This window comes from Nonomuraea sp. NPDC005730 (assembly GCF_040630865.1).
GTDB lineage: Bacteria > Actinomycetota > Actinomycetes > Streptosporangiales > Streptosporangiaceae > Nonomuraea.
The window spans coordinates 1-56,621 of the sequence record NZ_JBEXYK010000003.1; the positions used below are offsets into that span (position 1 = coordinate 1).

Consider the following 56,621-nt stretch of genomic DNA (forward strand, 5'->3'; position numbering starts at 1 on the left):
GCCGCTGGTGGCGGCGCTGTCGGACGGCAACCTCGACGTGCGCAAGGCCGCCGTGGGGGGGCGGGGGCCCGGGGCGGGGGGGCCGGCCCGGGGCGCCCCCCACCACGTCTGTTCAGTGGGTCTGTCAGAGGTCACCGACGAGCAGGCCGCGGCGCAGGTGCGCGTACTCCTCGAAGGAGATGCGGCCGTCGCCGTCGGCGTCGGCCCGCTGGAAGGCGGCCGAGAGCCCGTCGTCGCGGTTCCACAAGGTACGGAACTCCGCGGCGGTGAGCTCCCCGTCGCCGTCGTGGTCGGCCAGGTCGAAGGTGGCGCGGAACATGGGGTTCAGCACGCCGTCGAGCGCGCCCGTGCGCACCAGTGCCTGGAAGGACTCGACGTACTCCTCCCTGCTGATCCGGCCGTCGTGGTCGGCGTCGAGGGCGTGGACGTGGACGTCCCAGGTCTCGAGGAACGCCTCAACGACCTTCTTCCCCTCCGGGGTGTCCGGCCGCCCGCCGGCCCGCCGGACGCGGTGGTGGGCCAGCGCGATGTAGTCGTCCTTGGTCAGGAAGCCGTCGCCGTCGGCGTCGAGGTCGTCGAAGTTGCGTTCCGCGCTGCCGCGCAGGAGCACCGGATCCATCCAAGCCTCCGTTGTCACGGATCGTCATGGTCTCGCGACTCACGGTAACGCGCGGATCGGTGCCGGCCAAGGCCCGGTCCCGCTTCGCGCGACCGGGCCCCGGTTCGGGTCCGCTCAGGCCAGCGCCTCCTCCAGCGGCGACCACTCCAGGCCGTGCGCCTCGGCCACCGGCCGGCTGGTCAGGCGTCCCTCGTGGGTGCTCACGCCCGCGGCCAGGGCGGCGTCCGTGCGGACCGCCTCGCGCCACCCCTTGCCCGCGACGGCCAGCGCGTACGGCAGCGTCACGTTGGTCAGCGCGAACGTCGAGGTGTGCGGCACCGCCCCCGGCATGTTGGCCACGCAGTAGAAGACCGACTCGTGCACCCGGTACGTCGGCTCGGCGTGCGTGGTCGGCCGTGAGCCCTCGAAGCAGCCGCCCTGGTCGATCGAGATGTCCACCAGCACCGAGCCCGGCTTCATCCGGCTCACCAGGTCGTCGGTGACCAGCGTGGGCGCCTTGGCCCCCGGCACCAGCACCGCGCCGATGACCAGATCGGCCTCCAGCACGGCCTTCTCGACCTCCAGGGTGTTCGACGCGACCGTCTGGCAGTGGCCCTGGTAGATCATGTCCGCCTGGCGGAGCTTGTCGATGTTGCGGTCGAGGAGCAGCACCTCGGCCTGCATGCCGAGCGCGATGGCGGCGGCGTTCATGCCGGACACCCCGGCGCCGATCACCACGACGTTCGCCGCCCGCACGCCGGACACGCCGCCCATGAGCACGCCCCTGCCGCCCTGCGAGCGCATCAGGTGGTACGCGCCGACCTGCGGCGCCAGCCGTCCGGCCACCTCCGACATCGGGGCGAGCAGGGGCAGCGAGCCGTCCCTGTTCTGCACGGTCTCGTAGGCGATGGACGTGACGCCCGAGTCGAGCAGGGCCCTGGTCAGGGGGCCCGAGGCGGCCAGGTGGAGATAGGTGAACAGGATCTGGCCCTTGCGCATCCGGTGGTACTCCTCGGCCACCGGTTCCTTGACCTTCATGATCAGGTCGCACGTGGCCCACACCTCGTCGGCGTGCGGCGCGATGACGGCGCCCGCCGCGGCGTAGTCCTCGTCCGGGATGGCCGAGCCGAGGCCCGCCTGCCGCTCGACGTGGACCTGGTGCCCGTGGCGTACCAGTTCGTGGACGCCCGCCGGGGTGAGTGCGACGCGGTACTCGCTGTTCTTGACCTCGCGGGGAACTCCGACCTTCATGGGGTCATCCCTCGTTCGCGTGGAAAGTTGCCGACAACCTGCGTTCTCATTTCCATTTTTCCTCCGATCTCACGGATAGGTGAGGATTTTTCGGCTGATTACCCCGCTGCTGCCCGTCCTCGATAAGCTCACCGAGCCCGAACGTCAGGATGGGGTCGTCAACGATGGACAGACCGGTAGAGGCGCCTCCCGCGGAGCCGGAGGAGCCGGAGGAGCCGAAGGCCAGCCGCCTCACCACCATCGTGCTGACCGTCTCGCTGGTGCTCGTCGTCGTCGTGGCGGGCGTGCTCGGCACGGTCGCCGTCCTGATGACCAGGAGCCCCGACAGCCCGCTGCTCGGCGGCGCGCCGCCGCAGCGCCTGGCCACGCCCATCCACTTCGCGCCGGTCAAGGAGACCAAGACCGCGCCCTGTCCGGGCGACCCGGCCGTGCTCGACGAGCAGCAGACCACCTGTTACCTCCTGGAGGACGGCGTCACGGTCGGCGCCGTGCAGCGGATCGAGGCCGTTCGGGGGACCGACAACTCCTACTCGGTGCGCGTCGCGGTCGCGCCCGTCTTCAAGGACCGGCTGGTGCGGCTCATCGACGAGCTCCAGTCCACGCAGCGGCAGGTCGCGATCGTGCTGGCGCCCGAGGGCGAGCAGACGCCGAAGACGGTCCTGGCCGCGCCGGTCGTCACGCAGAGCATGGACGGCGACAGCCTGAGCATCGCGGGCTTCACCAAGGAGGAGGCCGACGCGCTGGTGGTCCGGATGCTCGGCACGCCGCCGTCCCAGCCGTCCCAGCCGGATCCGTCGCAGCCCGCGCAGCCGCAGTCGTCCCAGCCGGGCACCGACCAGCAGCCGACGAACCAGCAGCCGACGAACCAGCAGCCCACCGACCAGCAGCCCGCGGACACCGGCCAGGGCACCGCGACCACCGGCACGACCGCCCCCGCGGGCGTCGCCCGCGTCCCCGACAAGCGGTACGCGAGCTGCAAGGAGGCCCAGGCCGCCGGCGACGGCCCCTACACGCGCGGACGGCATGAGGAGTACTCCTGGTATCCCGACCTCGACCAGAACGGCGTGGCCTGCAACAGCGCTGACATCCGCTAACCGAACAGGGCCCGGAGGGCGTCGATGCCGAAGTAGGCCAGGAAGACCAGCGAGACGGCCCACAACAACCACGGGATCTCCGCGAACCGGCCCCGGGCCGCCTTGATCAGCGTGTAGGAGATCACCCCGGCCCCCACCCCGTTCGTGATCGAGTACGTGAACGGCATCAGCGCGATCGTCAGGAACGCCGGCACGGCCAGCTCGATGTCGGTCCAGGGCACGTTCTTGGACTGCGTCATCATCAGCGCCCCGACCAGCACCAGCGCGGGCGCCGCCGCGGCCGCCGGCACCACCGCGGCGATCGGCGTGAACAGCAGCGTCAGCCCGAGCAGCGCCCCGGTCACGACGCTGGCCAGACCGGTGCGCGCGCCCTCGCCCACACCGGCGGCCGACTCGACGAAGACGGTGTTGGCCGAGGCGCTGACCGAACCGCCGATCATGCCCGCGACGCCGTCGACGGTCAGGATGCGGCCCAGCCGCGGCACCCGTCCCAGCTGGTCCACGAGCCCGGCCTCGTCGCTGACGCCGATGATCGTGCCCATCGCGTCGAAGAAGCCCGACAGCACCAGCGTGAACAGCACCACGGTCGCGGTCAGCGCGCCCGCCCTGGCGAACCCGCCGAACAGGTCGAACTGCCACACCAGCCCGAAACTCGGCGCCGCGACCAGGGACTCGGGCATGTGCGGCACGACCACCCCCCACTCCTTGGGCGGGACCGGCACCAGCGAGTTGACCAGGACGGCCAGGACCGCGGTGACCGCGATGCTGATGAGGATGGCGGCCGGGGTCCTGCGCACGTACAGGACGATCATCAGCAGCAGGCCGAAGCAGAAGAGCGTGACCGGCCAGCCCGTGAGGTGGCCGGTCGCGCCGAGCTGCACGGGGGTGCCGGTGCCCCGGGCGACGAAACCCGCGTCCACCAGGCCGATCAGGGCGATGAACAGGCCGATCCCGACGCTGATCGCGTGCTTGAGCGCCAGCGGGATCGCGTTCATGATCAGGGTGCGCAGGCCGGTGACGGCCAGGACGATGATGACCGCGCCCTCCAGCACGACCAGGCCCATCGCCTGCGGCCAGGTCATGTGCGGCGCGGCCTGGTAGGCGACCACCGCGTTCAGCCCGAGCCCGGCGGCCAGCGCGAACGGCGCGTTGCCGACGAACGCCATGAGCAGGGTCGAGAGCGCGGCCGCCAGCGCGGTCGAGGTGGTCAGCTCGGCGATGGACAGCCTGGCCCCGGTGACGTCCTGCGCGCCGGCCAGGATGATCGGGTTGAGCAGGATGATGTAGGCCATCGCCATGAACGTGGTCAGGCCGCCGCGGACCTCGCGTCCGACGGTCGTCCCCCGCCCGGTCAGCTCGAAGAGTCTGTCGAGCACCACACGTCCCCCTCGTCATGACCGAGGGGAGTGCGGGTCACCTACCCGGCGGGGGACATGATCACGCCTTCTCGTGCCGCCCGTGGCCGACCAGGCCGACGAACTCCTCCAGGCCGATCCGGCCGTCGCCGTCGGTGTCGGCGGCCTTGATGAACGCCTCGATCTCCTCCTCGGAGGCGCCGTGCACCCCCAGCGCCTCGTTGGCCTGCCTGATCTCGGCCGCGGTCAGCAGACCGTCGCCGTCGGTGTCGAAGCGACTGAACTCCGCCTCGGCGGCTTCACGACCGCTCGCCATCGGATACCTCCCCGTGATTGGACAAGGCGATATCTTCCGGCCTGATCGGAACGCGAGTCAACCGGAGCCCGGTCGCGGCGCGTACGGCGGCGGCGACGGCCGGGGTGGCGGAGAGCGTGGGCGGCTCGCCCGCGCCGCGGAGGCCGTACGGCGCGGACGGGTCCGGATTTTCCAGGATCTTCAGCTGCATGGGCGGCATGTCGAGCATGGTGGGGATCAGGTAGTCGGTGAACGACGGGTTCAGCACGCGGCCGTCGCGTACCTGGATCTCCTCCATGAGCGCCAGCCCGAGGCCCTGGGCCGTGCCGCCGTGGATCTGGCCCTCCAGCGCCTGCGGGTTCATGATCTTGCCCACGTCCTGCACCGCGGCCAGCTCCACCACCTTGACCAGCCCCAGCTCGACGTCCACGTCCACCACCGCGCGGTGCACGCACAGCGCGAGCTGCGTGTGCGAGTCGCCCTGGCCGGTCACCGGGTCCATCGGCTTCGTGGGCCGGTGCCGGTATTCGCGGGTCTCCTCGATCGGCCCGAACCTGGCCAGCGCCTCCCGCGGCGGCAGCCCCTCGAACCGCTCGCGCACCGCCTCGCAGGCCGCCTTGACCGCGCCGCCCGTCACGTAGGACTGCCGCGAGGCCGACGACGAGCCCGCCGAGCCCACGGCGGTGTCGGCGGTCGCCACGGTCACCTCCTCGATGCCCAGCTCGGTGCGCGCGATCTGGGCCTGGACCGTGACCAGGCCCTGGCCCACCTCGGCGGCGGCGGTGTGCACGGTGACCCGCGGCTCGCCGCCGACCAGCTCGGCCCGCACCCGGGCGGTGGAGTAGTCGTCGTAGCCCTCGGAGAAACAGATGTTCTTGATGCCGACGCCGTAGCCGATCCCGCGCCGCACCGACTCGCCGTGCGTGGTCTGGGAGACGCCGCCCGGCAGCACGCGCAGGTCCGCCCCCGTACGCGGGGCGGGCAGCGGCATGGCCTCCAGCTCGCGCAACATGCCGGCCAGCGGCGCGGGGGAGTCGATCACCTGGCCGGTCGCCAGCGCCGAGCCCTGGGAGACGGCGTTGCGCGCCCTGATCTCGACCGGCGACAGGCCGCACGCCTCGGCCAGCCGGTCCATCTGCGACTCGTAGGCGTAACACGCCTGCACCGCGCCGAACCCGCGCATCGCCCCGCACGGCGGGTTGTTGGTGTAGACGCCCGCGGCGTCGATCCACACGTTCGGCACCTCGTACGGCCCGGCCCCCAGCGAGGCGGCGTTGCCGACCACGGCGGGGGAGGAGGAGCAGTACGCGCCGCCGTCCAGCAGGATGTCGGCCTTGACGTAGACGAGCCTGCCGTCGCGCGTCGCGCCGTGCTCGTAGCGCATCCGGGCCGGATGGCGGTGCACGTGGCCGAAGAACGACTCCTCACGGCCGTAGACGATCTTGACGGGGCGGTTCAGGCGCAGGGCCAGCATGCACGCGTGCACCTGCATCGACAGGTCCTCGCGGGCGCCGAACGCGCCGCCGACGCCCGACAGCGTCAGCCGTACCTTCTCCGGCGGCAGGCCCAGGCAGGGGGCGAGCTGGTCGCGGTCCACGTGCAGCCATTGGGTGGCGATGTACAGGTCCACGCCGCCGTCCTCGGCCGGGACCGCGAGGCCCGACTCCGGTCCGAGGAACGCCTGGTCCTGCATGCCGACCTCGTACTCGCCGGTGACGACGACCTCCGCCTCGAACGTGTCGCCCTTGCGCACCGGCTGGCGCCTGACGTACTCGCGCGACTCGCGCGGATCGGTCACCGCCGGGCGCGGCTCGTAGCCCACCACAATGGCCCGCGCGGCCCTGCGCGCGGTCTCCGGATGGTCGGCGGCCACCAGCGCCACCGGCTCGCCCTGGTGGCGGACCTGGTCGATGGCCAGCACGGGCTGGTCCTTGTGGTCGAGGCCGTAGAACTTCTCGCCGGGCACGTCCTCGTGCGTCAGGACGGCCAGCACGCCCGGCATCTGCAGCGCCGGGCCCACGTCGATCGACCGGATCCAGGCCGACGGGTGCGGGCTGCGCAGCGTCACGCCCCACACCATGCCGTCCAGCCACAGGTCGGAGGCGTAGGCGAACTCGCCGGTCACCTTCAGCGTCGCGTCCGGCCGCCGCGCGCTCGTGCCGACCCCCTCGGACCCGCCGACGCCTTCGGACCTGGTGGAGTGGACCGTCTCCGTCATCCTCCGAGTAGAGCACCGGCCCGGCCCGGCCTCCTATGCCCGTGACGTGAAATCCCGGTCATCGCTTGACAGAGCGGGCTTGTATATTCCTCCAAGTGCGCATCAGTGACCTGCTGGCGATCGACGAGCTGGGTCTCAGGCTGCTGGCCGGCGACCCGGAGCGCGAGTTCGGCACGGTCCACATCACCGACCTGCCCGAGCCGGGGCGCTACCTGTCCGGCGGCGAGCTGGTGCTGACCGGGCTGATGTGGCGCCACACCGCCGCCGACTCCGCCCGTTTCGTCACCGCCCTGGTCGAGGGCGGGGTGTCCGCCCTCGGCGCGGGCGCGGCCCGCCTCGGGCACGTGCCCGCCGACCTGGTCTCGGCCTGCGAGCAGGCCGGGCTGCCGCTGGTCGAGGTGCCGGTCGAGGTCTCCTTCCGCACGCTGGCCGAGCTGGTCGCGCCCCGGCTGTCCGGCGACGTGCGCGACGCGCTCGGGCGTCACCGCAGGCTCGTGGCGGCCCTGGCCGAGGGCGCCGACCTGCGCGGGCTGTTCGAGCTGACCGCCGCCGAGCTGGGCGTCACGGGCGCCGTCCTGTCCGCGTCCGGTGAGGTGATCGTCGGTACCGCCGCCGATCCGGCGGAGCTGGCCAGGGCGTACCTGACCGCGCCCCGGCTGCCCGCCCTGGCCGGTGGCGTGACGCTCTTCGCCGTCGGACGCGGCCACCGGGCGGCCGGCTGGGTCCTGGCCTGCGACGGCGACCTGCTGGGCCGCGCCGACCTCGGCTACGAGCTGGCCGCCTGCGTGGCACTCGAACGCGGCCGCCTGGAGGAGGGCCGCCGGGTCGAGCGCCGCCTGGCCGGGCAGCTCGTGGCGGCCGCCCTGGCCGAGTCCGACGTGGCCGAGCTCAACGCCCGGCTGCGCACGTGCGGCATCGGCGCGGACGAGCCGTACGCGGTGGTCAGCGCCACCGCCCCGCGCCCCGGTGCCGCCGGCGGACCCGATCCGGGCTCGACGACCCTTCCCGGCCCGGCCCCCGCCGCCCCCGCCGTCCTCGGCGGCCGGATCCTGGAGGAACTGCTCGCCCGCGAGGTCGTCGCCGCCCCCGTCCCCGCCGAACCACCTCAGGGAAGCGGTGGCGGTGGGGCGGTGGCGGTGGTCGCGTTGCGGGGGAGGAGCGCCGGGGAGCTGGCCGCCCGGTTGCGGGCCGGGGCCGCCGTGCTGGCCGCGCTGCCCGGGGTCCGCCTGAGCGTCGGCCTGAGCGGCGCGCTGACCGGCGCCGCCGCGCTCAAGGGCGGCGTGGAGGAGGCCGGGCACGCCAGGCGGCTGGCCGAGGCGCGCGACGGCGGCGTGGTCACCAGCGACGAGATCTACACCCACGCGCTGCTCCTGGCCACCGTGCCGGGCGACGTGCGCCGCTCCTTCGCCGACCGGCTGCTGTCCCCGCTGCTCGCCTACGACCGCCGCCACCAGTCGGGCCTCGTGCGCACGCTCGACGTCTTCCTCGACTGCTCGGGCTCGTGGAACGCCTGCGCCGAACGGCTCCACGTGCACGTCAACACGGTCCGCTACCGCGTCCGCAGGATCGAGGAGCTGACCGGCAGAGACCTGTCGGCGATGTCCGACCGCGTCGACTTCTTCCTCGCCCTCCGCGACACCGACCCACCCGGCTGACGTCACCTCTCCTGGTCCGCCGCGCCGGCCGCCCGCTCCTCGGCGACGCGCTCCAGCCAGGACGCGCTGTCCAGGGCCAGCGCCAGGGACTCCGCCTCGGCCAGGCGTTCCGCCGCCACCGTCCGCCGCCCCAGCAGCCGGCTGGCCCGGGCGAGCTGGATCAGGCACTGCACCTGCAGAAGCTTCGTGCCGCCCGCCACAGCGAGGTCGAGCGCCCGTCCGAGCTGGGCGAGCCCGGCCTCCAGGTCACCGCGGTCGAGCTGGAGGCCGCCGAGTGCGTGACGCATGTGCCCCTCCAGTGAGGCGTCGCCGGCCCGCCCGGCCATCGCGGCCGCCTCCTCCAGCGCGAGCACCGCCTCCTCCGGACGGCCCATGTGCCGGTAGGCGTTGCCGATCTGCAGGAGGGCGTACCGCTCGCCGACCTCCGAGGCGATCTCCCGGGCGATCTCGCGCTGGGCCAGCCCGTGTTCGAGGGCCCGGTCGTACCTCTGGGCCTTCGCGTACGTGGCGGCCAGGCTGCCGTGGGCCCGCTGCTCGTTGAAGCGGTCCCGCAAGCGTCTGGCCAGGGTCAGGTGCCGGTCGAGGTGCTCCAGCGCGGCGGTGAGGTCGCCCTTGAAGTACTCGCCGGCTCCGGCCTGGCTGTGGGCGTGCATGGCGGTCTCGTCGTCGGCGAGGCGTGCGGCCACCGACAGCGCCTGGTTGCCGACGGAGATCAGATCGGCCACGCGGTAGGCCTTCTGCTGGGGCCACAACATGGCCAGGCCGATGGCGGCACCCGTACGGGCGATGTCGTCGTCCGGATCTGCCATGGCCTGGGCCGCGGCGGCCAGCAAGGTGGACTCCTCCTGCTCGATCCAGGCGTTCGCCTCACCGGCGTCCTGGAAGGTGCGGCCGGGACCGGCCACCGGCAGGTGCACCGAGTGGACCCGTCTGGGGTCCCCGATACGGCAGGCCGACCGCAGGCCGGCGGCGTAATAGTGGAAGATCCGCAGCAGCGGCGCCTTGCGTCCCTCAGCGGGAGCCAGCTCGCCGGCGAAGACCCGTACGAGGTCGTGCAGTTGGTAGCGGCCGCGCGCGTCCCGTTCGAGCAGGTTCGCGTCGCCGAGGCGGTCCAGCGCCTGCCCGGCCTCGCGCTCTGTGACGCCGGCCAGCCTCGCGGCCGCGTCCGCCGGGAGGTCGGGCAGGTGCACGAGCCCGAGCACGGCCAGCATGCGCGCGGCCGCCCGGTCGAGGGCGCGGTCGCTGCGCGTGAGATGGTTCCAGCTCGTCACCAGCCCGGACCGGACCGCGAGATCGCCCGCCTCCAGCTCCTGCAGCCTGGTCCGGGCGTCGGCGAGCCTGCCGGCCAGCTCGCCGACGCTCCAGTCCGGGCTGTCGGAAAGGCGCGCTCCGGCGATGCGCAGCGCCAGCGGCAGCCCGTCGCACAGGCGGATCAGCAGCGCAGTACCGGTGGGGTCGGCGCCGACCCGGCCCTCCCCGGCCAGCCCGGCCAGCATCGTTCTCGCCTCGGCGGACGAGAGCCGGCCCAGACGGAGCCGGGCGAGATCGTCCCCCGCCTGCAACGAGTCCCTGCTGGTCACGAGGACGGAGACGCCGGCCGGCGCCGGCAGCAGCCAGCGGACCTGCTCCAGGTCGGCGGCGTCGTCCAGGAGCACGAGGAGCCTCTTGGACGCGGCCCTGGCCTGCCACAGGGCCACCGCCTCCGCCAGGCCGGGCGGTACTTCCTCGTTGCGTGTGCCGATCGCGCGCAGTAGCCGGGCGACGATCTCCTGCGGGGTCAGCCGTGGCACGTTCGGAGTCCCGCCGCGGAGGTTGACGAACACCTGCCCGTCCGGGAAGCGGTGCCGTACGCCGTGCGCGACGTGCACGGCCAGCGCGGACTTGCCGGAGCCGGGCGCTCCCGAGATCACGGCCGGCGGCTGCGGCGGATCGACGTCACCGGGCGCGAGCAGGGCCCGCAGCCGGGCGATCTCGTGGGGCCTGCCGACGAAGCCGCTGAGGTCGCGCGGCAACTGCCTGGGGACCGGCCCCTCTGCCCACGCGCGTTCGGCTCCTGCGCTCACCAGCGCGTACGCCTTCCGCAGCTCCTCGCCGGGCCCGACACCGAGCTCGTCGGCCAGGATCCGCTGCGCCTCCTCATAGGCGCGCCGCGCCTCTTGCCGCCGCCCGCACGCGTCGAGCGCCAGCACGAGCAGCTCGTACGGATGCTCGCGCAGCGGATGCCGGCCGACCAGGGCCCTCAGCTCGGGGATGGCCTCGTCCGCGGCGCCGAGCCGGATCCGGGCCGCGGCCCGCCCTTCGACGGCGGTCACGTACAGCTCCTCCAGCCGGGCCCGCTCGGTCTCGGCGAACGGCCCCGGCACGTCGCCGAGCGCCGCCCCCCGCCACAGCCCCAGCGCCCGGTCGTAGGCGCGCAACGCCTCGGCCTGGGCGCCGGCCCCGGCCGATCTGCGGGCCGCCTCCGCCAGCCGGGCGAAGGCGATCGCGTCCACCCGGTCCGGCTCGATGAGTAACCGGTAGCCGCCCGCGGCACCCACGAGCAGGGCCGGCCGCGCGCCGGGGCCCCGGGCCGGTTCGATCGCGCGCCTGAGCCCCGCGATGTAGGTGTAGACGCTCTGCCGGGCGCTCTTCGGCGGCCGCTCGCCCCACAGCCCCTCGATGAGCTGGTCCTTGGTGACCACCCGGCCGGGGGAGGCCGCGAGCATCACCAGCACGGCCCGCTGCCGAGGCGGTCCCGGATCGACCTGCTCGCCGTCGAGCACGCACGAGACGGGCCCGAGCAGACGCAGACCGAGCTCCGGCGCGCTCACGAGCCGCCCGCCGCGATCCTCATCGCCGCCCGCACGGCGGCCTGCTCCTTCTCGGCCCGCTTCTCCCACAGGACGTAACCGAACTCCTTCGTCAGCCGCAGGGCCTGGTCGGCGTAGGACCCGGCGTCGTCGAGCCGGCCGAGGTGGCGGGAGGCCCGTGACATCGAGATGAAGGTGTCCACCTTGAACCGGTGGCCCATCGAGACGAGCACCGACAACGTGGCCCGTAGGTGCTCCAGGGCGAGTTCGGGTTCACCCAGCTCGATCAGGACCTCGCCGAGCACGAGGCGGGCCAGCGCCTGCTGGGTCTCGTCGCCCGCCTCGACGGCCAGCTCAAGGGCCTCGCGCAGCGGCTCGTACGCCTCCCGGGGCCGTCCCAGGCCGAGCCGGCCCCTGCCCGTCATGAGGAGGGCGAACCGGATCCCGACCTGGACCCCGGCCTTCCGCGCCACGGCGAGCTGGCGCTCGGCGTAGGCCAGCGCCGGCTCGAACCGCTGTCGGGAGATGTAGAGGTTCGCGAGATTGCCGAGCGCGCGCAGCTCGCCGAAGGAGTCGCCGATCCGCACCGCGATCTCCAGCGCCGCCTCCAGGTGAGGCCCCGCCTGTTCCAGCCGGCCCGTCAGACGCAGACCGTTGGCGATCTGGTCGTGCGCGGCGAGCGCCCCCCTCCCATCGCCGAGCCGCTCGCACACTCCGAGGGCCAGGGTGTTGAGGTCGACCATCTCCTGGCCGGCATGCTCCCGCTGCTGCTGCCAGATGAGCGCGAAGGCCAGCGTCACGCCCAGCTCGGCGAGGTCGTCGTCCGGCGAATTCAGGGCCTGGACGGCCGCGCCGTTCAGGGCCTGCCGCTCCTCCTGCAGCCAGTCCCGGGCCTGTACGGCGTCGGCGAACCGGCGCGCGGGCCCCTCGACGTGCCGGGCGAGCTGCACCCGGTGCGGGTCGACGGTGACGCTCGCCGACCGCGCCGACGCGGCCAGGTAGGCCAGTGCCCGCGTCAGCGGGCCCTTCGAGTCCGCGGGACGCAGTTCGCCGGCGAAGAGCCTGACGAGGTCGTGCACCTGGTAGCGCCCGCCGCCGGCCAGGTCGAGCAGGTGGGCGTCGGCCAGCCGGTGCAGGGCCCGCTCCGCCTCGTTCGTGGAGGTGCCGAGCAGCATGGCCATCAGGTCGGCCGTCATGTCGGGCACGTGCAGCAGCCCCACGAGCGGCAGGGTCCGCGCGGCCAGCCGGTCGAGCGGGCGGGAGCCGGTGGCCAGGCCGTGGTGGCTGCCCGCGAGGCTGGAGCGCACGGCCAGGTCTCCGGCGGCCAGCTCGTGCAGCCGCCCGCGCTCGTCGATGAGCCGGTCGGCGAGCGCACCCACGCTCCACTCGGGATGGTCGGCCAGGCGCGCGCCGGCGATCCGCAGCGCGAGCGGCAGACCCTCGCACAGGCCCACCAGGGTGGCGGTCTGCTCGGCGTCGGCCCCCACCCGCTGGGCGCCGGCCAGCCTGGTCAGCATGGCCGCGGCGTCGGAGGAGGACAGGCGGCGGAGCCGGAGCTGCACGCAGTCGTCCCCGGCGCTGAAGGACTCCCTGCTGGTCACGAGCACGGTGACACCCAGCGGCGTGCCCAGGAACGGCCTGATCTGCGCCAGACCGGCCGCGTTGTCCAGGAACACCAGCAGCCTCCTGCCGTGCAGCCTGCTGCGCCACATCGCCGCCGCCTCGTCCAGGTCGGCGGGGATGTCGCTGTTCGACACGCCGATGCCGCGCAGCAGCCGCCCGGCGATCTCGTGGGGCGGCAGCGGGGAGACGCCCGGCGTGCCGCCGCGCAGGCCGACGGCGAGCTGGCCGTCGGCGAACCGCTCCTCGACCAGGTGCGCCACGTGGACGGCCAGCGCCGACTTGCCCACACCGGGTGGCCCCGAGATCACCACGAACGGGTGCGGCGGGCCGTTCTCCGGCGCCAGCAAGGACCTCAGCCAAGCCGCCTCCCCGGATCTGCCGACGAACCCGGTGAGATCGCGTGGCAATTGCCGGGGGACGACGGGACGGGCCGGCTCGACCTCGTCCGCGCCGCCGGACAGGACCTGCTTGTGGGCCGCGCGAAGGCCTTCGCCGGGCAGGACGCCGAGCTCCTCGTCCAGGATCCGCCTGGCGTCCTCGAACGCCTGCAGCGCCTCCGCCTGGCGGCCGTCGCCGTGCAGGGCCAGGACGAGCAGTTCGTGCAGGCGCTCGCGCAGCGGGTGGCGGCCGGCCAGCTCCCGCAGCGGGGCCACGGTCTCGCGGGCGCGGCCGAGCCGGACGAGGATCTCCGCGCGGGCCTCGGAGGCGGTGAGGAACAGCTCGTCCAGGCGGTTGCGCTCGGTCTCGGCGAACGGGCCCGTCAGGCCGCTCAGCGCCACCCCGTGCCACAGGGCCAGCGCCCGGTCGAGCAGGCGCAGCGCGTCGCCGTCGCCTTCGGGCCGGTGGGCGCCGGCCGCCTCCACCAGCTCGGCGAAGACGCAGGAGTCCACCCGGGCCGGATCGAGCAGCAGCCGGTACCCGCCCGCCTCGCCGATCAGCACCGTGGACCGCTGGCCGGGTCTGCGGCCGGGGTCGAGCGCGCGCCGCAGCCCGGCAACGTACGTGTAGAGGCTCTGCTCGGCGCTGGGGGGCGCGCCCTCCCCCCACAGCCCCTCCACGAGCTGCCCCATGGTCACGACGCGGTTCGGGGGAGAGGCCAGCATCGCGATGACCGCCCGCTGCCGCGCGGCCCCCAGGTCGATCTCCGCACCGCCGAGCACTCCGGTCACCGGGCCGAGCAGGCGGATGCCGATGCCGTCGATCATGCGAGCCTCGCGCGGGCCTCGTGCACGGCGGCCTGCTCTTCCCTGGCCTCCGTCTCCCACTCCGCCAGCCCGTCCGCGCCGGCCACCGCCTCGGTGACGTGGGCGAGCGCCAGGTCGAGCTTGCCCATGGCCCGGTACGTACGAGACAGCCCGACCAGGTCGCGCAGCCGTCCCACCCGGTAACCGGCCCGCTCGATCAGCTCCAGGGCGATGAGGTAGTGGGGCAGGGCGTGTTCCGGCTCGCCCAGATCCAGGTGCACCCGGCCGAGGACCGCGCGCAGCTGCGCCTGGTGCGTCTTGTCGCCCGCCTGTTCGGCCTCGGTCAGGGCCAGGGCCAGGATCTTGCGGGCCTCCTGCGCCCGGCCGAGGGCCTGGTGGGCCTCGCCGATGATGAGCATGGCGTACCGGGCGCCGACCCGGGCGCCGATCAGGTCGGCGATCGCGAGCTGCTGTTCGGCGAAGACGATCGCCTGCTCGTACTGGTCGCCGTTGAAGTACGCGTTGGCGAGGTTGCCCAGCGCGCGCTGCTCGGAGAAGGTGTCGCCGAGCCGCCTGGCGATGGCCAGCTCGGCGCGCAGGTGCTCGACGGCCTCCTCGATCCGTCCCCGCATGCGCAGGGCGTTGGCGAGCAGGCCCTGGGCGTGCATGGTGTTCTCCACGTCGCCGAGCCGTTCGCACACTTTCAGGGCCATCGAGCTGAGCTCGGTCATCTCCATCGTCCGGTAGCTGCGCTGGTAGGGCCATTCCAGGGCGAGCGTGAGCGCCACGCCCATCGCCGCGACGTCGTCGTCCTCGGCGGCGAGCGCCTGGCGGGCCGCGGCCGTCAGGACGCCCTCCTCCTCCAGCAGCCAGGCGGTCGCCTCCTCCCGGCCGGTCACCACGTGCGCGGCCGTCCCGGGGGCGGTGCCGCGCTGGACGCGGTGCGGGTCGATGACGCCGCTGGCCAGCCGCGTGGAGGCCGCGTAGTACGCGAGCGCGCGCAGCACCGGCTTCTTGGCGTCGCGGGGCCGCAGCTCGCCCGCGAACAGCCGGACGAGGTCGTGGAGCTGGTAGTGGCCGGTCCGGGGGCGGTCGAGCAGGTGCGCGTCGGTCAGCCGTTCAAGGGCCAGGTCGGCGTCTGCGGGGTCGGCGTCGAGCAGGGCCGCGGCGGCCTCGGCGGTGATCTCGGGCACGTGCAGGAGGCCCAGCAGGGACAGCGTGCGGGCGGCCACCCGGTCGAGGGGACGGGGGCTGCGTTCGAGCGCCGTGAAGCTGGCCGCCAGGCTGGAGCGCACGGCCAGGTCCCCGGCCACGAGCTCGTGCAGCCGCCGCCGCTCGTCGCCCAGCCGGCCGGCCATGGCGGCGATGCTCCAGTCGGGGCGGCTGGCCAGGCGGGCCCCGGCGATGCGCAGGGCCAGTGGCAGGCCCTCGCAGAGCCGTACGAGCTCGGCCGTGTCACCGGCGCCGGCCCGCACGCGCTCCTCCCCGGCCAGCCCGGCCAGCATCGCGGCCGACTCGGCGGGGGACATCCGGCCGAGTTCGAGCTGGTAGGAGTCCTCGCCCCAGGGCATGCTCTCGCGGCTGGTGACCAGCAGCGCGGTGCCGAAGGGGGTGGACAGCAGCGGGCGGATCTGCGCCAGGTCGGCGGCGTCGTCCAGCAGGACGAGGACCTTGCGGCCGTGCAGGAGGCTGCGCCACATCGCAGCCGCCTCGTCCGGGTCGGCGGGCACGGCGTCGGCCGCCACGCCCAGCCCGCGCAGGAACCGGCCCAGCACGTCGAGCGCGGTCAGCGCGGGCAGCTCCGGCGTCGCGCCGCGGCAGTTCACGAAGAGCTGACCGTCGGGGAAACGGTCCTGGACCAGGTGGGCGACCTGGGCGGCGAGCGTGGACTTCCCGACGCCCGGCGGCCCGGAGACGATCACCAGCGGGGTCGGCGGTCGCCCGCCGCCGGGGGACAGCCGCCTCTCCAGCTCGCCCAGCTCGCACGACCTGCCCACGAACCCCGCCAGGTGGCGCGGCAGCTGGTGCGGCACCCCGGCGCCCCGCCAGGGGGCGGGCCCCCCGCGCAGCACCAGATCGTGGCACGTGCGCAGCCCCTCGCCCGGCATCAGGCCAAGCTCCTCCCGGAGCAGCAGCCGGCCCTCCTCGTAGACCTCCAGCGCCTCGGCCTGGCGGCCCGACTGGTAGAGGGCCAGCATGAGCAGCTCGCGGGTGCGTTCGCGCAGCGGGTGGCGGGCGGTCAGGTCGCGCAGGTCCTCGGTGATCTCGTGGTGACGGCCCAGGTGCAGCAGGCTCTCCGAGCGCTGCTCCAGGGCCGTCAGCCGTAAGAGCTCAAGACGGGAGCGTTCCCGCTCGGCGAACGGGCCGGTCAGGCCGCTCAGCGCGGGGCCGCGCCACAGCGCCAGGGCCTCGTCCAGCAGGCGTACGGCCCGGCGGTCGTCGCCGTCGCCCCGGCACGCCCGGGCTTCGTCGAGCCGCGTGGCGAAGCAGAGCGAGTCGACCTGTGCGGGGCCGACGTGCAGGACGTATCCGGCGCCCGTGCCCGATAACAGCCGCGACGGGGCGCGCCGCCCGCGGTCGGGCTCGAAGGCGCGGCGCAGGCCGGCGACGTAGGTGTAGACGCTCTGCTCGGCGTTGCGCGGCGGCTCGTCGCCCCAAACGCCGTCGACGAGCCGGCGCATGGAGACGGGCCGGGCGGCGGCCGAGGCGAGGATGGCGAGGGTGGCCCGCTGCCGGGCCGGGCCGGGATCGAGGGGCAGGCTGCCGCGTTCGGCGTGAACGGCGCCGAGAAGGCGAATGTAGATGTCGTCGCTCACGCGTCCTCCCCGGTACGGCCCCGCGTCCCCCTCATCAAGGCAGCGTAATCAGAATCCGGTGGCGGTGAAGCGGTCCGACGACTGTAGATCGAATGTAGACGGCGGCAGGTACGCTCTGGGCCAGATGTCGGAAGAGGGGGCACATCGACGGGGTTGGGACGCCGTTGTCCCATGCGGTTGGCTTGTGCCTGAAAGGCTTGGGTGCGGTGCAAGTCTCAGAGGCGCGTCGTGCACCCCCTCTTGATGAAGTCAGCTAGCTAGCAGCAGTGCGCTTGGTCCTGGCCTGAGTAGATTGCAGACGTTTCGGCACTTGCGGCCGTACCATGGCCTCCAGCAGTCACCACCGCGATGAGCACGGTGGCTAGCGCGGACAGGGCAATACGCATACGCATGGGGGGGTTCTCCCTCGCCTATGTGGGGTTGCTCGGACTTCATCATCTCAGGGAGCAACGACTGTGACCACATCTGACCTGGTCGGACTCCGCATCAAGACCGTTCGGCGACAGCGCGGCCTGTCACAGGCACAGCTGGCGCACCCAGAGTTGTCGGACAGCTACGTCTCCTTGATCGAGAGTGGCAAGCGTACCCCTACCCCCGCGGTTCTGGAGCTGCTGGCGCAGAAACTTGACTGTTCGCTGTCCTACCTGATCAACGGCGTGACCGCCGAGCAGATGGAGGACATCGAGCTGGCGCTCGGCTACGCGCGCCTGGCGCTCGAGAACGGTGAGGTCGCCGAGGCCCGCACGCGCTACACCGAGCTGCTGGCGAACAACAACCTGACAGGGTTGACGGCGCTTCGTCAAGACACCGAGTTCGGGCTCGCGCTCGCCACACAGGCCAGCGGCGACCTCGACGGCGCCATCGCCATCCTGCTGCGGCTCCGCGAGGAGGAGCTGTCGACCGAGCGCCGGATCGAGATCGCCATCAACCTGTGCCGCAGCTACCGCGAGAGCGAGCGGCTCACCGAGGCGGTCGAGGTCGCAGAACGGATTCTCAACGCCTCCGTGCGGCCGGCCTGGAACGATCTGCTGGTGGAGCTGGGCGGCAGCCTGCTGGCGGCGTACATGGAGCGCGGCGACCTGCTGCGGGCCCGCCAGTTCGCCGCCGAGCTGCTGAACGCCGCCGACGCCCTCGGCACGCCGCGCTCGGTCGTGGCCGCCAACTGGATGGCCTCCAACACCGCGGCGGCCACCGGCCACACCGAGGAGGCGCTGTCCTTCTCCGAGCGGGCCATGGCCGTGCAGCTTGAGCACGGGCAGCCGCGCAGCATCGCGATCATGCGCCTCGCGCTCACGCAGAAGCGGCTCAAGGCCCGCCCGCACGAGGCGGCCGCCGCGCGTGACGTGCTGCGCCAGGCCGTCGTCGAGCACGAGCAGACCTCGACCAGCCCCATCGAGCGCGCCCGCGTCCGGATCGAGCTCGGCGTCGCCGAGGCCATGACCGGCAACCTGGACGAGGCCGTCGAGCAGGCCAAGGCGGGCAAGGACCTGCTGCCGTACGCGGGGTCGGCGCTCGGCGCCGAGGCCGACCTGCTGCTCAGCAGGGTCTACGGCGGGGTCGGCCGGACGGAGGAGGCCCGCGCTCACGTGGTCCCCGTCCGCGACTGGCTGGCGCCGCTGCCCGACTCCCGGCGCTCGGCGTCCACCTGGTACGCCACCGCCGAGACGATGGAGCAGCTGGGCGACTCCGACGGCGCCGTGGACGCCTACCAGCGGGCTCTCGCCTGCGCGGGGCTGTAGCGAGGTCAGGACCGGGCGGTGGCGTCGGTAGCCTTGGTGGTGCCATGAAGAGTTCCCCGCTCGCGGCACTCACCGCGATCCTCGCCGCCCTGTTCGTGCTCGGCTCCGCCACGCCGGCGCTGGCCCACGACTCACTCAAGAGCAGCGACCCGGCCAAGGGCGCCGAGGTCGAGGCCCTCGACGAGGTCAGGCTGGAGTTCACCGCCAAGGTGCGCATGCCGTTCGTCATCGTCCGGGGCGCGGGCGAGGCCGTCTTCCAGGAGGGCAAGCCCGAGGTCGACGGCGCGGTGGTGCGGCAGGCGGTCAAGGGGCCGCTGCCGGGCGGGAAGTACACCCTCGCCTACCGGGTCGTCTCCTCCGACGGCCATCCGATCGAGGGCGAGATCCCCTTCACGGTCAAGGCCGCGCCGGCGCCCTCCCCGAGCGCGACGGCCACCGACGCGGCGACGGCCGCGCCCTCCACCGCCGCCCCCGCTCCCTCCACCGCTCCGGCCGCTCCCGCGGCCGAGCAGGTCGCGGCCGAGCAGGGGACCGGCTTCCCGACCTGGCTGGTCATCGTGATCGGCGCGCTGGTCGGCATCGGCATCGGGTTCCTGTTCAGCGCGCGGAAGAAGAAGCCATGAGCAGAACGGCGCGTCTCGCGCTCGCGGGTGCGGTGGCGGCGGTCGCCGCCCTGGTGATCGGCATGATCGCCGGTGGCAGGGCCTTCCCCAGGATCATCCCCGGGCTGCCCGACGCCGGGGCCGTGGTCAGGTGGGGCCTGCCGGTGTCCAAGCTGCTGATGGACGTCACCGGCGTGCTCACCGTCGGCCTGCTGCTCACGGCGGCCCTGCTGCTGCCCAACGACAAGGGCATGCTCGGCAAGCCGGGCCTGCTCTACGTCCGGGCCTCGTCCTGGACGGCGCTCGGGTGGGCCGCCTCGGCGTTCCTGGCCATCGTGTTCACCACGGCCGACTCCTGGGGCCGTACGGTCCCGCAGATCCTCAACAGGGAATACCTGACCAGCACCGCCACCCAGACCACCCAGGGCGTGGCGCTCACGCTGGTGGTGCTGTTCGGCGTGGCCATCGCGCTGTTCTCGCGCGGCGCGATCACCGCCGGGGCCGCGGCCGGGCTGCTGGTGTTCGCGCTGGTGACGATGTTGCCGCCGCCGCTGACCGGCCACACCTCCTCCTCGCCCAACCACGACCTGGCCACCTCGGCGGTCTCGCTGCACCTGCTCGCGCTCGCCCTGTGGGTGGGCGGCCTGGTCGTGCTGGCCGCGCACGCGATGCGCGGGCAGCCGCAGCTCACCGTGGCCGCCGCCCGGTTCTCCGCGATGGCGCTGTGGTGCTTCGTCGCGGTCGGCCTGTCCGGCGTGTTCAGCCTGGTCGCCCGGCTCGGCGCGCTGTCCGACCTGTGGACCACCCAGTACGGCCTGCTGGCCCTGGCCAAGATCGTCGCCTTCGTGCTGCTCGGCTACGTCGGCTACTGGCACCGGCAGCGCACGCTCGTCGACCTGGAGGCGGGCCGGCCCAGGGCGTTCACCAGGCTGGCCGGCGGCGAGACGCTGCTCATGCTGGCCACCGTCGGGCTGGCCGTCGCGCTGTCGCGCACGCCGCCCCCCGAGTTCAGCGTGCCCGCCGACCGGGCCTTCGAGCTGCTCGGCTTCCCCGTCCCGCCGGAGATCACGCTCGCGAACGTGTTCTCGCTGTGGTGGTTCGACCTGTTCTTCGCCGCGGTGGCCGCCGTGCTCGCCGGGCTCTACGGCGCCGGCGTCTACCGGCTGATGCGGCGCGGCGACTCCTGGCCGTGGGGGCGCACCGCCGCCTGGTTCATCGGCATCGCGCTGCTGGTGTTCGCCACCCAGAGCGGCCTGGCCCGCTACGCCAAGGTCCTGTTCGACGTGCACATGATCGAGCACATGACGCTGTCCATGATCGTGCCGATCTTCCTGGTCCTCGGCGGCCCGGTCACGCTGGCGCTGCGGGCGCTCAAGCCGGCGGCCAGGCGGGGCGACAGGGGCCCCCGGGAGTGGATCACCACGATCCTGCACAGCCGGGCGGTCAAGGTCATGTCCCATCCGGTCGTGGCGACGGCCATCTTCGTCGCCTCCACGTACGCCCTCTACTTCACGCCGCTGTTCGAGTCGGCCATGCAGGAGCACCTGGGGCACATCTGGATGACGCTCCACTTCCTGCTCAGCGGCTCGCTGTTCTTCTGGGTGATCATCGGCGTCGACCCTGGCCCGAGCCGGCTGCCGTACGTCGGCAGGCTGCTGATGCTCTTCGTCACCATGCCCTTCCACGCCTTCTTCGGCATCGCGCTGATGATGACCGGCTCGGTGATCGCCGCCGGCTGGTACGAGCCGCTCGGCCGTACGTGGGGCGACAACCTCCTGCAGACCCAGCAGGACGGCGGGGCCATCGCGTGGGGCTTCGGCGAGATCCCGACGTTGCTCGTGCTGCTGGCCATCGCGGCCCAGTGGTACCGCGACGACGAACGGCAGGCCCGGCGCGCCGACCGCAAGGCCGACCGGGGCGGCGCACGCGACACCGAACTCGACTCCTACAACGACTACCTCGCCCGTCTCAACCGTGCTGACAAGGGCGAGTAGCGGTTCGGCCATGGCACCCTATCCTCCGCTCACAGGTCTCAGGAGCGCCGGGTAGCCTGTCTCACAGGGGAGAAGGGCATAACCCCATCAGCTAGCGTCCGCAGACCTTGAGGGGGGATTGCGCGACGCGTGCGGGGCGCCGGAGTGGGGACCGGCGGGAGCCCGGGGTGCCGAGGAAGGCGAGACCATTGGCGGAAGAGACACGCATGCGCGGGGGGCAGAGCCTGGCCGAGGCGCTCGAAGGCCTCCTGGCGCAATGGTCGGAGCGGACGGGGATCGCCGTCGAGACCTGGGCGCTGCCCGGCACCGACGTGCCCTCGCGGGTGTCGGGCGGTGTCATTGAGACGATGCGGGAGGCGCTGTCCAACGTCGAGCGCCACAGCCGGGCCCGTACGGTCGCGGTGGCGGTGACCACGGGGCCGAGCGGCCTGCGCCTGACGGTCAGCGACGACGGTCACGGTTTCCCCGATGGCGACACCGGCGGCGGGATCGCCCGGATGCGGGCCGCGTTCGCCGAGCTCGGCGGCAGCCTGTCGGTCAACAGCGTGCCCGGCGAGGGCACGACGGTGAGCGGGGCGATCCCCAGACGGCGGTGACCCGGAGCGACGATCGGGCTGGGCCCGGTCAGGGGAGGGTCAGGATCTCGCTGCCCGTCTCGGTGACCATGATCGTGTGCTCGAACTGGGCCGTGCGCTTGCGGTCCTTGGTCACCGCGGTCCACTTGTCGGGCCAGATGTCGTAGTCGATCGTGCCCAGCGTGAGCATCGGCTCGATGGTGAACGTCATGCCCGGCACCAGCTCCACCCGCAGCGACGGGTCGTCGTAGTGGGGGACCATGAGGCCGGAGTGGAAGCTCGTGCCGATGCCGTGGCCGGTGAAGTCGCGCACGACGCCGTAGCCGAAGCGCTTGGCGTACGCCTCGATGACGCGGCCGACCACGTTGAGCTGGCGGCCGGGGGCGACCGCCCTGATGGCCCGCATCATGGCCTCGCGGGTGCGCTCGACCAGCAGGCGCGACTCCTCGTCGACCTCGCCCACCAGGTAGGTGGCGTCGGTGTCGCCGTGGACGCCGCCGATGTAGGCGGTGATGTCGATGTTGACGATGTCGCCGTCGCGCAGCACGGTGTCGTCGGGGATGCCGTGGCAGATGACCTCGTTGATCGAGGTGCACAGCGACTTGGGATAGCCCTTGTAGCCCAGCGTGCTGGGGTAGGCGCCGTGGTCGATGAGGAACTCGTGGCCGATGCGGTCGAGCTCGTCGGTGGTGACGCCCGGGGCGATGTGCCGGCCGACCTCCTCAAGGGCCTGCGCGGCGATGCGGCCGGCCACGCGCATGCGCTCGATGATCTCGGGGGTCTTCACGTCGGACTCGCCGGTCGTGGGGCGCTTCTTGCCGACGTACTCCGGCCGCTCGATGTGGGCGGGGACCTTCCGGACGGGCGAGACTCGCCCGGGCTGGAGCAGTGTCGTCATGAAACACGAGTCTACGGGGCAGAATTGACCATGTGAGCGAAGGCCAGTGGTGGTTCTGTCTCAAGCACATGCGGGTCGAGCCCGAACAAGGCTGCCCCAACAAGGACCGGATGGGTCCCTACGCCTCGGAGCAGGAGGCGGCGGGCGCGTTGCAGCGCGCCGCCGACCGCAACAAGGCGTGGGACGAGGCCGAGCAGGAGGACGAGTAGCGCCCGCCTACGGCACCACGGCGTAGGCCCGTACGGGAAAGGTGCCCATGCCCGCGATCATCGGGGGCGCGGCATGGAACCTGAACCCCTCCCCGGGCAGCGCCGACAACCCCGTCAGGTGCTCGACGATCGGGATCCCCGCCTTCAGCAGGATCGTGTGGGCGGGGCGTTCGCCGTGCGGCGGGGTGTCGTCGATGTTGAGCGAGTCGATGCCCACCAGCGCCGCGCCCTGCTCGGCCAGCCACGCCGCCGACTCCGGCGCCAGGTACGGATGGTCGCGGAAATAGGCGTCGGTGCCGAAGTGGCGGTCGAAGCCCGTGTGGATCAGCACGGCCCGGCCGCGTACGTCGAGCGCGGTGTCGAGCACCACCTCGCGGCCGTCCCCCGAGGCCGGCACGACCAGGCCGGGCAGGTCGGCCAGCCTGCTCAGCGGCACCTGCGCCAGGTCCTGGCCGCCGGCGTAGCGGTGGTGCGGGGTGTCCAGGTAGGTGCCGGTGTTGGCGGCCAGCGTGATCACGCCGATCTCGAACTCGGTGCCCGGGGCGTAGACCTCGCGTGAGTCCTCCCTGCTCAGGTGGGTGCCCAGCGTCGGCCCCGGAACGCCCGGATAGGTGGTCATGCCCTCGGTGATGCGGTGGCTGAGTTCGACGATCATTTGGCGGCTCCCACCCGGACGAGTCTGACGAGGGCCACCGTGCCGATGGCGGCCCACACGAGGTTCAGCCCGGTCGAGGGCCAGGCGGCGTTGTAGGCGCTGTTGACCATGAGTCCGAGCGCGCCGAACAGGTTGACCAGCTGGTACGCCGCGCCGTCGCCGGACAGCCGCGCGGACGAGACCAGGGCGTACCCGGCCAGCAGCAGGGCGTACCCGGCCAGCAGCAGGGCGGCTCCGGCCCAGCCGACGGCGTCGAGGAGGAGATCCATGGCCGATATTCTCTGGATTTTTGGCCTTAAAGCACAAATAAAGAAAGCTAAAGGTAGACGTAAGCTGACCTGCATGGATATTGATCCTCGACGCCTGCGTGTCCTGCACGAGGTCGCCCGCCGCGGCGGCGTGATGCGCGCGGCCGAGGCGCTGTTCCTCACCCCCTCCGCGGTCTCCCAGCAGCTCGCCCAGCTCGAACGCGAGGTCGGGCTGGCGCTCATCGACCGCTCGCAGCGCCGCGTCTCGCTCACCCCGGCGGGACGCGTGCTAGCCGGGTACGCCGAGCGGGTCGAGGAGGAGCTGAGCGAGGCCAGGAAGGAGCTGACCAGGTTCACCGAACGCCTGGCCGGGCCGGTGCGGATCGCCGCCTTCCCCACGGCCATCAAGCACATGCTGGTGCCCGCGATGCGCGCACTGGCCGAGCGCCACCCCCGCATCACCCCGGTCATCCACGAGGTCTACGGTCAGCCCGCCCTCCAGGAGCTGCGCCTGGGCGCCGTCGACCTGCTCATCACCGAGCAGGACATGAGCCTGCCGGTCCCGGCGCAGCCGTCGCTGACCGTCCGGCCGCTGCACGTGGACGAGTTCCGGGTCGTGCTGCCGCCGGACTGGCCCGAGCCGGCGTCGACGGCCGACCTGATGCGCCTGCCCTGGGTGGCCGCCGAGCCGGACCAGGCGTGCGGGCAGGCGCTCGACCGGCTCGCCGGGATCCACGGCGTCGAGCCGCGCAGGACGCACGTCGTCACCGACTTCTCGCCGGTGCTCGCGCTGGTGGCGGCCGGGCACGGGGTGGCGATCGTGCCCGCGCTGGCCCTGCTCGACGTGCCGGAGGGCGAGGTGCGGGTGAGCGAGGTACGGGAGGTGGGGGCGCGCCGGCTGGACGCGGTCACCCGGGTGAGCAGGACGCGGTCGGGCGAGCCGGACCCGGTGCAGGCGGTGGTGATCGGCGCCATCGAGGAGGCCACCGAGAGCCTGCGGGCCGCACTCGGCCCCCGCCTCGCCGCCCAGCCCTGACCCGCGGCCGCGCCCTACTCCGACAGGCGGGGGCCGCTGACCTTCTCCAGCAGGCGGGCCAGGCGCTCGCGCAGCCCCGCCCGCCGCTCGACCTCACCGGCCGCCGCGCTGACCAGGTGCTGGGCGCCGTCGAAGGTGATCAGCCCGGTGGCCGGCACGGCGATGGCGTCGTGGGCCAGCCCGCTCAGCTCGGAGTCGGCGCCCTCGATCGCCAGGATGGTCGCCCCGGTACGGCGGGCGTCGTCGACGCGTTCCAGCAGCGGGACGGGCGCCGCCTGCTCCGACAGCACGAACAGGGTCTCGCCGCGGCCCGCCCGTTCCAGGCGGTCGAGGCCGACGCGCAGGTGGGCGGGGGCGTCGGCGGGCGGCGACCAGCGGATCAGGGTGGGGGCGAGCTGCGGCAGGCCGGAGAACTTCGCCTCGTCGCTGAGGTGGGCGGTGACGTGCCAGGGCTCGTCGTCGGGAGGGCCGACGAGCAGCAGGCCGCCGGGCGAGCGGGTGGTCCGCAGGGCCAGGCCCAGCTCGCGGGTGCGTTCGAGCCAGCCCGTCGTGGCCAGGAGCTCGCGCAGGAATGCCACCGAACCTGAGTCCATGCCTCCATGGTGCACGAGGAGCGTGGCGGAGGTGGCCCGTTCGGGGCCGGGTGCCCGCCCCCGGCCTGCGTCCCGAGCGGCGGGGGCTGGCATGATCGGAGCCATGACAGATGTGAACGGGCTTTCCATCGCGATCCTCGGCGGCACCGGCGACCAGGGGAAGGGGCTGGCGCGGCGGTTCGCGCTGGCCGGGCACACGGTGCTGATCGGCTCGCGCAGCGCCGAGCGGGCACAGGAGGCGGCCGGGTCGATCGGCTCGGGCGCGCGGGGCGGGGCCAACGCCGACGTGGCGGCCGAGGCCGACGTCGTGATCGTGGCGGTGCCGTACGAGGGGCACAAGGCGCTGCTGGAGTCGTTGCGCGCCGAGCTGGCCGGGAAGATCGTGGTCGACTGCGTCAACCCGCTCGGCTTCGACAAGCAGGGCGCCTACGCGCTGCCGGTGGCGGAGGGCAGCGCCGCCCAGCAGGCCGCCGCGGTGCTCACCGAGAGCCGGGTCGTGGCGGCCTTCCACCACGTGTCGGCCGTGCTGCTGATGGACCCGGCCGTGGAGAAGGTCGACCTCGACGTGCTGGTGCTCGGCGACGACCGCGAGGCCACCGACACCGTGCAGGCGCTGGCCGAGCTGATCCCGGGGGTGCGCGGCGTCTACGGCGGCCGGCTGCGCAACGCCCACCAGGTCGAGGCGCTGACCGCCAACCTCATCTCGATCAACCGCCGCTACAAGGCCCACGCCGGGCTGCGCGTCACCGACGTCTAGAGCCAGCCCGAGTCCTCGGCGACGCGGACGGCGTCGATCTTGTTGCGGGCGCCCGTCTTGGTGATCGCGGCCGTGAGGTAGTTGCGCACCGTGCCCGGCGACAGGTGCAGGCGGGCGGCGATCTCCTCGGCGGTCGCGCCCCTGGCGGCCTGCCGGAGCACGGTGGTCTCGCGGGGGGTGAGCGGGCTCTCGCCGTACTCCATGGCCGAGGAGACCAGCTCGCTCTCCAGCACGCGCAGGCCGGCCGCGGTGCGCCTGATGGCCTCGGCCAGGCGGTCGCCCGGCGCGTCCTTGACCAGGAACGCCTCGATGCCCGCGGCCAGCGCCCGGCGCAGGTGGCCGGGCTGTCCCATGGCCGTGAGCACCAGGATCCGGCAGGACGGGAGCCGTTCGCGCAGCTCGGCGGCGGCGGTGATGCCGTCGGTCACCGGCAGGTCGATGTCCACGACCGCCACGTCGGGCCGGACGTCGAGGGCCACCGGCACGATCTCGTCGCCGCGGACGACCTCCGCCACCACCTCGATGTCGGGCTCCAGCCGGAGCAGGGCGGTGAGCGCGGCGCGGATCATGTGCATGTCCTCGGCCAGCAGCACCCGGATCACGCCGGAACCTCCATGGTCAGCAGGAAGCCGCCGCCGTCCGTGGGGCCGGCGGCGCACGTGCCGCCCGCCTGGGAGGCCCGTTCGGCGAGCCCTGTGAGGCCGCCGCCGGGCTCGCCGGGCTCACCCGCCAGGCCGTCGTCGGCCACCTCCAGGCGGACCAGGCCCTCGCGCAGCGACGTGGTGATCGTGCAGGTGGTGGCCCTGCTGTGGCGCAGGACGTTGGTGACCGCCTCGCGCACCCCCCAGGCCAGCGCCTCCTCCGCCCGCCGGGACAGCCGCATGTCGGCCAGGTGCGCCTGGCAGCTCACGCCCGACGACTCCAGCAGCGCCGCCGCGCGGTCGGTCTCGCCGGTCAGCGACATCGCGCGGTAGCCGCGGGCCACGTGGCGGACGTCCTGGGCGGCCTCGCGGGCGACATGTACCAGCTCGCCCACCTCGCCGCGGGCGGCGGCGGGGTCGCGGTCCATCAGGCGGGCGGCCAGGTCGCCCTTGAGCGCGATGGCGGTGAGACTGCGGCCGAGTCCGTCGTGCAGGTCGCGGGAGATGCGCAGGCGTTCCTTGAGCACGGCCGCGTCGGCCAGCTCGGCCCTGGCCTCCTCCAGGTCGGCGGCGACGCGGACGAGCCGGACCAGGACGTAGATCATCGAGCCGGTGATGGGAATGGTGATCACGTAGAACAGGGTGACCACGGCCAGCTCGGGGCCGATCCACACGTTGGCGCCCTCGTACACCATCATGAGGACGACCAGCGGCACGGCCCAGCGCAGCGCGACGAACACCAGCAGGGTTCCGGCCAGCAGCGGCGCGGCGATCGACGACCACCCGCTCGGCAGCAGGTGGTCGCCCGCGTAGGTGACGACGGCCTGGAGCGGCAGCGTGGCCGGGAACAGCGGCGGGCGCCCGCCGCGCAGGGCGGCCCGCATGTTGACGTAGTGGGTGGAGACGACGGCGACCATCACGGCCGCCGCGAGCAGCCCGGTCGCCGGGCCGCCCATGAAGTAGAGCAGCCCGATGAGCGAGTAGACGACCGAGACGCCCGTGATGAGTACGCGCGCGAGCCTCTGCGCCGAGGACGAGATCACCACAGCTGCGATTATGGCCGAGTCAGGACCGGCGCGGTTCCCAGCGGAACCACAGCCGGATCGCGACGACGCCGAGCACCGCCCAACCGGCCAGGACGAGCGCCGGCACCAGCGCCTCCCCGGTCTTCACGGCGTGCACCACAGCCGAGGTGGGCAGCAGGTCCAGCACAGGGCTCAGCCACGAGGGCAGCGGGATCGGCCCCATCGCGCCCGCCGACACCCCGGCGACCAGGAACACCGGCATGGTGAACGCGCCGGTCAGCTCGCCGCGCGGGATCGCCGCCGTGTACGCCGCCCCCAGCAGCGCCATGACGGCCGAGCCCGCGGCCGTCATGGCGGCGAACAGCAGCGGGTCGTCCGGCAGCGGCACCCCGGCGGCGAACCGCACGGCCACCGCGCACAGCACGATCACCAGGAAGGTCTGCGTGGCCGTGCTCGCGATCTGGCCGGCCAGGATCTGCCCGTCGGTCAGCAGCCCGGCCCGCAGCCGCTTGAGCACGAGCTGGTCGCGCCGGTTGGTCAGGGCGACCGCGATGTTCATGAACGCCGTGAGCGCCAGCACGATCGCCAGCGAGCTCTGGAACACCGCGGTGGCGAACGGCACCCCGCCCGAGGTGACCTGTCGCATCAGCGCGGGCATGCCCACGGCCAGCCCGACCGGGGTGATCACCGAGGCGGCCAGCATGGCCCTGTCGCGCCAGAACAGGCGGGTGCCGAGACGGTAGGTGGCGGTCAGGCTCATCGGGCGCTCCTGGGCAGGTCGAGGAAGAGGTCTTCGAGGGTGGCCGCGCGGACCTCCAGGCCCGGCAGCCGCAGCCCGCGCCCCGCCGCCCACGTCAGCAGCGTCTGCGCGGCCAGGTCGGGGTCCTCGGCAGGGCAGACGGCGGTGCCGCCGTCCACCGTGACCGGCAGCGGCAGGTCGTCCGCGGCGACCCCGGCGGGCAGCCGGAACGTCACCCGTCCGCCCCGCGCGGCCAGCGTCTCGGCCATCCCGCCCGCCGCGACGATCTCGCCGCTGTCCATGATCGCCATGGACGAGGCCAGGCGCTGGGCCTCCTCCAGGTAGTGGGTGGTGAGCAGGATCGTGGTGCCGCGCGCGGCCAGGCCGGAGACGACCTCCCACGTGTTCGCGCGGGCCTCGGGGTCCATGCCGGTCGTGGGCTCGTCGAGGAACAGCACGTCGGGGCGGCCGAGCAGGGCGAGCGCGAGGTCGAGCCGGCGCTTCTCGCCGCCGGAGAGCTGGCGCACCCTGGTCCCGGCCTTGTCCGTCAGGCCGGCCAGGTCGAGCGCCTCCCCGGCCGGACGCGGCGTGGGGGTGAAGTCGCGCCAGACCGCGACCGTCTGGGCGACCGTCAGGTCGGGGAAGAACCCGGCCTCCTGGAGCATGATGCCGACGCGCTGCCGTACGGCCGCGCGGTCGGACCAGGGGGCGAGGCCGGCGACGCGTACGGTGCCGCCGTCCGGTCGCTGGAAGCCGGCCAGCACCTCGACCGTGGTGGTCTTGCCCGCGCCGTTGCGGCCGAGGAGGGCGAAGATCTCGCCCTCGCCCACCCGGAACGTCACGCCCCGCACCGCCGCGAATGTCCCGTGGTTCTTCCTGAGCTCGTTCACCTCGATCATGTGTCCGACTATGGCCGGACGGGTCAGGGGGCCGACAGTGAAGAATTCACGACTTCCTGGACAGCTTCAGCAGCGCGTCCGTGACGCCCTCCGGGTCGATCACCTGGTGCAGGTGGAGGCCGGGCAGCCGGGTCACCGGCCAGCCGCGCCCGGCCGCGTCGCGGGCCACCTCCTCGTACGGCGGCCCGAACCACAGGCACGAGCACCTGCCCGCGTCCCAGCCCGCGGGCACCGGGACGGGCTGCGTGTAGTAGTCGAGGGGCAGCCGCGGCTGCTCGCCCGTCACCAGCACCCGCTGGGCGGGGTCGGGCAGCATGGCCACGATGTCCTCCTCGTCCCACCAGTCGGTCCAGCGCGGCAGCACGCCGTCGGGGCCCGCCAGGCCGCGCAGGAACGGCAGGAAGCCCTCCTCGGCGGTCCTGACCAGCCCCTGGGACGGCGGCACGTGCGCGTCGGCGAACACGCAGGCCACCACCCGGTCGCCCAGCCCCTCCTTGATCACCGGCACGAAGAACCCGGCGTTGCTGTGCGCCACCAGCACGAGCGGCCCGTCGGAGGGGACGGCCGCGCGCACCGCCGCGACCACGCGCGGCCAGTACGGCGCCCCGCCGGTGGACACGCCGGTCAGGTCGGGGACGACGGCCGCCCGGCCGCGCCGCCCCAGCGACTCGGCCACCGGAGCCCACGTCGAGGGCCCGACGGAAGGGCTGTGCACCAGCACGAAGGTCGTTTCCATGGCCCCCACCCTGTCAGACGACGAGGGCGTGCCGGGAGACGGGTTTCCCGGCGCCGTCGAAGGCCGCCCAGGCCGCCGCGAGGTCGGACACCGCCCGCGACAGCTCCTCCTCGGGGAACAGGAAGTGCAGGCGCAGATGGCTGGCGTGGCCGCCCAGCGGGTCGAAGGAGCCGCCCGGCGGCACCGCGACGCCGTGCCGGAGCGCCACCTGGGCGAAGGAGCCGGCGTCCCCGCGCGGCAGGCGCACCCAGATCGTCTGGCCGCCCTGGGCCGGCTCGAACGTCCAGGACGGCAGGCGTGCCCGCAGCTCGGCGCACAGGTGGTCGTGCCGCCGGCGCAGGGCGCGTACGCGGGCCTCGCGCACCTCGTCCAGGCGGCGCAGCAGCGCGACGGCGGCGAGCTGGCTGAAGACCTCGCCGCCGAGATCGTGCACGGCCCGCAGCCTGGACAGCCGTGAGACCAGCGGCGCCGCCGCGCGGATCCAGCCCACCCGCAGCCCGCCCCACACCAGCTTGCTCAGCGAGCCGACGGTGACGACCCGCTCGCCCCCGCCGAAGGCCGCCACCGGCGCCGGCGTCCCGCCCGAGAAGCACAGCTCGGCGCAGACCTCGTCGTCGACCAGTGGCACGTCGTGCCCGGCGGCCAGGGCGGCCAGCCGCCTGCGGCCCGCGTCGTCCATGACCGCGCCGTCGGGGTTGCGCGCGGTGGGCACGCTGTAGACCAGCGCCGGCCGCTCGCGCACCGCCCGCCGCGCCTGGTCGTCGCCCAGGTCGACGGGCTTGACGACGGCCGCCGCGTGCCGGAACGCCTCCAGCGCCCCCGGGTACGTCGGCGACTCGGTCAGCACGGTGTCGCCCGGCGCCACCAGCAGCCCGGCCAGCAGCGTGAGCGCCTGCTGCGCGCCCGTCGTCACCATGATCTGGTCCGCCGTGGTGGGCAGGCCGCGCGCGCCGTAGTAGCCCGCCAGCGCCTCCCGGAGCGCGGGGTCGCCCGCCGGGTGGTAGCCCAGGTCGCGCAGGCCGGCCACCCGCGCCCCCGCCTCCTGGTACGCCTCGAACAGCGCCGGCGGCGGGTCGTCCGGCGCCGCGCAGGTCAGCAGCCGCACGCCGTCGGGGTGGTGCAGGAGGTTCAGCATCAGCGGGTTGGCCGCCACGCCGTCGGCCGTCCTGGTGGCCGGCGGGTCGCCCGGCGCGACGCGGGTGCCGCTGCCCTGGCGGCGCGTCACCCGGCCCTCCTGCTGGAGCAGCTCGTAGGCGGCGACCACCGTGCCGCGGCCGACCGCGAGCCGGCCGGCCAGCACCCGGTCGGGCGGCAGTCGTTCGCCGGGCGGCAGCACGCCGTCGTCGACGAGCGCCCGCAGCCGGGCGGCGAGCAGCAGGTAGAGCGGCCCGCGCCCGGAGGCCCACCGGCCCAGCAGGTGGACGAGGTCATCGGGATTGGCCCTATTCATGGACCAATTCTCCGGCATTGGCTCTGCACTCGGGCCTCAATGCGGGGGATATTCGATGACATGAGTGATTTTCGCCCTGAGACGCGTGCCGTACACCTGCCGCAGCCCCCGGTCGAGGGCAGCCGGCCGATCGGCATGCCCATCTACCAGAGCGCCGGGTTCGCGTTCGACGACCCCGAGCTGATGGGCGTGGCGATGACCCGCCCCGACGACGCCTTCGTCTACGGCCGCGACACCAACCCCACCGTGCGCGCCCTGGAGCTGGCGGTGTCCGGCCTGGAGGGCGGCGCCGCCGCGCTGGCCGCCGCCTCCGGCATGGGCGCGATCAACACCGTGCTGCTCGCCCTGCTCAAGCCCGGCGACCACCTGATCGCCCAGCGCTCCCTGTACGGCGGCACCGCCACGATGCTCAACGACCTGGCCGGCCGGTTCGGCATCGCCGTCACCCACGTCCCCGAGAACGACCCCGCCGCGCTGCGCGCCGCCGTCCGGCCCGAGACGCGGCTGGTCTACCTGGAGACCATCAGCAACCCGATGGGGCTGGTCGCCGACCTGCCCGCGATGTGCGCCACGGCCCGCGAGCTGGGCGTCCTGTCGGTGGTGGACAACACCTTCGCCACGCCCGTGCTCTGCCGTCCCCTTGAGCACGGCGCCGACGTCGTCGTGCACTCCGCCACCAAGTACCTGTCCGGCCACGGTGACGTGATCGGCGGCATCGCCGTCTTCGCCGACCCCGACCTGTACGGCAGGGTCTGGCACTTCGCCACCGAGCTGGGGGCCGCGGCCGCGCCCTTCACGGCCTGGCTGACGCTGCGCGGGATCCAGACGCTGCCGCTGCGCATGGAACGCCACTGCGCCAACGCCGACCTCCTGGCCCGCCGGATCGCCGAGCACCCCGCCGTGTCGGCGGTCCACTGGCCGGGGCTGCCCGCGCATCCGTCGTACGAGCTGGCCGCCAAGCTGCTGCCCGCCTTCGGCGGCGTGTTCTCCTTCGAGCTGGCCGGCGGGCGGGCGGCGGGGGAGGCGTTCATGCGGTCCGTACGGCTGGCGCGCATCGCCCCCTCGCTCGGCGGCGTCGAGACCCGCGTCATGCAGCCCGCCACCACCTCCCACCGCTTCCTCGGCCCCGAGGACCTGGCCAGGCACGGCGTGAGCGAGGGCATGGTGCGCGTGGCCGTGGGCATCGAGCATCCCGAGGACCTGTGGGCAGACGTGGCGCAGGCGCTCGGATAGCGTCGTCCCATGCCCGCCGATCGCGGGCGCGCGACCTAAGGAGAGCCGTGACCACCGTCACTTACCAGGACGTCCTCGACGCGGCCGGCCGGATCGAAGGGCACGTGCTGCGCACGCCCGTCCTGGAGATCTCGCCGGGCCTGTTACTGAAGCTGGAGTTGCTGCAGCACTCGGGCTCCTTCAAGGTGCGGGGTGCGTTCAACCGCATCCTGTCGGCCGGCCCGTTGCCCGCCGCCGGGGTCATCGCGGCCAGCGGCGGCAACCACGGGCTGGCCGTCGCCTACGCCGCCAGGGCGCTCGGCGTGCAGGCCGAGATCTTCGTGCCGGAGGTGACGAGCCCGGTGAAGGTGGCCGGGCTCAAGGCGCTCGGCGCGCACACCACCCAGACCGGGGCGATCTACTCCGAGGCCGCGGAAGCCGCCGCCAAGCGCGCCGCCGAGACGGGCGCGCTGGCCGTGCACGCCTACGACCAGGCCGAGGTGCTGGCCGGGCAGGGGACGGCCGGGCTGGAGATCATGGAGCAGACCGGGGGCGTGGACACGGTGGTGGTGGCCGTGGGCGGCGGCGGGCTCGCCGGCGGGCTCGCCCTGGGGGCCCGTGCCGGGGGCGACGGGCCGCGGATCGTGGCGGTGGAGCCGTACGCCATCCCCACGCTGCACGAGGCGCTGCGCGCGGGCCGTCCGGTACCGGTGCCGGTGGGTGGCGTGGCGGCCGACGCGCTCGGCGCCACGCAGCTCGGCGGGCTGGCGTTCGAGGTGTTGTCGGGGGCCGGGGTGGACAGCGTCCTGGTGGACGACGACGCGATCGTCGCGGCCCGGCGGACGTTGTGGGAGCGGCACCGGCTGGTGGCCGAGCCCGCGGGCGCGGCGGCGTACGCGGCCCTGCTGTCGGGGGCCTACCGGCCCGCGCAGGGGGAGCGGGTGGCCGTCGTGGTCTGCGGCTCCAACACCGACCCCGCCACGCTCTCCGGCGCGGCGGGGTGAGCACGTCCCCGATGTGCGGGGCGCGCGGTCAGCTGTAGGTGTGTTCGGGGGCCGGGAAGGCCCCCGAGGTCACCTCGTCGGCGAAGGCCCGCACCGCGCGGTCCATCTCCGAGGCCAGGTCGAAGTAGCGCTTGACGAACTTGGCCGGGCGCGGCGTCAGCCCCATCATGTCCTGCCACACCAGGACCTGCGCGTCCGTCGACGGCCCTGCCCCGATGCCGACCGTGGGGACCGACAGCGACGTGGTCACCCGGTGGGCCAGCTCGGCCGGCACGCACTCCAGCACCACCGCGAACGCCCCGGCCCGCTCCAGGTCCTTGGCGTCGGCCATCAGCTCGTCGCCCGACTGGCCGCGCCCCTGCACCCGGTAGCCGCCGAGCGCGTTGACCGACTGCGGCGTGAGCCCGAGGTGGGCCATGACCGGCACGCCCGCCGAGACCAGCGCCTCGACCTGCGGCAGCACCCGCCGGCCGCCCTCCAGCTTGACCGCGTGCGCCCCCGCCTCCTTCATGAACCTGGCCGCCGACTCCAGCGCCTGCTGCGGCGACCCCTGGTAGGACCCGAACGGCAGGTCGGCGACCACGAGCGCCCGCGACGACCCCCGCACCACGGCAGCGGTGAGCGGGACGAGGTGGTCGAGGGTGACCGGGAGAGTGGAGTCGAAGCCGTAGACGACCATGGCCGCGGAGTCGCCGACCAGCAGCACGGGCACGCCCGCCTGGTCGAACACCCTGGCCGTCATCGCGTCGTAGGCGGTGACCATGGGCCACCGCTCCCCGCGCTCCTTGGCCGCCGCGAGGTCGCGGACGGTGACCCGGCGCCCGGACGCGCCGCCGTACAGCGTGGTGGAAGACATGGATACCTCCAGAAACGTCTCGAGGCGTCCCAGTGACGTCCCCGGACTCCTTCGATGATGTCATGACGGGAAAACCGGTGGCGAAACTGTCGGTGCCTCTTGACACAATCGACGCGGAGGTAAACGACACACCATGGCTCTCGACCAATACCGCAGGCTCTTCCGGCTCCCCGGCGTCCGCACTCTGCTCCTGGTGGGGATGCTCGCGCGCGTCCCGGCCACCGCCATGGGAATGGCGCTCACCCTCCACGTGGTCTTCGGGCTGCGGCTGGGCTACGTCGAGGCCGGCGTGGTGACGATGGCCAGCACGGTCGGCATGGCCGTCGGCTCGCCGCTGTCGGGCCGGTTCGTCGACCGCCACGGGGTGCGTCCCGTGCTCGTCGTCACCACCCTGGCCCAGGCGGTGTTCTGGTCGTGCGCGTGGGCGCTGCCGCTGCCCGTCCTCGCCGTCGCGGCGGCCGTCGCGGGCCTGCTCAACCTGCCGGTGTTCAGCGTGACCAGGCAGTCGCTGGCCGCGCTGGTGCCGCCGGAGCAGCGGCGCACCGGGTTCACGCTCGACTCGATGCTGGTCGAGCTGTCGTACATGACCGGTCCCGCGCTCGCCGCGGCCGGCATCACCACGCTGGGCAGCACGACGACGCTGGTCCTCATCGGCGTCGGCATCACGGCCGCGGGCCTCGGCCTGATCGTGTTCAACCCGCCCACCCGGTCGGCCGTCGAGCTGGAGGAGCCGGTGGTGAAGGTGCCGCGGCGGCAGTGGCTCACGCCGGGCTTCGTCGCGCTGCTCGGCACGACGGCGGCGGCCACGTTCATCCTCACCGCGACCGAGCTCGGGCTGGTGGCCACCATCAACACCGCGGGCGAGACGGGGTGGGTGGGCGTCGCCGTGGCCATCTGGTGCCTCTACTCGCTGGTCGGGGGCTTCGTCTACGGCGGGTTGTCGCGCGGCTTCTCGCCCCTGGTGCTCATCGCGGGCATGGGCCTGCTGACCATCCCCGTGGGCCTGGCCGGCGGCGACTGGCGGTGGCTGATCCTGGCGATGCTGCCCGCCGGCCTGCTGTGCGCCCCGGCCCTGTCCTCCACCGTCGACGTGCTCAGCCGCTGGGTGCCCGCCGCGGCCAGGGGCGAGGCGATGGGCCTGCACGGCACGGCCCTGCTCATCGGCGGGGCCGCGTCCTCGCCCATCGCCGGGGCGATCATCGACGGCAGCGGGCCGACGTGGGCGTTCGTGGTGGCGGGGCTGGTCGGGGTGGTCATGGTGGCCGTCGCGCTGCCGCTGTGGCGGCGGCGTCCGCCGGTCGCCGGCACACCGGTCGCCGGCACACCGGTCGAGGCCAAGGAGCACGTGCTGCCTCCGGCGGCGACCAAGAGCTGATCGGGGGGCGGTGCCAGCCTGCCGGCCGCCGGGCCGGTGGGCGTGTCAGCGGTGTCCGCAGGGCTTTGTGACGGCCTGTGCGGGGGGTGAACGGGGTTTGCCGTTTGTTTCCCCGTGCGCACTCCGTCCGTCAGGCGAAAGTTACGAAACGGGACCGTTGCGTATCGGAATATCTTGCGATACGGTGACGTTGCGAAACTGGGCCGTATCGAAATTAAGGACGTTCTCATGGATCAGAACGCGGGGCATCCACGCAGGTGGGGCATCCTGGGAGTGCTGGTGTTCAGCCTCCTCGCGGTCGTGCTGGACAACACGATCCTCAACGTGGCGATGAAGACCATCGCCGACCCCCATGCCGGATTGGGCGCCACGCAGGGCCAGCTGGAGTGGGCGATCAACTCCTACACGCTGGTGTTCGCCGGGCTGCTGTTCACCTTCGGCGTGATCGGCGACCGCACGGGCCGCAAGCGCATGTTGTTCATCGGCATGGCGCTGTTCGGCCTGGCCTCGCTGGCCAGCGCCTACTCCCAGGACCCGATGCAGCTGATCCTCGCCAGGGCGGCGATGGGCATCGGCGGCGCGGCGATCATGCCGGCCACGCTGGCGATCATCTCCAACGTGTTCCCGCCCGGTGAGCGTGGCAAGGCGATCGGCATCTGGGCCGGTGGAGTGGGGCTCGCGGTGGCGATCGGCCCGATCACCGGCGGCCTGCTCATCGAGCACTTCTGGTGGGGCTCGGTCTTCCTGGTCAACGTGCCGATCGTGGTGATCAGCATGTTCCTCATCGGCGCGTTCGTGCCCGAGTCGCGTGACCCGAAGCCGTCCAGGCTCGACCCGGTGGGCGTGCTGCTGTCGATCATCGGTCTGGTCGCGCTGGTCTACGGCATCATCCGCGGCGGCGACATGGGCACCCTGGCGAGCGCCGAGGTGATCGTCCCGACGGTGGCCGGCCTGCTCGTGCTGGGGGTGTTCGTGTGGTGGGAGCGTCGCATCGACAACCCGGTGTTCGACGTGCGCAACTTCAGCAACGTACGGTTCAGCTCGGCCATCGGCATGATGGGCCTCGTCTTCTTCGCGATGATGGGCGGGATGTTCTTCCTGACCTTCTACCTGCAGATCGTGCTGGGCTTCAGCCCGATCCAGGCGGGGGCCCTGATGATCCCGTTCGCCGCCGCGCAGCTCATCTTCGCGCCGCTCAGCCAGCGGGTGAACCAGCTCTTCGGCGCCAAGCTGTCGGCCACGGTCAGCATGCTCGTGGTGACCGCGGCGCTGGGCAGCTACGCCCTGATGGACGTGGACACGCCCGTGGTGCTGATCGAGATCATCTTCTTCGTCCAGGGCGCGGCGATGGCGAACATCATGCCGCCCGCGACCACCGCCATCATGGAGGCGCTGCCCAGGGAGAAGGCCGGTGTGGGCTCGGCCATGAGCAACACCGTCCGCCAGGTCGCCGGCGCGCTCGGCGTGGCCGTGCTCGGCTCGGTCCTGTCCAGCAGCTACCGCGGCGAGATCGCCTCGGCGCTCCCGGCCGGCGCCCCGCACGCCGCCGGTGAGTCGATCATGGCGACGATGGAGTTCGCCGGGACGCTCGGCGAGCGCGGCCAGGCGCTGATCAAGCCGGCCTTCACCGCCTTCGTCGACGGCATGCACGTCACGGCGATGGTGTCGGCCGTGATCGGCCTGGTGGGCGTCGCGGTGGTGGCCAAGTGGATGCCGGGCAAGGCGCGCCCGGTCCAGCAGGCGGAACAGAAGGAACCAGCGGTAGTGTGAGGCCGCGATGACGATCCAGGATTCAGGGACTGCCCGCCCGGCGGGCCGTCCGCGCAGCGAGAAGGCCGAGAAGGCGATCATCGAGGCGACCCTCGACCTGATCGGCGAGGGCATGGGGGTGTCGGAGCTGTCGATCGAGGCCATCGCGTCGCGGGCGGGCGTCGGCAAGACCACGATCTACCGGCGCTGGTCCAACAAGGAGGACCTGGTCGTCGACGCCCTCTCCACGCTGAAGGCGCCGCTCCCGCCGCTGTCCGGCACCTCCGTGCGCGACGACCTGATCTCCCTGCTCGACGCGATGCGCCGGGAGGCGGGCCAGGCCCGCACCCGGTGCGTGATGAACATCGCGATGAGCGAGGCCGATCGTTATCCGCGGCTGATGGAGCGCTTCGTGAAGCGGGCCGTCGAGCCGCGCAGGGAGGCGCTGCGCTCGGTGGTCGAGCGCGGCGTCGCCACCGGCGAGCTCCGCGCCGACCTCGACGTCGACCTGGCGATGGGCCTGTTCTCCGGCACGATGATGTGGCAGTCCAAGTGGGGGCCGGCCGGCGACCTCCCGGCCGACCTGGCCGAACGGGTGGTCGACATGGTCCTGCTCGGGCTGGCCGGAGACCGCGCCGAGCCCTGAGCCCGCCCTCACCCGCCGCGGAGGCGCCGCTGGGGGCCTCCGTACGTCGTTCCGGGGTGGCCTGTTCGGAAGGTGAGCGCTGTTCTACTGTCGCGCCATGCCCCCCATGCGAAGAATCGCGATCCTCGGCGTGCTCACGCTCGGCCTGCTGTTACCCGCCGGCGCCGCGCGGGCTCACGAGGAACGTCCGGTGACGCTGCCGGACGGCACCGGCACGGTCCCGGTGCTGCGGGCGGGCGAACCCGACCTGCTGGTCTGCAAGACCGACAAAGCCGACTTTGAGCGGCGAATCGCGAAATTTCCGGCGGATCTGCGACAGCGCAATCTCGACCTTTTCGCGAAATGTCAGCAACAAGGGGTAAGACACCTGCAAGAGGCGGTTGATCGGGTTCAGCGACCGGGGATGACGATCGCCGTCCTGCCCGGCCTCTACCGCGAGGAGCCCAGCCAGGCCGCCCCCACCGGCGCCTGCGCGAACCTGCCCGCCCGCTGGTCGACCTGGGGCTACCAGATCCTCACCTTCGAGCAGCAACAGCAGTGCCCGCACAACCAGAACCTGGTCGCCATCCTCGGCAAGAAGGACCTGCAGATCGAGGGCACCGGCGCCGGCCCCCTGGACGTCGTCATCGACGCCGAGTACCGCAAGCTGAACGCCGTCCGCGCCGACCGCACCGACGGCGTCTACTTCAGGAACTTCACGGCCCAGCGCACCACCTTCAACTCCCTGTACGTGCTGGAGACCGACGGCTTCGTCATCGACCGCGTCCTCACCCGTTGGAACGACGAGTACGGCTTCCTCACCTTCGCCGGTGACCACGGCCTCTACACCGACTGCGAGGCGTACGGGAACGGCGACGGCGGCCTGTACCCCGGCAGCGCCTCCAACCTCAACGACGGCCGCGGCCACGACGTGCCGCGCTACGCCATCGAGATCCGCCGCTGCCGGAGCCACGACAACGCGCTCGGCTACTCGGGCACCGCGGGCGACTCGATGTGGGTGCACGACAACGAGTTCTACGACAACATGGTCGGCGCCACGATGGACAGCCTCTGGCCCGGCCACCCCGGCCTGCCGCAGAACCACGCCAGGTTCGAGAACAACCAGATCCACGACAACAACCGCGACTACTACCGCTACACCCGGGACGGCACCTGCGCCCGCCCGCCCGCCGAGCGCGGCTACGAGCGCGGCGTGGTCTGCTCCCAGGTCGGCGTGCCGCCGGGCACCGGGATCCTGGTCGCGGGCGGCAACTACAACGTCTTCAGGAACAACCGCGTCTGGGGGCACCGGCGGGCGGCGTTCCAGCTGTTCGGCGTGCCGGCGTTCATCAGGGGCGAGAACGACCTGGCCAAGCAGGCCGACACCGCGAACCACAACCGCTACGAGGGCAACGTCTTCGGCGTCGGCCCGGCGGGGGAGCGGCGGCCCAACGGCCTGGACGTGTGGTGGGACGGCCAGGGCACCGGCAACTGCTGGCAGGGCGACGCGGGCCGGTCCACGCCCGCCGCGCTGCCCGTCTGCGCCGCCCGCGCGCCGGAGTTGTCCGGCGGGACGAGCCGCGTCCTGGCCGAGCCCGTCAAGCTGGCCAAGCTGTACCTGTGCGCCGACTTCAGCGCGGCCCAGGCGCGGCTGCCCGCCGGATGCGACTGGTTCGGCGCCTCCGGTCTCGGCAAGGTCGAGGCCCAGCTCGCCCTGGGCGGGTCGGTGGTGCTCGCGCTGTTCGCGGTGCTGTTCTGGCGGCGCTCGGGCGCCGGCGCCCGGCTGCACAAGGGACGGCGGGAGGCCGGTCCCTCGGCCAACGGGGTGGCCCCCGCGGTGGCCGCGATCAGCACCCGCAGGCATGCGCTCATCGTGGCCGGGACCTTCGGCGGGCTCGCCGGCCTGACCTTGGACGTGGTGGGCGCGGCCGTGGACAGCACCCTGCTGGCCGCCGTCGCGCTGCTGCTCATGGCGGACTGGTGGTTGTGCCTGGGCGTGGCGCTGCGGCCGAGGCGGCCGGCGTTCGGCGGGCTCACGATCGTGCTCGGCGTGCTGGCCTGCGTGGACGCCTTCGACCGGGTGATCTGTCCGGTGCCGTTCGTGCCGCTGGGGCCGGGGTGGGTGCGGGGGCTGCTCACCGGGGTGTGGGTGTTGTGCGCGGTGGTCGTGCTGGCGCCGCGGCGCGGCCGTACCGAGGACAGGGCGGTGGCCGGGACGGAGGTGCGCGCGTGAGCAGGAGTGCGGCGCTCCTGACGGTTCTCACGGTCGCGCTCACGGCGGGCTGCGGGCCGCTGTCGGCGACCCACCACGTGCCGGGCAACAGCCACCAGGTGGCCACGGGCGCGCCGGACGGGCGGGCCGACGCCGTGATCACGATCGCGGGCGGCCGGGTGAGCCCGCCGTCCGGCTGGCTGGAGGTCGCGAAGGGGCGGCAGGTCGGCATCACGGTCACCGGCGACGTCGCCGACGAGCTGCACGTGCACGGCTACGACATCGAGGCCGAGCTGCGTCCGGGCGTGCCGGTGACCGTGCGGTTCACGGCGGACCTGACGGGCGTGTTCGAGGTGGAGACCCACCGCGGGCACCTCGTGCTGACCCAGCTGGCGGTGAGATGAAGCACATGCTCGCCCACGGGGTCGGCGGCCGGGGCGACCTGCCGATCCCGCTGTTCTACGCCTACGCGGGGGCGTTCGCGGCGCTCGTGGTGTCGTTCCTGGCGCTCGGCCTGCTCTGGGCGGACTCCCGCTTCCGCGGGGACCGGGCCGGGGTGGTGCTCGCGCTGCGCCTGCCCGCGCGGCCCCCGCGGGTGCTCGCGCTGCTGGGCGCGGCGTACACGGTGGGCTGGCTCGCGGTCGGCCCGGAGGAGGGGAACGCCGGGCCGTACCTGGTCTACGTGCTGTTCTGGGTGGGGCTGGTGCCCGCCTCGCTGCTGTTCGGGCCGGTGTGGCGGGGGCTGAACCCGTTCCGGCTGCTGCCCGACCGGCCGCGCCGCCCGCTCCCGGCGCGGCTCGGCTACCGGCCCGCCGCGGCGGGCCTGCTCGCCTTCACCTGGATGGAGCTGGTCGCCCCCGAGCCCGCCGCCCCCGCCACCCTGCTGGTCTTCCTCGGCCTGTACGCCGCCGTCCAGCTCGCGGGCACCACCGTGTACGGCCACGCCTGGCTGGAACGCGGCGACCCGTTCGAGGTGTACTCGACCCTGATCGGCCACCTGTCGCCGCTCGGCCGGCGCGCCGACGGCGCCCGCGTGCTGCGCAACCCCTTCGACGGCCTGGACGCGGTGGCCCCCGCCCCCGGCCTGGTCGCCACCGTGTGCGTGTTGCTGGGCAGCACCGGCTACGACGGCTTCTCCTCGGCGCCCGCCTGGGTGGAGGCCCTGCAGTCGGGCCCGCTGGGCCGCACCGGCCTGGGTACGATCGGCCTGCTGGCCGCCGTCGCCGGGGTGGCGCTGCTGTACGCCGCCTGCCTCGGCGCCGCCGGGCTGATCGGCGGCGCCCGCGGGCTGGCCCCCCGCTTCGCCCACTCGCTGGTGCCGATCGCGATCGGCTACCTGGTCGCCCACTACTTCTCGTTGTTGGTGGTCGAGGGGCAGCGCACGTTCGTCCTGGCGCTGGGCCTGGACGCGCGGGTGGACCAGAACGCCGTCTCCCCGGCGGCCGTCGCCGCCGTGCAGGTGCTGGCCATCGTGATCGGGCACGTCGGCGGGGTGGTGGCCGCCCACGACCGCTCGGTGCGGCTGCTGCCGCCGGCGCGGGCGATGGCCGGCCAGCTCCCGCTCTTCGTGCTGATGATCTGCTACACGATCGGCGGGCTGACGCTGCTGTTCGCCGTCTGACCCGGCTGACCCGCCGGGCCGGGGGCGCCGATCAGGGTGAAGGGCACGGTGGCCGCCACGCGGCCGTTGACGATGACGTCGAGCTCGCGCGGGCCGGGCGGCTCGTTGCGGGTGGTGACCGGGCGGAAGGAATGGCTCTTGCGCAGCGTGAACGCCGCCCCCTCGGCGGTGGCCGAGCGTTCGCCCAGGTGGAAGACGCGGCGCGAGCCCGCCCGGCGGACGGCGTACTTGACCACCAGCGGGCCGGGCGCGCCCGCGGTGACCGTGACGGTGAAGGTCAGGCTGCCGCCGACGGCGACCGTGCCGGACTCCAGGGTGAGCGCCCGCGCCGAGCCGCTGCCCGGCGTGGCGCCCAGCAGCGCGAGCGCCTCGGGATGCCCGGACCGCAGCAGCCCGCGCACCGCGTGCCGGACGACCCGCTCGACGTGCGAGCCGCCGCCCGCCCGCCAGCGGGCCAGCACGGCGAGCGCCGCGTCGGGGTGGTCCTTGGCCAGGTCGTTGACGTGGTTGGCGACCGAGCGGCGGACGTATTCGCTCGGGTCGTCGCGCAGCAGGTCGAGCAGGGGCAGGGTGGGGCCGGGCGCCATCAGCCAGCCCACCCGCGGCGCCCATGGCAGGCGCGGCCGGGAGCCTTCGGAGGCCAGGCGGCGCAGGTGCTCGTCGGGGGACTCGGCCCAGCCGTACATGATCTTGAGGGCGTCGTCGCGGTGGCGGTCGAGGTGGGGACGCACGGCGAACTCGCCCGTCGAGTACGGCGTGAGCGCCGCCAGCGTGGCCATCGCCGCCTCCAGGTGGCCGAGCCCGTGGACGGCGGTGTGGTCGGTGAGCGGCCAGCCGCTCCACAGGTCGAGCTCCCCGCGCGCGGCGCAGGCCCGCACCAGCTCGGCGGCCCGTGGATAGGGCAGCGGAAGGGCGTCGTGGAGGGCGGCCGAGACGTGCCGGACGCGGCCCTTCAGCTCCAGCGGGCCGAGCCCGGCCAGGGCCTGCTCGGTGAACCGGGCGCGCGGGAACGACGGCCACACGGCGGCCATGCCGCCGGCCAGCACCGAGACGGACCGGGCGTTGATCAGGTCTTTGAGCGGTTGTGCCACGCGCCCACCCTGCCAGCCGCCACCGACAATCCGGCCGCCCTCTGCACGACAGGGCGGCCGGGCGGTCAGCCCGTCGTCTCGCGCCACCGGTTGGTGATGGGCAGACGGCGGTCGCGCCCGAAGTTCTTCGGCGTGATCTTGGGGCCCGGCGGGTACTGGCGGCGCTTGTACTCCGCCAGGTCCACCAGCCTGATCACCCGCGTGACCAGCGCCGGGTCGTGCCCGGCCGCGATGAGCTCCTGCGAGCCCATGTCCTTCTCCACGTAGTCGTCCAGCAGCCGGTCCAGCACCTCGTACGGCGGCAGCGAGTCGGTGTCGCGCTGGTCGGGACGGAGCTCGGCGCTGGGCTCCTTGATGATCGAGTTCTCCGGGATCGGCTGCTCGACGGCCATCAGGAAGCCCTCGCAGGTGTGCGCGTTGCGCCACTTGGCCAGCTCCCAGACCATCGTCTTCGGCACGTCCTTGATCGGGGCGAAGCCGCCGGCCGAGTCGCCGTAGAGGGTGGAGTAGCCGGTCGCCAGCTCGCTCTTGTTGCCGGTGGTGAGCACCAGGTGGCCGTGCTGGTTCGACAGGCTCATGAGGATCATGCCGCGCACCCTGGCCTGGAGGTTCTCCGCGGCCAGGCCGGACAGCTCGACCTCCTTCTCGAAGGCCGTGACGATCTCGGCGATCGGCGCGATCCTGGAGTTGATGCCCTGCCTGGCCACCAGGTCCTCGGCGTCGGCCAGCGAGTGGTCGGAGGAGTAGCGCGAGGGCATGAGCACGACGTTCACCCGGGACGGGCCGATCGCGTCGGAGGCGATGGCCGCCGTCAGGGCCGAGTCGATGCCGCCCGACAGGCCCAGGATGACCGACTGGAAGCCGTTCTTGGCCACGTAGTCGCGTACCGCGAGCACCAGGGCCGCGTACACCTCCGCGTGCAGGTCGAGCCGTTCGGCGACGCGGGCGGGCGCCGCCGGGTAGGGCGTCACGGGCTCCTGGGAGAGCACCCGGCGCTCCACGGTGATCGTGGTGCCGTCGAGGGCGTCGTAGGGGAACGTGCCCGGCTCGGCGTCGGCGACCGGCAGGTCGAGGTCCACGACCAGCAGCTCCTCGCGGAACTGGCCGGCCCGCGCGACCAGCTCGCCCGAGCCGTCGACGACGATCGAGTCGCCGTCGAAGACCAGCTCGTCCTGCCCGCCGACCTGGTTGACGTAGGCGAGCGCGCAGCCGGCCTCGCGCGCCCTGCGGGCGCACAGCTCCAGCCGTACGTCGTCCTTCTCCTTCTCGTACGGCGAGGCGTTCGGCACCACCAGCAGCCCGGCGCCCGCCTGGCCGACGACGGACACCGGCCCGCCCTCCTGCCAGAGGTCCTCGCAGACCGCGATCGCCACGTCCACGCCGTGCAGCCGGAAGATCGGCAACCGGTCGCCGCGCACGAAGTAGCGGTACTCGTCGAACACGCCGTAGTTGGGCAGGTGGTGCTTGGCCGTGCGGGTGACGACCTCGCCCTTGTGCAGCAGCGCGGCCGCGTCCAGCGGCGCGCCCTTGGGCTGCCCCACGCGGGGCGCCAGGCCGGCGCGGTCGACGTAGCCGACGACCACGGGGAGGTCGCCCAGTCCCTCGCGGTCGAGCCTGCGCGCCACCTCCTCCAGGGTCCTGACGCTGGCGTCCACGAAGGACGTGCGCAGCACCAGGTCCTCGACGGGATAGCCGGTGAGGAACATCTCGGTGAAGACGACGAGGTGAGCGCCCCGCTCGGCGGCGTCACGGGTCCATGCGACCAGCCGCTCGGCGTTGGCGGCCAGGTCGCCTACGGTCGGGTTCGTCTGTGCCAGGGCTATGCGCAGTTGTGCCACGTCATTAGCCTAATACGACCCGATTTTTATCGTCAAAGCGACGAAAAGTGTCCCATGTCGCCAGGGGTGACCAATCCGGACTCGTAGGCCGCCATCACCAGCTGCGCCCGGTCGAACAGCCCCAGGTGGTCCAGCAGCGACTTCACCAGCACCGACACCTCCTCCTCGGGCAGCGCGAGCGTCTGGCCGATCTGCCGGTTCGTCAGCCCGCGCGCGACGAGTTTGAGCACGTCGAGCCGGGCGTCGGAGAGCCCGGCCAGCGCCGGCGGCGAGGCCGGGTCGGTGCGGCCGGCGAACGCCGAGATCAGCCGGGTGGTGACCGCCGGGTCGATGAGCGCGTCCCCGACGGCGGCCGCCCTGATGGCGGCCAGGAACTGCTCGGGGGCCGAGGTCTTCAGCACGAAGCCGCTCACGCCCGCGCGCAGCGCCGCGTACAGGTTCTCGTCGCTGCCGAACGTCGTCATCATGACGACCTTGGGCGGGCGTTCCCCGGCCAGGATCCGGCGGGCGGCGGCCAGGCCGTCCAGGTGCGGCATCTGGATGTCGAGCAGCACGACGTCGGGCCGGTGCGCGCGCACGCCCGCGATGGCCTCCTCGCCGTTGGCGGCCTCGCCGGCCAGCGCGACGCCGTCCTCGCTGTCGAGCATGGCGCGCAGCCCCGCCCGTACGAGCGCCTGGTCGTCGGCCACCAGCACGCGCAGCACCCGCTCATCGGCGGCGGCCGGAGCCGGCGCGGTGGACGGCGCGGAGGACGGCGCGGCGGACGGCGGTGGCGGCGGCTCCTCCAGCCGCTGGGCCAGCATGTCGGCCTCCAGCCGGCGCAGCCCGGCCGACAGGTCGAGCCCCAGCTCGTCCCGCCACACCGCGCGGGCCCGGCGCAGCGCGGCCAGCGCGTCGCCCTGGCGGCCCATCCGGTACAGCGCGAGGGCCAGCAGCCGCCACGCCTCCTCGCGCAATGGATGGGCCGAGGCGTGCGCCTCCAGGTCCGCCACCAGGGAGGTGGCCCGGCCGAGCGCGAGACCGGCGTCGGCGCGCCGCTCGACCGCGATCAGCCGCAGCTCCTCCAGCCTGCCCGCCTCGGTCGCCGCCCAGGTCAGCTCGGCGAACTCGGCCAGCGCCGGCCCGCGCCACAACCCGAGCGCGCTCTCCATGGCCGCCCACACCTGCGGCGGCGGCCCCTCGGTCTTCACCAGGCTCTCGAACCGCCACGAGTCCACCTGGTCGGGCGCGGCGCGCAGCGCGTAGCCGGGCGCGGCCGAGACCAGCACCTCGGCCTCCTCGCGCGGCGCGCGGCCGGGCTCCAGCGCGCGCCGCAACCGGGAAACGTAGCCCTGGATGGTGGACAGGGCCTGCGCGGGCGGATCGCCCGGCCACAACTCGTCGATGAGGGTGTGCACGGGCACGGCCCGGCCGCCCGCCACGAGCAGACGGGCGAGCACCGCCCGCTGCCGCTGGCCGCCGAGGTCGAGAGGGACGCCGTCGCTCCAGGCATGGAACGGTCCCAGTGCGGTGAATGTCAGCATGTCAGGGGTAAGCGTAGAGGGAGAACACGTCCGGGGATATGGCGAATTGTCACAGGGGGAGTTCGGCGTGGACAACCGTGCCGCCTCCCGGTCCCGCTCGTACGGCGCAGGTGCCCCCGAGCTCGGCGGCCCGTTCGCGCATCGAGCCCAGCCCGACGCCGGGCCGCGCGTCCGGCGGCAGGCCGATCCCGTCGTCGCCGACCGTGACGCGCAGCCGGTCGTCGCGGCGCAGCGCCACCGTGATCCGCGAGGCGCCGGCGTGCTTGCGGGCGTTGGTGAGCGCCTCCTGCACGATGCGGTAGGCCGCGACCTCGACCGCGGCGGGCAGGCCGGTCAGCTCGCCCGACGTCTCGATCGGCGTCCCGGCCAGCTCCTCGATCGCGCCGGCCAGGCCCAGCTCGTCCAGGGCGGGCGGGCGCAGGCCGTAGACGAGCTGCCGGATGTCGCCGGTCACGGCGTCCATGCCGGCGCGCAGCCCGGCCAGCAGCCGGTCGGCCTGCTCGGGGGCGCTGTGCATGGTCAGCCGGGCGGCGTTGATCGACATGGCCATGCCGGTGAGCGACTGGCCGAGCCCGTCGTGCAGGTCGCGGCGCAGCCGCCGCCGTTCCTCCTCCCGCGCGGTCAGGATGCGCTCGCGCGAGCGCTGCAACGCCGCCGTCAGCCGTACGGCGTGCGCCGCGTCGGCGATGTACGGCGTGATCGTGGCGATCACCCGCTCGTCGTGGGCCGCGGGGAACCTGCGCCGGTCCGTCGGCCCGATCAGCAGCAGCCCGACCGGCTCCCCGTGCCACACCAGCGGGACCGTCCTGGCCGCCGCGCCCACCACGCCGGACGTGGTCACCGCGCCGTCGGCCTCGACCGCCACGCCGGTCACCGACAGGCCCTCGCGCAGCACGTCCAGCGTGGCCAGCAGGCCGTGCACCGGGTCGGTGTGCTGGAGCCGGTGCCGCAGCCGCCGGGCCAGCGTGCCGGGGACGCCGGTGCTGCCGTACAGCAGGCGGTCCACGCCGCGTTGCAGGCCGCGGCGCATCGGCTGGAAGAAGGCCCCGGCGAACAGGGCCGCCGGGATCCCGGCGATCCGGTCCACCTCCGACAGGAACAGGCTGAGCGCCGCGCTGACCGCCACGTACACGAGGGTGATCACGATGGCCAGGCCGGTGCCCACCAGCGCCCTGCTGATCAGCGTGTCGATGCCGAACAGCCGGTAGCGCAGCACCGCCACGGCGATGGCCGCCGGGATCAGCGGGATGGCCAGCGAGGCCACCCACCAGACGTCCGCGCCGAGCATCCAGGGCACCAGCAGGCCGGGCAGGGCCACCAGCAGCCACAGCAGCTGCCGCCGCTCGACCGCGTCGCCGCGCCGAAAGCGCACGACCAGCGAGGCGAAGGCCAGCACCATGCTCGCCGAGAGCGTGCCGTGCCCGGCCTCGCGCAGCTCCGGCCGGCCGGTCAGCAGCCCGGCCCAGTCCAGCGCCTGCCCGGCCACGGCCAGCGCGATCACCGGCCGCCAGCGCCGCGACAGCAGCCTGCCCACCGGGTACAGCAGCGGCAGCAGGACGCCGAGGGTCAGCTCGCAGACGTTCCAGGTCAGGCTGACGACCGGCCAGCGCGGCCCCGGCCGGCCGTCGAGCAACTGGTAGAGGTTGGCCGACAGGATGTTGGCCGCCGCGCTCGCCCCGCCCAGGCACAGCAGCCAGCCGATGACCAGCCGCGGCCTGCTGTGCACGAGGATCGCGCCGAAGACCGGGAAGGCCGTGCCCGCCATGTCCTCCGGCGCGAACGGCAGCGGCGTGTACGGCGACGGCGGCAACTGGGCGGTCACCCAGATGTCGGCCAGCTCCAGCACGACGGCGAACGTGGCGATCCCGATCGCGACGCGGGGAGTGGCCAGCCTCGTCACCGCCCGGCGCGCCCAGAGTGCGTGGCGCATCCCACCATTTCCTTCCGTGATCGGCAGGAAATTATCGGGAAGAAGCCAACATCCGATCAAAATTCTCTCAACGGCGGCGGATTCCGTGGAGCGCCGCAAGCGGCCTCAGGGCGGGTTCAGCGCCGCCGGATCGCCGGGCCGAGGGCCAGCATGCCCGCCGCCGAGACCAGCGCGACGCCGCCCACGGCGAACCACAGCGCCTTCGGCCCGGCCGCGAGCAGCGGTCCGCCCATCAGCGGCGCCAGCACCGAGGCCAGCGACCAGGCGAAGCCGAACAGCCCCGAGTACCGCCCCCGCAGGTGCTCGGGGGCCAGCGCGGCCACGATCGTCCCGGAGATGCCCGCGGTGATGATCTCGCCCACGGTCCACACCGCGATCGTGACGGCCAGCCAGAACGTCGTCGTGACGAAGGCCGTCAGCGCGAACCCGGCCCCCATGACCGCCAGCCCGAGCGCGAACGTGCGGGAGGGGTCCCTGCGCCCGAGCCAGCCGGAGACGAGCGGCTGCACGATGACGATCAGCACCCCGTTCAGCGCCATGGCCAGGCCGAACTGCCCTGTGGTCAGCTTCACCACCGACGTCATCGCGACCGGCAGCATGGTCACGGTCTGCAGGTAGACCAGCGCGTTGCCGAGCACGACCAGCGTGAAGGCCACCATCAGCCGGTCGCGCAGGACGACGCCGAACCCGCCGCCCGACTCGCGCGCCGGCGGCCGAGTCTCGGGCACCGCCCGCCACACCAGCGCGGCGAAGAGCAGGCACGAGGCCGCGTCGATCCAGAACAACCAGGCGAACCCGACGCTCGCCAGCCAGCCGCCGGCCGTCATGCCGACCGCGTAACCCAGGTTGATCGCCCAGAACAGCAGCCCGTACGCGCGGGCCCGCTCCGACGGCGACACCAGGTCGGCCACCAGGGCGCTGGACGCCGGCCGGTAGATGTCGATCACCAGCCCGAGCACGAACATGGAGGCGACGATCGCCGGCAGCGAGGTGCTGTAGCCGAGCGCCAGCATGGTGGCGGCGGTGGCCAGCATGCCGCCCGACAACGTGACCCGGCGCCCGACCCGGTCGGTGAGCACGCCGGCGAGGATCTGCGACAGCAGCGAGCCCGCGCCGTAGACGCCCATGACCAGGCCCACGGCGGTCACCGACATGCCGCGGGAGTGGGTCAGGTACACGCCGGTGAACGGCATGACCAGGGTCCCCAGGCGGTTGACGAGGGTGCCACTCCACAGGGCCCAGAAGGGCCGCGGCAGTCCGCCGATCTGGGAGCGGAGGAAGGAAGGCTTTTCCACAGCGGTGCTAGACACGGATAAAGGGTCAGGTCTGGGTGGCCGAGGTGCCATCGATTTAGTGCACACTAAAACCATGGCCGTGACCTGGGACCTCAAGCCGGAGGACGTCGCGCGCATCCGGTTCGCGTTCTCGCCCATGTGGGAGCTGGTCGCGAGCCTGCGCACCCTCCAGGACCCCTCCAGGCAGTCGATCCACCTGCCCTGGATCAAGGCCGTACGCCCCCGGCTGGCCGGGCTCGACCTCGACGAGCTGTTCGCGCTGGTCCCGCCGTCCGGCTACCTGGCCGACTTCATCACCCCGCCCCCGCAGACGCCGCTGCCCGACTTCGCCGCCGAGCTGGAGCAGGTCCGCGGCACGCCGCCGGAACGCGCCCGCACGGAGGCCGCGACCATCGCGGGCACCGACCGGGCGCTGCTCGACCGGTTCATGGCGGACCCGGCGGCCGGCGTGGCCCGGGTGGCCGCGGCGCTGGAGACGTACTGGCGGGCCTGCTTCGAGGAGTTCTGGCCGCGCGTCTACGGGCTGCTCGAACGCGACGTGCTGCGCCGCTCCCGCCAGCTCACCCAGGGCGGGGCCAGGGAGCTGTTCGCCGGGCTCGGTTCCGCCGTGGAGTGGACGGGGGAGCAGCTGCTCATCGACCGGCCCTGGTGCCACGCGGGCGGCCTGCACGGCGACGGGCTGCTGCTGGTGCCGAGCGCGTTCTACTGGCCGTCGGTGGCCGTGATGTCGGCTCCGTACCAGTCGATGCTCGTCTATCCGGTGCTCGGCGTCGGCACGCTGTGGGAGCAGGGCCCGCCGCCCGCCCCCGGCGCGCTGGCCGCGCTCATCGGCCGCAGCCGGGCGCAGATCCTGCTCGCGCTGGCCGAGCCGAGCACCACCTCGGCGCTGGCCGCCCGGATGTCGCTCACCCCGGGCGCGGTCAGCCAGCACCTCGGGGTGCTCAGCGACGGCGGGCTGGCGGTGGGCCTGCGCCTCGGCAAGCAGGTCGTCTACCGCCGGACGGCGGCCGGCGACATGCTCGCCGGCGCCTCCCTCTGACCGGCTCCCCCTGATCGGCCTCAGGCGTACCGGGACGACTCCAGCAGCCAGTCCAGGTGGGCGCGCGGCGCGGCCAGGTAGGCGCAGGCGACCTTGCTGACGTCCCTGGCCGCCTTGGGCGGCAGGTCGTCGAGCGGCAGCCGCCTGGCCGCCCGGTTCATGTCCTGGCAGCGCCCGGCGATCCGGTCGAGCACCCACGCGACGGCCTCGCGCTCGCCCAGCCCGAGCTGCCGGACCGCCAGCACGACCAGGTTGTGCACGTCGCCGCGCTCCTTGGGCCGCGAGGCGACGTCGTTGCACCAGGCCGTGACGTCGCTGCAGGCGTCCACCAGCTCCCGCCAGGGCTCGCACTGGACCATCCAGGCCGGCACCTCGACCCGCAGGCACGGCTCCACCAGGTCGTACAGGTAGGGGCCCACGGTGCCCCTGCGCAGGGCCGGGTACTCCTCCAGCGTCGGCATGCGCCCGGCGGCCCGGTTGTCGGCCTCGGTGCGGCACGCGTCGGCCTGGCGGCGCAGGTTGACCGCGAAGCGGGCCCGCCACTGGTCGCTCATCCGCGCGCTGGTCACCCGCCACAGGTCGGCGAAGGCCGCCTCCAGCGGGTGGCGGGCCGCGCCCTTGAGCATGCCGCCGAAGATGTCCAGCGGGCACGACCCCTCGTCCAACTCGTCGTCGAGGTGGAACAGCCAGGTCAGCCACTGGGCGAACAGCGCCGCCGCGGCCGCGTCGAACTCGGCGAACGCGCGCCCGGCCATCCGGTGGAAGCCCACCCCGGCGTCGGCGCGCAGGCCCGTCCGCCTGGCCCAGTCGATGACCGCGGCCTCGATGGCGTACACGGCCGGGTGCATCCGGCAGGGCGCCCCCATCGCCGGCACCCGCTCGACGAGCGGCAGCAGCGCCAGCGCGGGCGAGCCGCCCTTGCGCGGCAGCGGCAACATCGGCTTCCAGTGCAGGACCGAGCGGAGCGCGGTGCGCACCGTGGCGAACACGGTGGTGCTCACGGCCGTGTTCACAGCGGACCGTAAAGCCAGTTGCCCGCGGCGTTCGGGTCTGAGCTGCGGTAGTAGTCCTCGGCCGCGCGGATCAGCTCCTCGACGGTGAGCGCGCCTCTGCCCTCGCGGTCGAGCCGGTCGAACGCCTCGTCCACGTCGTCGTAGGCGGTGCCGAACGCGCTCAGCATCGTGCGGAACTCGCCCGGCCGGATCAGGCCGTCGCCGTCGCCGTCGCAGAGCTGGGCCACCGCCACCGTCGCCGGCCGGAACACCGGCCCGTACCGGTCGCCGGTGACGAACGCCGCCGTCATCCCGCCGCGGAAGTCCGTACGCGCGATGCCGGATTCGCCGTCGCGGTCGAGCGCCCGCGACAACGTCGACCAGATGCCGTCGAAGCTGCCGACGAGCCGGTTGCCGGTGACCGAGGTGGGGGATTCCCCGAAACCCACCAGCAGGCGCGCGCCCAGCCCCAGCAGGTCCTCCCGCTCGACGACGCCGTTGCCGTTCGCGTCGATGTGGTCGAACGCCCGATCGAGCTTGTGATTGAGCAGGTCGATAGCCACCAATGCCTCCCCCGAGACTAACTGCGTGATCACAGTAGATCTGGGCGGCCCCTTTGTCAGTGAGGCTCGCACCGGCGCCCCCCGTAACGTGTGCGAAACACGGGCACGGCATGCTGATACAAGACCCGCACTGTCTTCAACGAGGGGACGCCTTGGACCGCCAGCAGGAGTTCGTGCTCCGCACGCTAGAGGAACGCGACATCCGGTTCATCCGGCTCTGGTTCACCGACGTCCTCGGCTTCCTCAAGTCCGTCGCGATCGCGCCCGCCGAGCTGGAAGGCGCCTTCTCCGAGGGCATCGGCTTCGACGGCTCGGCGATCGAGGGCTTCGCCCGCGTCTACGAGTCCGACATGCTGGCCAAGCCCGACCCCTCGACGTTCCAGATCCTGCCCTGGCGCAGCGAGACGCCGGGCGCGGCGCGCATCTTCTGCGACATCCTGATGCCCGACGGCACGCCGTCGCACGCCGACCCGCGCTGGGTGCTCAAGCGCACGCTCGCCAAGTGCGCCGACATGGGCTTCACCTTCTACACCCACCCCGAGATCGAGTTCTTCCTGCTGAAGAACCGTCCCGAGGCCGGCCAGCGGCCCGAGCCGATCGACTCCGGCGGCTACTTCGACCACACGCCCCACAGCTCCGGCCACGACTTCCGGCGCCAGGCGATCATGATGCTGGAGTCGATGGGCATCTCCGTCGAGTTCAGCCACCACGAGGGTGCCCCCGGCCAGCAGGAGATCGACCTGCGCTACGCCGACGCGCTCACCACGGCCGACAACATCATGACGTTCCGGCTGATCATGAAGGAGGTCGCCCTGGAGCAGGGCATCTGGGCCTCGTTCATGCCCAAGCCGTTCACCGAGCACCCGGGCTCGGGCATGCACACGCACATGTCGCTGTTCGAGGGCGACCGCAACGCCTTCCACGAGGCGGGCACCGACTACCGGCTGTCGAAGATCGGGCGCTCGTTCATCGCGGGCCTGCTGCGGCACGCCGCCGAGATCACCGCCATCACCAACCAGTGGGTCAACTCCTACAAGCGGCTGTGGGGCGGCGCCGAGGCCATCGCGGGGCAGGGCGGCGAGGCGCCCTCCTACGTGTGCTGGGGGCACAACAACCGCTCGGCGCTGGTCCGGGTGCCCATGTACAAGCCGCACAAGGGCGGCTCGACCCGCATCGAGTTCCGGTCACTCGACTCGGCGTGCAACCCGTACCTGGCCTTCGCGCTGGTGCTGGCCGCCGGGCTCAAGGGCATCGAGGAGGGCTACGAGCTGCCGCCGGCCGCCGAGGACAACGTCTGGACCCTGACCAGCGCCGAGCGCCGGGCCCTGGGCATCCAGCCGCTGCCCGGCTCGCTCGACGAGGCCATCGCCGTCATGGAGCGCAGCGAGCTGGTGGCCGAGACGCTGGGCGAGCACGTCTTCGACTTCTTCCTGCGCAACAAGCGGGCCGAGTGGCGCGAGTACCGCCGTACGGTCACCGAGTTCGAGCTGGGCCGCTACCTGCCGGTGTTGTGAGGCCGGGCGGGGAGACCCGCCCCGGTTCAGCCCTTGAACTCGCGCACCTCGACCGGCAGCACGCCCACGGCGCGCGCGAGCCGGCGCCCCCACTCCAGCGGGCCGTCCAGGTCGGGGGCCCGGATGACGGTGAACCCGCCGACGTGCTCCTTGCCCTCGGTGTAGGGGCCGTCGGTGGTGAACGTCTCGTCCGCGCGCATCCGGATCACCGACGCCTGCTCGGCCGGGGGTCCTCCCTCGTGCGTCCGCGTCCCCCCGGACGCCGTCAGTCGGCGGGGGCGCGGTCGGCGCTGTCGAAGACGATGTGCGTCAGCAGGTCGGCCTCGGCGCGGGTGAGCACGTGCGCGCTGACGGCCGGGGCCGGGTCGCCGCCGGTCACCCGTGCCAGCAGGCTCTCCCAGCGGCGGCGGTGGCGGGCGAACGTGCGGGGCGCGACCACCCGGCCCCTGGCGTGCTGCCCGGCGACCGCCGCCTCCGGCGGCGCGTCGAGCAGCAGCAGGTGGAAGCTCGCGCGCTGCCTGCGGGCCAGCCAGGCGAACCCCTTCAGCACGTACGTGGCGCAGCCCCGGTTGTGCGCGAGGACCGCCCGCCCGCCGGCCAGCGCCCGGCTGATGCGGCTCAGGTGGGTGGCGAACACCACGGCGCGGCGCACCGGACGGGGGGCCCAGGGGATGCGGCCGTCCCAGCGCAGGCGGGACTGCCCCGAGTCGATCACCACGACCGCGTCGGCGGCGACGGGCGCGCTCTCGGCGCCGTGGAGGCCGTAGAGGCGGCGCAGCAGCGTGGTCTTGCCGGCGCCGGGCAGCCCGGTCAGGATGACCAGCGACCCGGGCGGAAAGCGTAACGTCGCCCGCTGCACAGACCCACCCCGCCCGATCGGATTCGCTTCGACCCCTGTTCGCGCCAGCATAGGGCGCGGGGGCACGCGGCGGGCGGGCCCGGCCGCCGGAACGGTCCGACGGGATTCACCGGGAATGGGCCCGGGGCGGGGAAATCACGGGATAAGGTACTGCCGACGCCTTGATCGGTCTCACCCCGGATACAGATACGGCTCCGGGTTGGGGCCGATTTTCGTTGTTCCTCACCCCCGAGTCACATCCGTGCCATGGACGGCGCCGACCCTGGGAGGGGACGGCCGGGGGCGGCCGGGGAAGTTTCGGCCACACCTGTGGCGTTATGGCATGAGTCGGCCGTCGCTCAGGGGACCCCCAGCATCGTGGTAATCCGGGAGTCCAGTAAAATCGGCCTACTCTTTACGATATTTCCGGACTTCTCGCCTTGTGGGGCGATATTGGAGGGTGTGGCATGACGACGGCTGCCCTGCAGACCGTGTTGACCGTTCCCGAGCGTTTCCGGGGCCCGGTGGGAGTCGCCAACGGCGGCTGGATCGCGGGCACCATGGCAGAGGCGCTGAACGGCGGCCGATCAGCGGTCGAGGTCACGCTGCACGCGCCCACGCCCCTGGAGACCGAGCTGCGCCTGGAGCACGTCGCCAACAGCGTCTCGCTGTCCGACGGCGACAAGGTCCTGGTCGAGGCCATCCCCGTCGCCGAGACCCTGTCCGGGCCCGGGTTCGTGCCGTTCACCGACGCCGCCCGCGCCGAGGCCGGGTTCGTCGGCCTGAAGGCCCACCCGTTCGCCGAGTGCTTCGCCTGCGGCCTGCGCGAGCCGGGCGACGGCCTGCGCATCTTCCCCGGCCCGGTGGAGGGCTCCGACCTGGTCGCCGCCGGGTGGCGGGTGCCGTTCACGGTGAGCGGCGAGGACGGCGTGCCCGCCTCGATCGTGGGCGCGGTGCTCGACTGCATCACCGGCTGGGCGCACTTCGGCCCCGGTGAGTCGGCTCTGCTCGGCCGCCTGGTCGTGCAGATCAACGGCCCGGTGCTGCCGGGTGGCCGCTACTCCGTGGTGGCCCGTCCGACCGGCCGCGACGGCCGCAAGATGTACGGCGAGAGCGGCATCTACGAGGACGACGGAACCCTGGTGGCCGCCGCCCGCGCCACGTGGATCGCTCCACGCTGACCTGCGTCGACGAACGGCCCCCGAGCTCGGCTCGGGGGCCGTTCGTCATGTCCGGGGTCTCCGGGGTCAGGGCCCGGTGATCCGTTCCAGGACCGTCGTCACCGGCTGCTCGTCGAACAGGATCGTGTAGTGGTTGCAGTCGGGCACGACCTCGTCGCGCAGGCCGGGCACGCGGGCCGTCCAGGTCCGGGCGACCTCGTCGGGGAGCATGCCGGTCTCCTGGTTCAGCAGGCCGCGCGGGGCCCGGAGCAGGTGGGTCGGCGCCTTGATCCCGGCCAGCGCGGCGCCGATCTCGGCGGTCTCGGTACGCATCCAGCGCCCGTCCGCCATCACGGCCTCACCGACCGCCCGTGAACGCATCGCGCCCTCGGGGCCGGCCAGGTCGTAGCGCACGTACGCCTCCACGTCGGGGCTCCAGTGGCCGGCGAAGGCCGGGTGGGCCTTGAAGAACTCCACGTACTCCGCGGGGGAGGCGAACGTCCGGCGCAA

The 56,621-nt window shown here is 73.3% G+C and carries 49 protein-coding genes (1 of these 49 running past the window's edge); 20 read left to right on the forward strand and 29 right to left on the reverse strand.

Annotated elements, in window-relative coordinates; translation table 11 throughout:
- Nucleotides 1-124: 124 nt before the first annotated feature.
- On the reverse strand, nucleotides 125-619 hold the full coding sequence (locus tag ABZ444_RS04990) for an EF-hand domain-containing protein (protein WP_357992824.1): 495 nt from the start codon (nucleotides 617-619) through the stop codon (nucleotides 125-127).
- A gap of 114 nt (nucleotides 620-733) precedes the next feature.
- Nucleotides 734-1,849: an alanine dehydrogenase gene (gene ald, locus ABZ444_RS04995; protein WP_357992827.1), complete on the reverse strand. Its 1,116-nt coding sequence runs from the start codon at nucleotides 1,847-1,849 to the stop codon at nucleotides 734-736.
- A gap of 164 nt (nucleotides 1,850-2,013) precedes the next feature.
- Between ald and ABZ444_RS05000 the strand changes: the two genes are divergently transcribed.
- Nucleotides 2,014-2,943 carry an excalibur calcium-binding domain-containing protein gene (locus tag ABZ444_RS05000; protein WP_357992830.1) on the forward strand — a complete coding sequence of 310 codons (930 nt, stop codon included), beginning with the start codon at nucleotides 2,014-2,016 and terminating at the stop codon, nucleotides 2,941-2,943.
- On the opposite strand, the gene ABZ444_RS05005 is transcribed toward ABZ444_RS05000, so the two are convergent.
- From ABZ444_RS05005 to ABZ444_RS05015, 3 genes are all read right to left on the reverse strand, one after another.
- Nucleotides 2,940-4,319, reverse strand: a complete 1,380-nt coding sequence (locus ABZ444_RS05005) for an NCS2 family permease (protein ID WP_357992833.1) — start codon at nucleotides 4,317-4,319, stop codon at nucleotides 2,940-2,942. The genes ABZ444_RS05000 and ABZ444_RS05005 overlap by 4 nt on opposite strands.
- Nucleotides 4,320-4,380: 61 nt before the next feature.
- Nucleotides 4,381-4,614 (reverse strand): EF-hand domain-containing protein, encoded by a 234-nt coding sequence (locus ABZ444_RS05010; RefSeq protein WP_357700825.1) that lies wholly within the window; start codon nucleotides 4,612-4,614, stop codon nucleotides 4,381-4,383.
- On the reverse strand, nucleotides 4,598-6,811 hold the full coding sequence (locus ABZ444_RS05015) for a molybdopterin cofactor-binding domain-containing protein (RefSeq protein ID WP_357992836.1): 2,214 nt from the start codon (nucleotides 6,809-6,811) through the stop codon (nucleotides 4,598-4,600). Before ABZ444_RS05015 ends, ABZ444_RS05010 begins: the two co-directional genes overlap by 17 nt.
- 95 nt (nucleotides 6,812-6,906) lie before the next feature.
- On the opposite strand from ABZ444_RS05015, the gene ABZ444_RS05020 reads away from it, so the two are divergent.
- Nucleotides 6,907-8,466, forward strand: coding sequence for a helix-turn-helix domain-containing protein (locus ABZ444_RS05020; RefSeq protein ID WP_357992839.1), 1,560 nt, complete (start codon nucleotides 6,907-6,909; stop codon nucleotides 8,464-8,466).
- Between the two features lie 2 nt (nucleotides 8,467-8,468).
- Here ABZ444_RS05020 and ABZ444_RS05025 read toward each other — a convergent pair whose 3' ends face one another.
- The 3 genes from ABZ444_RS05025 to ABZ444_RS05035 are packed head-to-tail and all read right to left on the reverse strand — an operon-like array spanning nucleotide 8,469 to nucleotide 16,878.
- Nucleotides 8,469-11,276 (reverse strand): BTAD domain-containing putative transcriptional regulator, encoded by a 2,808-nt coding sequence (locus ABZ444_RS05025; protein ID WP_357992842.1) that lies wholly within the window; start codon nucleotides 11,274-11,276, stop codon nucleotides 8,469-8,471.
- A complete protein-coding gene (locus ABZ444_RS05030) occupies nucleotides 11,273-14,083 on the reverse strand; it encodes a BTAD domain-containing putative transcriptional regulator (protein WP_357992845.1) in 2,811 nt (936 codons plus the stop codon). The genes ABZ444_RS05025 and ABZ444_RS05030 overlap by 4 nt, the downstream gene beginning before the upstream one ends.
- Nucleotides 14,080-16,878: a BTAD domain-containing putative transcriptional regulator gene (locus ABZ444_RS05035; RefSeq protein WP_357992848.1), complete on the reverse strand. Its 2,799-nt coding sequence runs from the start codon at nucleotides 16,876-16,878 to the stop codon at nucleotides 14,080-14,082. The genes ABZ444_RS05030 and ABZ444_RS05035 overlap by 4 nt, the downstream gene beginning before the upstream one ends.
- Nucleotides 16,879-17,333: 455 nt before the next feature.
- On the opposite strand from ABZ444_RS05035, the gene ABZ444_RS05040 reads away from it, so the two are divergent.
- The 4 genes from ABZ444_RS05040 to ABZ444_RS05055 all read left to right on the forward strand — a co-directional run bounded on the left by ABZ444_RS05040 (nucleotide 17,334) and on the right by ABZ444_RS05055 (nucleotide 21,809).
- On the forward strand, nucleotides 17,334-18,617 hold the full coding sequence (locus tag ABZ444_RS05040) for a helix-turn-helix domain-containing protein (protein WP_357992851.1): 1,284 nt from the start codon (nucleotides 17,334-17,336) through the stop codon (nucleotides 18,615-18,617).
- 44 nt (nucleotides 18,618-18,661) lie between these two features.
- Complete coding sequence (locus tag ABZ444_RS05045) at nucleotides 18,662-19,240, forward strand: copper resistance CopC family protein (RefSeq protein WP_357967494.1); 579 nt, start codon at nucleotides 18,662-18,664, stop codon at nucleotides 19,238-19,240.
- Complete coding sequence (locus ABZ444_RS05050) at nucleotides 19,237-21,213, forward strand: cytochrome c oxidase assembly protein (protein WP_357992854.1); 1,977 nt, start codon at nucleotides 19,237-19,239, stop codon at nucleotides 21,211-21,213. The genes ABZ444_RS05045 and ABZ444_RS05050 overlap by 4 nt, the downstream gene beginning before the upstream one ends.
- Before the next feature lie 206 nt (nucleotides 21,214-21,419).
- Complete coding sequence (locus ABZ444_RS05055; RefSeq protein WP_357992857.1) at nucleotides 21,420-21,809, forward strand: ATP-binding protein; 390 nt, start codon at nucleotides 21,420-21,422, stop codon at nucleotides 21,807-21,809.
- Nucleotides 21,810-21,837: 28 nt separating this feature from the next.
- Here the strand turns inward: ABZ444_RS05055 and map are convergent, their stop codons facing one another.
- Nucleotides 21,838-22,686 (reverse strand): type I methionyl aminopeptidase, encoded by an 849-nt coding sequence (gene map / locus ABZ444_RS05060; RefSeq protein ID WP_357992860.1) that lies wholly within the window; start codon nucleotides 22,684-22,686, stop codon nucleotides 21,838-21,840.
- Between the two features lie 32 nt (nucleotides 22,687-22,718).
- On the opposite strand from map, the gene ABZ444_RS05065 reads away from it, so the two are divergent.
- Nucleotides 22,719-22,895: a hypothetical protein gene (locus tag ABZ444_RS05065; RefSeq protein WP_357700991.1), complete on the forward strand. Its 177-nt coding sequence runs from the start codon at nucleotides 22,719-22,721 to the stop codon at nucleotides 22,893-22,895.
- A 7-nt stretch (nucleotides 22,896-22,902) separates the two neighbouring features.
- On the opposite strand, the gene ABZ444_RS05070 is transcribed toward ABZ444_RS05065, so the two are convergent.
- Both ABZ444_RS05070 and ABZ444_RS05075 read right to left on the reverse strand, forming a co-directional pair.
- Nucleotides 22,903-23,550, reverse strand: a complete 648-nt coding sequence (locus tag ABZ444_RS05070; RefSeq protein ID WP_357992863.1) for a cyclase family protein — start codon at nucleotides 23,548-23,550, stop codon at nucleotides 22,903-22,905.
- Nucleotides 23,547-23,819: a hypothetical protein gene (locus ABZ444_RS05075; protein ID WP_357992866.1), complete on the reverse strand. Its 273-nt coding sequence runs from the start codon at nucleotides 23,817-23,819 to the stop codon at nucleotides 23,547-23,549. Before ABZ444_RS05075 ends, ABZ444_RS05070 begins: the two co-directional genes overlap by 4 nt.
- Nucleotides 23,820-23,892: 73 nt before the next feature.
- Between ABZ444_RS05075 and ABZ444_RS05080 the strand changes: the two genes are divergently transcribed.
- On the forward strand, nucleotides 23,893-24,834 hold the full coding sequence (locus ABZ444_RS05080) for a LysR family transcriptional regulator (protein ID WP_357967508.1): 942 nt from the start codon (nucleotides 23,893-23,895) through the stop codon (nucleotides 24,832-24,834).
- Between the two features lie 14 nt (nucleotides 24,835-24,848).
- Here ABZ444_RS05080 and ABZ444_RS05085 read toward each other — a convergent pair whose 3' ends face one another.
- Nucleotides 24,849-25,427, reverse strand: a complete 579-nt coding sequence (locus ABZ444_RS05085) for a hypothetical protein (RefSeq protein WP_357992869.1) — start codon at nucleotides 25,425-25,427, stop codon at nucleotides 24,849-24,851.
- Nucleotides 25,428-25,530: 103 nt separating this feature from the next.
- Here ABZ444_RS05085 and npdG point away from each other — a divergent pair, with 103 nt between their 5' ends.
- Nucleotides 25,531-26,184 (forward strand): NADPH-dependent F420 reductase, encoded by a 654-nt coding sequence (gene npdG, locus ABZ444_RS05090; protein WP_357967513.1) that lies wholly within the window; start codon nucleotides 25,531-25,533, stop codon nucleotides 26,182-26,184.
- Here npdG and ABZ444_RS05095 read toward each other — a convergent pair.
- Genes ABZ444_RS05095 through ABZ444_RS05120 form a run of 6 tightly spaced genes read right to left on the reverse strand, consistent with a single transcriptional unit; the run spans nucleotide 26,181 to nucleotide 31,674 of the window.
- On the reverse strand, nucleotides 26,181-26,786 hold the full coding sequence (locus ABZ444_RS05095) for a response regulator transcription factor (RefSeq protein WP_357992871.1): 606 nt from the start codon (nucleotides 26,784-26,786) through the stop codon (nucleotides 26,181-26,183). The two genes, npdG and ABZ444_RS05095, sit on opposite strands and share 4 nt — an antisense overlap.
- Complete coding sequence (locus ABZ444_RS05100) at nucleotides 26,783-27,871, reverse strand: histidine kinase (protein WP_357992874.1); 1,089 nt, start codon at nucleotides 27,869-27,871, stop codon at nucleotides 26,783-26,785. Before ABZ444_RS05100 ends, ABZ444_RS05095 begins: the two co-directional genes overlap by 4 nt.
- 19 nt (nucleotides 27,872-27,890) lie before the next feature.
- Nucleotides 27,891-28,610, reverse strand: a complete 720-nt coding sequence (locus ABZ444_RS05105; RefSeq protein ID WP_357992877.1) for an ABC transporter permease — start codon at nucleotides 28,608-28,610, stop codon at nucleotides 27,891-27,893.
- Nucleotides 28,607-29,488, reverse strand: a complete 882-nt coding sequence (locus ABZ444_RS05110) for an ABC transporter ATP-binding protein (protein WP_357992880.1) — start codon at nucleotides 29,486-29,488, stop codon at nucleotides 28,607-28,609. The genes ABZ444_RS05105 and ABZ444_RS05110 overlap by 4 nt, the downstream gene beginning before the upstream one ends.
- A 46-nt stretch (nucleotides 29,489-29,534) precedes the next feature.
- Nucleotides 29,535-30,224, reverse strand: coding sequence for an alpha/beta hydrolase (locus ABZ444_RS05115; protein ID WP_357992883.1), 690 nt, complete (start codon nucleotides 30,222-30,224; stop codon nucleotides 29,535-29,537).
- A gap of 13 nt (nucleotides 30,225-30,237) precedes the next feature.
- Complete coding sequence (locus tag ABZ444_RS05120) at nucleotides 30,238-31,674, reverse strand: PLP-dependent aminotransferase family protein (RefSeq protein ID WP_357992886.1); 1,437 nt, start codon at nucleotides 31,672-31,674, stop codon at nucleotides 30,238-30,240.
- A gap of 60 nt (nucleotides 31,675-31,734) precedes the next feature.
- Here ABZ444_RS05120 and ABZ444_RS05125 point away from each other — a divergent pair, with 60 nt between their 5' ends.
- Nucleotides 31,735-32,907: an aminotransferase class I/II-fold pyridoxal phosphate-dependent enzyme gene (locus ABZ444_RS05125; RefSeq protein ID WP_357992889.1), complete on the forward strand. Its 1,173-nt coding sequence runs from the start codon at nucleotides 31,735-31,737 to the stop codon at nucleotides 32,905-32,907.
- 47 nt (nucleotides 32,908-32,954) lie between these two features.
- Nucleotides 32,955-33,890 carry a serine/threonine dehydratase gene (locus ABZ444_RS05130; protein ID WP_357992892.1) on the forward strand — a complete coding sequence of 312 codons (936 nt, stop codon included), beginning with the start codon at nucleotides 32,955-32,957 and terminating at the stop codon, nucleotides 33,888-33,890.
- 28 nt (nucleotides 33,891-33,918) lie between these two features.
- Here the strand turns inward: ABZ444_RS05130 and panB are convergent, their stop codons facing one another.
- The gene (gene panB / locus ABZ444_RS05135; protein WP_357992895.1) at nucleotides 33,919-34,746 is read right to left on the reverse strand and encodes a 3-methyl-2-oxobutanoate hydroxymethyltransferase; all 828 of its coding nucleotides are present in this window, start codon (nucleotides 34,744-34,746) and stop codon (nucleotides 33,919-33,921) included.
- 133 nt (nucleotides 34,747-34,879) lie between these two features.
- Here panB and ABZ444_RS05140 point away from each other — a divergent pair, with 133 nt between their 5' ends.
- From ABZ444_RS05140 to ABZ444_RS05165, 6 genes are all read left to right on the forward strand, one after another.
- The gene (locus ABZ444_RS05140) at nucleotides 34,880-36,121 is read left to right on the forward strand and encodes an MFS transporter (RefSeq protein WP_357992898.1); all 1,242 of its coding nucleotides are present in this window, start codon (nucleotides 34,880-34,882) and stop codon (nucleotides 36,119-36,121) included.
- A 228-nt stretch (nucleotides 36,122-36,349) separates the two neighbouring features.
- Complete coding sequence (locus ABZ444_RS05145) at nucleotides 36,350-37,891, forward strand: MFS transporter (protein WP_357992901.1); 1,542 nt, start codon at nucleotides 36,350-36,352, stop codon at nucleotides 37,889-37,891.
- A gap of 7 nt (nucleotides 37,892-37,898) precedes the next feature.
- Entirely contained in the window at nucleotides 37,899-38,516 is a 618-nt protein-coding gene (locus ABZ444_RS05150; RefSeq protein WP_357992904.1) for a TetR/AcrR family transcriptional regulator, read from the forward strand.
- Nucleotides 38,517-38,622: 106 nt separating this feature from the next.
- On the forward strand, nucleotides 38,623-40,728 hold the full coding sequence (locus tag ABZ444_RS05155; protein WP_357992907.1) for a right-handed parallel beta-helix repeat-containing protein: 2,106 nt from the start codon (nucleotides 38,623-38,625) through the stop codon (nucleotides 40,726-40,728).
- A complete protein-coding gene (locus tag ABZ444_RS05160; RefSeq protein ID WP_357992910.1) occupies nucleotides 40,725-41,111 on the forward strand; it encodes a hypothetical protein in 387 nt (128 codons plus the stop codon). The genes ABZ444_RS05155 and ABZ444_RS05160 overlap by 4 nt, the downstream gene beginning before the upstream one ends.
- Nucleotides 41,112-41,116: 5 nt before the next feature.
- Nucleotides 41,117-42,328 carry a hypothetical protein gene (locus ABZ444_RS05165; protein ID WP_357992913.1) on the forward strand — a complete coding sequence of 404 codons (1,212 nt, stop codon included), beginning with the start codon at nucleotides 41,117-41,119 and terminating at the stop codon, nucleotides 42,326-42,328.
- Here ABZ444_RS05165 and ABZ444_RS05170 read toward each other — a convergent pair.
- The 5 genes from ABZ444_RS05170 to ABZ444_RS05190 all read right to left on the reverse strand — a co-directional run bounded on the left by ABZ444_RS05170 (nucleotide 42,289) and on the right by ABZ444_RS05190 (nucleotide 50,020).
- Nucleotides 42,289-43,419 (reverse strand): DNA alkylation repair protein, encoded by a 1,131-nt coding sequence (locus ABZ444_RS05170; protein WP_357992916.1) that lies wholly within the window; start codon nucleotides 43,417-43,419, stop codon nucleotides 42,289-42,291. The two genes, ABZ444_RS05165 and ABZ444_RS05170, sit on opposite strands and share 40 nt — an antisense overlap.
- Before the next feature lie 65 nt (nucleotides 43,420-43,484).
- Nucleotides 43,485-45,257: an NAD+ synthase gene (locus ABZ444_RS05175; protein ID WP_357992919.1), complete on the reverse strand. Its 1,773-nt coding sequence runs from the start codon at nucleotides 45,255-45,257 to the stop codon at nucleotides 43,485-43,487.
- A gap of 32 nt (nucleotides 45,258-45,289) precedes the next feature.
- On the reverse strand, nucleotides 45,290-46,780 hold the full coding sequence (locus tag ABZ444_RS05180; RefSeq protein WP_357992922.1) for a BTAD domain-containing putative transcriptional regulator: 1,491 nt from the start codon (nucleotides 46,778-46,780) through the stop codon (nucleotides 45,290-45,292).
- A gap of 49 nt (nucleotides 46,781-46,829) precedes the next feature.
- A complete protein-coding gene (locus ABZ444_RS05185; RefSeq protein WP_357992925.1) occupies nucleotides 46,830-48,710 on the reverse strand; it encodes a sensor histidine kinase in 1,881 nt (626 codons plus the stop codon).
- A 116-nt stretch (nucleotides 48,711-48,826) separates the two neighbouring features.
- Entirely contained in the window at nucleotides 48,827-50,020 is a 1,194-nt protein-coding gene (locus ABZ444_RS05190) for an MFS transporter (protein WP_357992928.1), read from the reverse strand.
- A gap of 58 nt (nucleotides 50,021-50,078) precedes the next feature.
- Here ABZ444_RS05190 and ABZ444_RS05195 point away from each other — a divergent pair, with 58 nt between their 5' ends.
- Nucleotides 50,079-51,044 (forward strand): DUF5937 family protein, encoded by a 966-nt coding sequence (locus ABZ444_RS05195; RefSeq protein ID WP_357992931.1) that lies wholly within the window; start codon nucleotides 50,079-50,081, stop codon nucleotides 51,042-51,044.
- A gap of 20 nt (nucleotides 51,045-51,064) precedes the next feature.
- Here ABZ444_RS05195 and ABZ444_RS05200 read toward each other — a convergent pair whose 3' ends face one another.
- Entirely contained in the window at nucleotides 51,065-52,045 is a 981-nt protein-coding gene (locus ABZ444_RS05200) for a terpene synthase family protein (protein ID WP_357967567.1), read from the reverse strand.
- 8 nt (nucleotides 52,046-52,053) lie between these two features.
- Nucleotides 52,054-52,599: an EF-hand domain-containing protein gene (locus ABZ444_RS05205; RefSeq protein WP_357967570.1), complete on the reverse strand. Its 546-nt coding sequence runs from the start codon at nucleotides 52,597-52,599 to the stop codon at nucleotides 52,054-52,056.
- Nucleotides 52,600-52,751: 152 nt separating this feature from the next.
- Between ABZ444_RS05205 and glnA the strand changes: the two genes are divergently transcribed.
- Nucleotides 52,752-54,113, forward strand: coding sequence for a type I glutamate--ammonia ligase (gene glnA, locus ABZ444_RS05210; protein ID WP_357967573.1), 1,362 nt, complete (start codon nucleotides 52,752-52,754; stop codon nucleotides 54,111-54,113).
- A 26-nt stretch (nucleotides 54,114-54,139) separates the two neighbouring features.
- On the opposite strand, the gene ABZ444_RS05215 is transcribed toward glnA, so the two are convergent.
- Together ABZ444_RS05215 and ABZ444_RS05220 are read right to left on the reverse strand one after the other, a co-directional pair.
- A complete protein-coding gene (locus tag ABZ444_RS05215; RefSeq protein ID WP_357992934.1) occupies nucleotides 54,140-54,322 on the reverse strand; it encodes a YciI family protein in 183 nt (60 codons plus the stop codon).
- Nucleotides 54,323-54,378: 56 nt separating this feature from the next.
- Entirely contained in the window at nucleotides 54,379-54,972 is a 594-nt protein-coding gene (locus ABZ444_RS05220; RefSeq protein WP_357967578.1) for an AAA family ATPase, read from the reverse strand.
- A gap of 446 nt (nucleotides 54,973-55,418) precedes the next feature.
- Here ABZ444_RS05220 and ABZ444_RS05225 point away from each other — a divergent pair, with 446 nt between their 5' ends.
- Nucleotides 55,419-56,132, forward strand: a complete 714-nt coding sequence (locus ABZ444_RS05225; RefSeq protein ID WP_357992937.1) for a hotdog fold domain-containing protein — start codon at nucleotides 55,419-55,421, stop codon at nucleotides 56,130-56,132.
- A 66-nt stretch (nucleotides 56,133-56,198) separates the two neighbouring features.
- On the opposite strand, the gene ABZ444_RS05230 is transcribed toward ABZ444_RS05225, so the two are convergent.
- Nucleotides 56,199-56,621, reverse strand: partial view of an alpha/beta hydrolase gene (locus ABZ444_RS05230; protein ID WP_357992940.1) — the final stretch only. Its footprint extends 426 nt past the window's final position; only the last 423 of its 849 coding nucleotides appear in the window; its start codon lies beyond the right edge, outside the window; the stop codon is at nucleotides 56,199-56,201.

Bases quoted from the DNA above. Each gene is read 5' to 3' on its own strand.
- ABZ444_RS04990 (WP_357992824.1), bottom strand. From the start codon at position 619: ATGGATCCGGTGCTCCTGCGCGGCAGCGCGGAACGCAACTTCGACGAC.
- ald (WP_357992827.1), bottom strand. From the start codon at position 1,849: ATGAAGGTCGGAGTTCCCCGCGAGGTCAAGAACAGCGAGTACCGCGTC.
- ABZ444_RS05000 (WP_357992830.1), top strand. From the start codon at position 2,014: ATGGACAGACCGGTAGAGGCGCCTCCCGCGGAGCCGGAGGAGCCGGAG.
- ABZ444_RS05010 (WP_357700825.1), bottom strand. From the start codon at position 4,614: ATGGCGAGCGGTCGTGAAGCCGCCGAGGCGGAGTTCAGTCGCTTCGAC.
- ABZ444_RS05015 (WP_357992836.1), bottom strand. From the start codon at position 6,811: ATGACGGAGACGGTCCACTCCACCAGGTCCGAAGGCGTCGGCGGGTCC.
- ABZ444_RS05030 (WP_357992845.1), bottom strand. From the start codon at position 14,083: ATGATCGACGGCATCGGCATCCGCCTGCTCGGCCCGGTGACCGGAGTG.
- ABZ444_RS05045 (WP_357967494.1), top strand. From the start codon at position 18,662: ATGAAGAGTTCCCCGCTCGCGGCACTCACCGCGATCCTCGCCGCCCTG.
- ABZ444_RS05050 (WP_357992854.1), top strand. From the start codon at position 19,237: ATGAGCAGAACGGCGCGTCTCGCGCTCGCGGGTGCGGTGGCGGCGGTC.
- ABZ444_RS05055 (WP_357992857.1), top strand. From the start codon at position 21,420: ATGCGCGGGGGGCAGAGCCTGGCCGAGGCGCTCGAAGGCCTCCTGGCG.
- map (WP_357992860.1), bottom strand. From the start codon at position 22,686: ATGACGACACTGCTCCAGCCCGGGCGAGTCTCGCCCGTCCGGAAGGTC.
- ABZ444_RS05070 (WP_357992863.1), bottom strand. From the start codon at position 23,550: ATGATCGTCGAACTCAGCCACCGCATCACCGAGGGCATGACCACCTAT.
- ABZ444_RS05075 (WP_357992866.1), bottom strand. From the start codon at position 23,819: ATGGATCTCCTCCTCGACGCCGTCGGCTGGGCCGGAGCCGCCCTGCTG.
- ABZ444_RS05080 (WP_357967508.1), top strand. From the start codon at position 23,893: ATGGATATTGATCCTCGACGCCTGCGTGTCCTGCACGAGGTCGCCCGC.
- ABZ444_RS05085 (WP_357992869.1), bottom strand. From the start codon at position 25,427: ATGGACTCAGGTTCGGTGGCATTCCTGCGCGAGCTCCTGGCCACGACG.
- npdG (WP_357967513.1), top strand. From the start codon at position 25,531: ATGACAGATGTGAACGGGCTTTCCATCGCGATCCTCGGCGGCACCGGC.
- ABZ444_RS05105 (WP_357992877.1), bottom strand. From the start codon at position 28,610: ATGAGCCTGACCGCCACCTACCGTCTCGGCACCCGCCTGTTCTGGCGC.
- ABZ444_RS05110 (WP_357992880.1), bottom strand. From the start codon at position 29,488: ATGATCGAGGTGAACGAGCTCAGGAAGAACCACGGGACATTCGCGGCG.
- ABZ444_RS05115 (WP_357992883.1), bottom strand. From the start codon at position 30,224: ATGGAAACGACCTTCGTGCTGGTGCACAGCCCTTCCGTCGGGCCCTCG.
- ABZ444_RS05120 (WP_357992886.1), bottom strand. From the start codon at position 31,674: ATGAATAGGGCCAATCCCGATGACCTCGTCCACCTGCTGGGCCGGTGG.
- ABZ444_RS05125 (WP_357992889.1), top strand. From the start codon at position 31,735: ATGAGTGATTTTCGCCCTGAGACGCGTGCCGTACACCTGCCGCAGCCC.
- panB (WP_357992895.1), bottom strand. From the start codon at position 34,746: ATGTCTTCCACCACGCTGTACGGCGGCGCGTCCGGGCGCCGGGTCACC.
- ABZ444_RS05140 (WP_357992898.1), top strand. From the start codon at position 34,880: ATGGCTCTCGACCAATACCGCAGGCTCTTCCGGCTCCCCGGCGTCCGC.
- ABZ444_RS05145 (WP_357992901.1), top strand. From the start codon at position 36,350: ATGGATCAGAACGCGGGGCATCCACGCAGGTGGGGCATCCTGGGAGTG.
- ABZ444_RS05150 (WP_357992904.1), top strand. From the start codon at position 37,899: ATGACGATCCAGGATTCAGGGACTGCCCGCCCGGCGGGCCGTCCGCGC.
- ABZ444_RS05155 (WP_357992907.1), top strand. From the start codon at position 38,623: ATGCGAAGAATCGCGATCCTCGGCGTGCTCACGCTCGGCCTGCTGTTA.
- ABZ444_RS05165 (WP_357992913.1), top strand. From the start codon at position 41,117: ATGCTCGCCCACGGGGTCGGCGGCCGGGGCGACCTGCCGATCCCGCTG.
- ABZ444_RS05180 (WP_357992922.1), bottom strand. From the start codon at position 46,780: ATGCTGACATTCACCGCACTGGGACCGTTCCATGCCTGGAGCGACGGC.
- ABZ444_RS05185 (WP_357992925.1), bottom strand. From the start codon at position 48,710: ATGCGCCACGCACTCTGGGCGCGCCGGGCGGTGACGAGGCTGGCCACT.
- ABZ444_RS05195 (WP_357992931.1), top strand. From the start codon at position 50,079: ATGGCCGTGACCTGGGACCTCAAGCCGGAGGACGTCGCGCGCATCCGG.
- ABZ444_RS05225 (WP_357992937.1), top strand. From the start codon at position 55,419: ATGACGACGGCTGCCCTGCAGACCGTGTTGACCGTTCCCGAGCGTTTC.